The organism is Polaromonas sp. P2_G11 (genome assembly GCF_056403595.1).
On sequence record NZ_JBFUFE010000003.1, the window covers coordinates 710,041 to 752,500 of the forward strand.

Below are 42,460 nucleotides of genomic sequence, written 5' to 3' on the forward strand. Positions count from 1 at the left end.
CGCGCCGTGCATCTGCCCGGTCAGGCCGACGGCCTCGATCTCGCCGCCTGCGTGGCCACCGCGCCGCAATTCCTGCAACGCGGCACCCACGGCTGCATCGCACGCACGCCACCATTCCGAAGGATGCTGCTCGCGCCACAAGGGCCGGGGTGCATCCACCGACAGCGGCGCGGAGCCGCTGGCCACCAGGCGGTGGCCGCGGTCCAGCACGACCGCCTTGACACTGGAGGTGCCCAGATCAATGCCCATGAACATCGGTCAATCCTCGAACGGCGTCCACTTGGCCGTGCTGGCCGCAGACTGCACCACCTTCTCGATGAACCGCACACCGCGGGCGCCATCTTCGAGGCGGGGATAGTCGGCGTCCAGCGGATTCGGTGTATTGCCAGATTGCAGCGCGCGGATGTGCGCAGCCACTCCCAGGTAGACATTGGCAAAGGCTTCGATAAAGGCCTCGGGGTGCCCCGTGGGCAAGCGTGTCGCTCGGCGGGCTGCCTCACCGAGCCACGGCGAGCCCCGCGTCAGCATGCGGGCCGGGCCGTCGATGGGAGCATGCAGCAGCCGGTTGGGCTCCTCCTGGCGCCAATCCAGCGTACCGGTGGTGCCGAACACGCGCAGCCGCAGGTCGTTTTCGCAACCCACCTCGATCTGCGACGCGATCAGCACGCCCCTGGCGCCGTTCTTGAACCGCAGCAGGACATTGCCGTCGTCGTCAAGGCGCCGGCCCGGCACGAAGATGGTGAGGTCCGCGCAGATGCTTTCCAGCTCCAGGCCCGTCACCGTCGCCACCAGGTTCTCCGCGTGCGAGCCGATGTCGCCGATGGCGCCGGCCACGCCGCTGCGCGCCGGGTCCGTCCGCCAGTCGGCCTGCTTCTGCCCGCTTGCCTCCAGGTGGGTGGCAAGCCAGCCCTGGTTGTATTCGACGATGACCTTGCGCACCACGCCGATCGCGCCGCGCGCAACCATGTCACGCGCCTCGCGCACCATGGGATAGCCCGTGTAGTTGTACGTGACACCGAAGATGGAGCCGCTGCGCTTGACAACCCGAACGAGCTCGGCGGCCTCCTCGCTGCTATGGACCAGCGGCTTGTCACACACCACATGGATGCCCGCCTCGGCGAACGCGCGGGCGACGGGGAAATGCACATGGTTGGGCGTGACGATGGAGATGAAGTCGATGCGCTCGTCCTTGCTGCGCCGCAGTTCGCCTTCCAGCAGGTCTTCCCAGCGGCCGTGGTTGCGTTCATCCCGCAGGCCGAGGTCGCGGCCTGACGCGCGCGCGCGCTCGGCATCGGACGACAGTGCACCGGCCACCAGCTCCATCTGCCCATCCAGCGCCATGGCCTTGCGGTGTACAGCACCGATGAAAGCACCCTGCCCGCCGCCCACCATCGCATAGCGCAGTTTTCTCATGAGCCCGCCATCCCGCCCTGCTTGGCCTTGTCGAACACGGCGTCGAACGCTCCCGCGGCCGGCTTGAAGTCCAGCCGCTTGCTGTAGGCCGCGCTTTCAGTAGCGCCGTGCACGCGGTCCATGCGGCTGTCCTCCCACTCGACGCTCAGCGGTCCGTTATAGCTCACGTCGTTGAGCGCAACGATGATGGATTCGAAGTCGATCTGCCCGCGCCCGACACTGCGAAAGTCCCAGTGGCGGCGCGCGTCACCGAAATTGGTGTGCCCGCCGAAGACCCCCACAGTGCCGTCGCCCCGGCCCCACCACACGTCCTTCATGTGCACGTGATAGATGCGGTCGCCGAATGTCCGGATGAACTTGACATAGTCCACGCCCTGGTAGCCCAGGTGGCTGGGGTCGAAGTTGAAACCGAAACGCTTGTGACCTCCCACGGCTTCGATGGCGCGCTGCGCCGAAGCGATGTCGAAGGCGATTTCCGTGGGGTGCACTTCCAGCCCGAAATTCACGCCACACTGCTCGAACACATCGAGGATGGGTTTCCACCGGTTGGCAAAGTCGACGAAGCCCTTGTCCCAATACTCCTGCGAAGTGGGCGGAAACGCGTACAGCGAATGCCAGATGGACGAGCCGGTGAAGCCCGTCACCACCTTCACGCCCAGCTTGGCGGCGGCACGCGCGGTGTCCTGCATTTCCCGCGCGGCGCGCTGCCGCACGCCTTCCGGATCGCCGTCCCCCCAGACTTGCGGCGACAGGATGGCCTTATGCCGCTCGTCGATGAGGTCGCAGACCGCCTGGCCCACCAGATGGCTGCCGATCGCAAAACAGCGCAAGCCGTGCTGTTCCAGCAGATCGCGCCGGTCCTGCACGTAGCGATCGCTCGCCAGGGCCTCCTGCACATCGAAATGGTCGCCCCAACATGCCAGTTCCAGGCCGTCGTAGCCCATGCTGCGTGCCAGGGGTGCCAGCTCCTTGAGAGGCAGGTCCGCCCATTGCCCGGTAAAAAGAGTGACAGGTCTTGCCATGGCTGCCTCAGAACGGGGAGTCGGGGAAGTAGTACTGCTTGGCGTTTTCCCTGGTCACCAGCACCGACGGGATGATGGTGGTGGCCGGCAGCTTCTCGCCCTTCACACGTGCGGCGGCCGTGAGCTTCATCGCGTCGGCAATCATGGCGGGCGAGTAGGTGACGTCGGCCGTCACGATCTTGTCGCCGTCCATGACTTTCTTGATGTAGTCCTTGGAACCCGCGCCGCCCAGCACGAGCTTGACATCGGTTCGCTTGGCCTGCGCGATTGCCTTTTGCACGCCAACCGCCATGTCGTCGTCCGAGGCCCAGACGGCGTCGATCTGCTTGAAACGGGTCAGGTAGTCCTGCATCACTTTGAAGGCATCGTCGCGGTTCCAGTTGCCGTGCTTGGCATCCAGAACCTTGATGTCTGGATAGTTCTTCATCACAGCCGTGAACGCGTCCACGCGCTGGTTGTCGATGACCGTGGGAATGCCCCGCAGTACTACGACATTACCCTTGCCGCCCAGGGCTTTGGCCATGTACTCCGCCGATACCTTGCCGAAGCCGGGGTTGTCGCCGGCAACGTAGGCGTCCTGCGCATTTGCATCCGTCAGGCCGCGGTCGACAACCGTGACGTACACGCCTTTGCCCTTGACCTGCGCGACCGGTTGCGTGAGCGGCGCCGACTCGAATGGCAGGATCACGAGGGTGTCGATCTTGTTGGCCGTTTGCAAGTCCTGTACCTGGTTCGCCTGTTCCGCAGCAGACCCGGCCGTCTTGATGGTGACTTTCAGGCCCGGGTACTGCTTTTCCAGTTCGGACTTGGTCCGGTTGGCCCAGTACACGACCCCGCCTGTCCAGCCGTGCGTGGCGGCCGGTATCGATACGCCGATGTGTGGCTTGCCCTGGGCCATGGCGGAGGGTGCCGCACCCAGCGCCGCGAGAACTGTGGCGCCTGCGGCCATCAGACTTATCAATGATTTCATGGTTTGTCTCCTTATGTTGTGAGAAACGGCAGCCTTGCCACCTGTGGGGAACCGGTTACTTGCGCCCGCGCTGGAAGAACGCGACGGCGATGATCACGAAGCCCTGCACCGCCGCGTTCAGGTACACACTGATGATGCTGGTCAGGTTGAGGATGTTGCCGATCACCGAGAGCAGCACAGCACCGATTACGGTGCCGGTGATGCCGCCGGCACCGCCACGCAAGGCAGTGCCTCCGACGATGACCGCAGCGATGGCTTCCAGCTCCCACAGCAGCCCGGTACTCGGCGAGGCCGAACCCAGGCGCGGCACATAGAGCACGGTGGCAATGCCCACGCAGATGCCCAGCAACATGTATGTGAGAACCTTGACGCGGTCCACCTCGACGGCCGCGTAGCGCGCAACCTGCTCGTTGGAACCGATGGCCTGAACGTACCGGCCAAAGGCAGTGCGGTTGAGAACGAGGCCGCCCAGCAATGCGACAGCGGCGAATACCCACACGGGCACCGGCACCCCCAGCCAGCTGCCGTAATACACCGGGCTGTAGACATCGACCAGTGCACTGTCGAGCGTGATGGCGCCGCCGTTGGAGAAGTAGGTCAGGTACGCGCGGAAGATGCCCAGCGTTCCCAGCGTCACGATGAAAGGCTCGATGCGGCCCTTGCTGATGAGCAGCCCGTGGCCCAGGCCGAACAGTGCGCCAAGTACGACGGCGAAGGCCATGCCGGTCACCACGGCCGCCATGGGGTTCCAGCCGGCGCCTGCTGTCGCATTCATCAGCAGGATCGTGCTGCCCGCAATCAGCGCGGCCATGGATCCCACCGAGAGATCGATGCCGCCGGAGATGATGACGAAGCACATCCCCACCGCGATGATTCCGATGAAAGCCGTGCGGGTGAGCACGTTCATCGCATTGTCGAGGCTGGCGAAGTTCTCGTTGAGAATCGCACCCGCGATGCACATAAGTGCCAACCCGGCCAGTGGCCCGGCTCCCGTAAAAGAGGGCCATTTTCGCAGTGCCGGTCTGGCGACAGGCGCTGGAGCGGCGGCGGTATCAGTGGGTTCCAGTTGCATGGGCAATCAACAGTTCTTCGGACAGCTGATCCTGCGCGAGCTCGGCAGCGAGCCTTCCCTGGCGCATCACAAGGACGCGATGACATAACCCGATCAGCTCGAGCAGCTCGGAGGACACGACGATGATCCCGCGGCCTTCGCTGGCCAGCCGCTGGATCAGGAAATAGATATCGCGCTTGGCGCCGACGTCAACTCCTCGCGTCGGTTCGTCCAGCACCACGACTTTGGGATCAGGCTGTAACACCCGCGCGAGCGCCAGCTTCTGCTGGTTGCCGCCGGACAGTGCGGAAGCCGGTATGTCGGAGCGTTGCGTGCGGATGCCAAATGCCGTGGTCGCGGCCACGAGGGCTGCCTGTTCCCGCTGCGGATCGAGCAGCGGCTTCGCATAACGCTCCAGCGCCATCAGCGTGAGGTTCTGCGCCAGCCCCATGCGCAGGTGCAGGCCACGCGTCTTGCGGTCCTCGCTGAGATATGTGAGACCCAGCCGTGCGGCCGAACGCGGATTGCGCCGCATCCAGGTTTTGTCTGTTACCTGCACAGATTCCGCGCTGGAGGGGCGCAACCCCAGGAGCCCTTCAAACAGCTCGGTCCGGCCCGCACCGACCAGCCCTGCAAAGCCAAGCACCTCCCCGGCGCGCACCTGGAAGCTTGCGTCGTGGCACCACCCGGGTACGGTCAGTCCTTTCACGTCCAGCAGGACGGGCGCGCCGGCCGCCACGGGAAGCCTGCCCGGAAAGAGATCGGCCAGTTCGCGCCCCACCATCAGGCTGGCCATCTGCTGGCGTGTCACGCTCTGCGTGGACCGGCGAGCCACGAATCGCCCGTCGCGCATGACAACCACCTCGTCGGTGATGCGTTCGACTTCGTCCAGCTTGTGGGAAATATAAAGGATGGTGGAGCCTGCCGCTCTCAGTTGCCCGATGAGGGAAAACAGGCGCTCGGTCTCGGAGGGCGTCAATGTGGCGGTGGGCTCGTCCATCACCAGTACGCGCGCGCGCCGGCTGAGCGCGCGTGCGATCTCCACCAGCTGTTTCTCTGCCACGATGAGGTCGCCCACGCGGCGCGCGGGGCTGCAATTCAGGCCAACCTGACGCAATGCGGCGCCCGCCTCCCTGGCCATCAGGTCTTCGTCCAGCAGCCCGTAGCGCTTGCGCTCATGGCCGAGGAATATGTTCTGCGCAATGGTGAGGTCATCAGCAAGGTTGAATTCCTGATGGATCATCACCACACCGGCCGCTTCGGCCTCGCGCGGCCCCTTGAAACGTACGACATGCCCGCCCACCTCCACCACGCCTTCGCTGGCGGCCTCGTAGCCGGCCAGGATTTTCATCAGCGTCGACTTGCCGGCGCCGTTTTCTCCAAGCACCCCGTACACCCGGCCAGGTGCGAGTTCAAAACTGACCCCATGCAGTACCTGCACGGGGCCGAAGCTCTTGCTCACGTCTTTGAAGCCGACCGTCAAACTCACTGAGTGCTCCTGCGTTCGGTTCTTCAGGCCGCGCCGGCGAAGATCGCGGCATTGACCCGGTTTTCCAGCCACTCCTGACGGCCGCTCACAGGCTTGGGCCGAAGATCGTTGACGAAGGCATGTTCGGCGAGCTGGCTGAGGCTCATGTCGCCCGTGATGATGCGCCGCCCCAGTTCACCGTCCCAGTTCGCGTAGCGCTGCTGGCGGAACTGCTCAAGCTCGCGGGACTCCATCAAACGCGCGGCGCTCTTGAGCGCCAGCGCCAGCGCATCGATCGCACCCACATGCCCGTGCAGAATGTCAACCGGATCCATGCTTTGGCGCCGCACTTTCGCGTCGAAGTTGAACCCGCCGCTGCCGATTCCGCCGGCGCGGAGGACTTCGTAGAGCGCCAGCGTAAGGTCCTCCACACTGTTGGGAAACTGGTCGGTGTCCCATCCGTTCTGTGGGTCGCCACGGTTGGCATCGATGCTGCCGAAGATTCCGAGGGAGGCGGCGGTTGCGATCTCGTGCTGGAAACTGTGGCCCGCCAACGTGGCGTGGTTGGCCTCGATGTTGAGCTTGATCTCCTTTTCCAGGCCGAACTCCTTCAGGAAGCCATACACAGTGGCGCTGTCGAAGTCGTATTGGTGTTTGGTCGGCTCCAGCGGCTTGGGCTCGATAAGCAGTTGCCCTTTGAAACCGATCTTGTGTTTGTGGTTCACCACCAATTGCATGAATCGGCCCAGCTGCTGGCGCTCGCGCTGCAAATCGGTATTGAGCAGGGTGTCATAGCCTTCGCGCCCACCCCACATCACGTAGTTGGCACCGCCAAGCTGCTGGGTGGCATTGAGCGCGCTGAAAACCTGCGTCGCCGCGTACGCGAAGACGTCGGGGTCGGGGTTACTCGCCGCGCCGGCTGCGTAGCGGGGATGGCTGAACAGGTTGGCGGTCCCCCATAGCAGCGAAATACCGGTTTCTTTCTGCTTCTGGGCGAGCACGTCCACCATCGCGGACAGATTGCTGCGGTACTCGGCCAGGTTCGCGCCTTCCGGCGCCACATCGGTGTCATGGAAAGTGTAGAACGGGACATCGAGCCGGGAAATCAGGCCAAAGGCTGCATCCGCTTTCTTCCTCGCCATCGTCAACTCGTCTCCACCGGCATGCCAGGGCCGCGCAAACGTGCCTTGTCCGAAGACATCGCTGCCGGGCCACACGAAGGTGTGCCAGTAGCAGACGGCGAGCCGCAGGTGCTGTGCCATCGGCTTGCCCAGCACGACGGCACTGGCGTCATAGTGACGGTAGGCCAGGGGCGTCGTGGCCTGAGGGCCTTCATAGCGTACGGGTGCGATGGATTCGAGAAAGTTCATGTTTGTGGTGGGTAACTGCTTTCAGTGGCACCATCCTAGAACCGCCGGCCTCCGCCCGCGATTGCGAAATTTGCGAGGACAGCTTGCGAAATTGCTTTCTGCAGCGCAGCAATCCGTCCGATATGCCGGTATCCTCATGATCAACCGACCCGACCATGAAATCGTCATTACGTCAAAGTGGCCCTACCGTGCTGCGCGTGGCATTGCTCTTCCATGCGAGCAAGGTGTATGACCGCGAGATCATCACGGGCATCGGCGACTATGTGAACCACACGCGGGTCGCCTGGGATCTCTTCCTTGAAGAGGATTTCCGCTTTCGGCTTGACGGCATCCACGACTGGGACGGCGACGGGATCATCGCGGACTACGACGATCCGGCCGTGGCGCACGCTCTCACAGGGGTACGCGTACCTGTCGTTGCCGTCGGGGGCTCCTACGAGGATCCCGCGTGCTACCCCGTCAATGTGCCGTACGTTGCGACGGACAACCGCGAACTGGTCGCGCATGCGCTGACCCACCTGGTGGAGTCCGGGCTTTCCCGTTTTGCCTGCTACAGCCTGCCGGAATCGCCGCTCAACCGTTGGGCCCAGGAGCGCGAAAAAGCGTTCACCGCCCGGCTTGCCCGCGACGGGTTGGCTGGTGAGATCCACCGGGGCCTGGCAACCAGCGCGCCCACATGGGGAAGCGCGACAAGGAAACTGCTCTCCTGGCTGCAAAGCCTGCCCAAGCCCGTTGGCATAGTCGCCGTCACGGACGCGCGTGCACGGCAGGTGCTGCAGGCGTGCATCGTCGGCGCAATCGCAGTTCCCGACGAAGTCGCCATCATCGGGATCGATAACGACACACTGGGCCAGCACCTGACGAGAATCCAGCTCAGCTCGGTCAGCCAGGGAACCCACGAAATGGGCCATCGCGCGGCGCACCTGTTGCACCAGGCCCTGAGCGGCTCGCCGGTGAACGACGTGCGTGTGGTCGTGCCTCCGGCCGGCGTGCATTCGCGCGCGTCCACCGCGCGCGACGTCGAACACAGCGCGACCGTGATGCGCGCTCTCCATTACATCCGTCAATACGCCTGCCAGGGCATCAAGACGGAGCAGGTTGCCGAAACGGTGGGGCTTTCACGCTCATCGCTGGAGATGTACTTTCGCCGCGAGTTGAAGCGCTCCGTCCATGACGAAATCCTGCTGTACAAGTTGCAGCGTTGCTTTCAGTTGCTCAGCAACACACAAATGGGCATCGATGACATCGCGCGGGCGAGCGGCTTTCGTTCCGTCCAGTACCTCAATACAGTGTTCAAGCGGGAGCTGGGGGCAACGCCGGCTTCGTGGCGGGAAAGCCGCCGGAGCTGAGCCGGCAGTTTCTCTGGTCCGCTACGCCTTGTGCCGGCGATAAAACGCGAGGGCGTTCTTGAACATCACTTTGTCGCGCACGCCGGCGCCGAACGGGGCCAGATACGCCTCGGCGATGGCAATCTGGGCTTCGAAAGTCCCGTGCAGGGTGATTACCGGCCAGTTGCTGCCCCAGATCAGGCGGTCCTTGCCGAACGCGGACATCAGTACGTCGAAGTGCGGCTTGTACGAAGCGAGGTCAGTGGGAGACGGAAAAACCACGTCACCTGGAGCGTACATGTCATAGAACGACGAAAACTTCATGTACAGATTCGGGCAGTCGCTGGCGAGGCGGCGAACGTCGGACGCCCAGGTGGGGTCCACCGCCGGCCCGGTTGCGCCACCCAAATGGTCGATGATGATGCGCAGATTGGGCACCGCGGTACAAAGCGCCTGCACCTGGCTCTTCGGATTCCTGGTCCCCCGGCTGATGATGTCGAGCGTCATACCGCGCGCTGCCAGGTCGCGCAGGCTGGTGAGCTGTGCCGCGCTGAGCGTGATGCCCTCAGCCGGGCCGGTGAGATAGCCGCGGATTCCCACGAAGCGCGGGTCCGTTGCGAACCGCGCGAGATCGGTGGAAAAGTTCGGCGCGCCTACCTCGATGTTCCCGACGAAGAACGCGTAAAACGGATCGTTCTTGATGAGGTCGAGGACCCACTGGTTGTCCTGAACAATGCCGCTCGCTTCCACGATCCCGGCCGCCACCACGCCCTGGGACCTGGCGAATGCGCTGTACTCCGGCGGCAGCACGTCGCGGAAGATCGGCCCCTCCGCCGCTGTGGGCCATGGCACACCGCCGGACCGGGTCACCTGCCAGAAGTGAATATGCGTCTCGACGATGGGCCGTTTGCCGGGCGGGGCGTTGCGTTCGGCGGATTCGATCGCAGCCAGCAGCGCCTGATCGACGGCACCACGCCCCCCGCGCGCCGCTGCGAGCCACGTCATGCCAGCGCCGCCGCTGCTGCCGCGCAGTGCCTCAGGCCTTTGCTTACTGTCTCCTTCATGGTCTTCTCCTTGTCGGGTTGATGGGTGTTCCGGAACGAACCCTGTCATACGGTAAGTCAGTGGTAACTGACACATTGTTGATGCAGATCGAGGCGCTATTGGACGGCGGCACGCCTCCGGCAGGATCGCGGATCAGGGTAAGACCAATATTACATATGTGTCAATATTGGCCTGACCAATCAACACCGCAGACCCGCGAAGCCCACAGAGAAGCAACGATGGATCAGAAATAACCGGCACCTCCCCGGCAAGTGGTTTTCACTCGGTGCAAGCGCCCGAACGCAGTGACCCGGCGAGAAACAGGGACGGCGCCGGCGTCGTAGAGAGCCGCCACCCTCTCTAATCGGTGAAGGCTCGCGCCCGGGGCCAAGTCCACTTTCTTTCCTGCCGGCTTCGCCATGTCGTTTGCAGCAAAGTCTTTTCTCCTCTGAAGCGCACAGCCAGGAGGACAACTCCGGAATCGATATAGGTTGCAACCCATATGAATTCGTGTATGGATCAAGCCCAAAACATGATCGCCAAAGCAGGGCCGGCTTGCTATCATCCGCGCCATTCAGAGGGCCCGAATGCAACCACCTTCCTCCGGACTCCTTCTCGTCACGGGTGCCACCGGCAAAGTGGGCCGCGCGTTCATCCAGCGAGTACTGGAGGACGCCAGTCTTGATCGCTTCCGCGTGCGGGCGCTCTGCCACAACCGTGTGTTGCAGCCTCGCGAACGCCTGGAGTGCGTGCGGGGTTCCATTCAGGATCGCGCGGACGTGCAGCGCGCGCTCGAAAGCGTGACACACGTGCTGCACCTGGCCACAAGCAAGGAAACGCCGGACGAGGTGATGGATGTCGCCGTCAAGGGCATGTTCTGGTTGCTCGAGGGCTGCCGGACAAGCACCACCTTCCGGCAATTCGTGCTGGTCGGCGGCGACGCCGCTGTCGGGCATTTCCACTACGCGCACCCCGTACCGGTGGTAGAAAGCCAGCCGCATACCGCCTACCCTGGATGCTATGCCCTGTCCAAAGTACTGGAAGAAGTAATGCTCCAGCAGTACCAGGTCCAGTATGACCTGAACGGCTGCTGCCTGCGTGCACCCTGGATCATGGAGAAAGACGATTTCCGCTTCACTTTGTCTTTCGGCGACGACGTGTTCGGAGGCCCGCGCTGGCGGGACCTGGTGACAGAGAGCGAAGCGCGCGACCACGTTCGCAGCGGCGCCGTCCCGGTGATGCTTGATCCGGATGGTCAACCAGTGAAGCGCAACTTCGTCCATGTGTGCGATCTTGTGGATGCCATCTTGCTGGCCCTGGACGCACCACGCGCCCGGCAGCAACTGATGAACGTGTGCATGGACGAGCCGCTCGACTATGGCGAGCTTGGCACATACCTGGCACGCACGCGGGGCCTGCCGCTCGTGCCAGTCCGCACACCCTACCGCTCCACGTGGCTGGACAACACCAAGGCGAAGTTCCTGCTGGGCTGGCACCCCCAGTTCGACATGGCCCGGATGGTCGAGTCCGCGTGGACGTACCAACGAGCACCCGACGATCCTCGCATGGTCTGGTATCCCGGCTGAGTTCAGCCGCCCGCTACAGCACCGGGCGGTCAGTAAGGCAAGAGTGCTGCACCCGATCGAACAGATACGAAGACAGGAGACACAAGATGACCCCGATGAAACGACGCAGCTTTGCCGCCATCATGGCGGCCGCCGGCCTGGCATACGCCTGGGCGACACCGGCCTGGAGCCAGGCGAAAGGTAAGAAGCTGGTGATCGGCTTCGCGCAGACCGGCGCCGAAAGCGAGTGGCGCACAGCCAATACGGACTCCGTCAAGGCCGCTGCCAGCGCGGCCGGCTATGAACTGAAGTTCTCAGACGCACAGCAGAAGCAGGAGAACCAGATCAAGGCAATCCGGTCCTTCATCGCCCAGAAGGTGGACGTCATCATCCTCGCACCGCTCGTCACGACGGGCTGGGATACCGTGCTGCGGGAGGCCAAGTCCGCCAAGATCCCCGTCATTCTGGAAAGCCGCAGTGTGGTGGTGAAAGATCCCTCCACCTGGACCACCTTCGTGGGTTCGGACTTCGTCGAGGAAGGCCGGCGCGCCGCGCAGTGGTTGCTTGATAACACCAAGAACACCACCGGCGACGTGAACATCGTCGAATTGCAGGGCACCGTGGGCTCCGATCCCGCGATCGAACGGAAGAAAGGCTTCGAGGAAGGGCTCAAAGCAAATCCTCGCTACAAGATCATCCGCTCGCAGACCGCCGACTTCACCCGCGCCAAGGGCAAGGAAGTCATGGAAGCCTTCCTCAAGGCTGAAGGCAAGAAGGTCAACGTGCTGTACGCACACAACGACGACATGGCCATCGGCGCGATTCAGGCCATCGAGGAAGCAGGCCTGAAGCCGGGCAAGGATATCCTCGTAATCGGCGTGGATGCGGTCAAGGGCGCCTTCGAGGCGATGATCGCCGGCAAGATGAATGTCAGCGTGGAGTGCAACCCCCTGCTTGGCCCCCAGCTGATGGAAGCGGCAGCCAAAGCCGCCTCGGGGCAAACGCTGCCGCGCTGGATCAAGTCGATCGAGGGTGTGTTCCCGGCCGAAGTAGCCGCCAAGGAATTCCCGAACCGCAAGTATTGACACTGACAGTCGGGCCCCGCTGCAAGCCACGGCGGCGGGCCCAGCTGTGGCTCATCATTCTCAGAGTCGCCGCGATGCCGTGAGCTACACCAGGCTGTGTGCCCAGACACCAGACGTCGTGAGATAGCAGGCGTACAGCGACGTCGTGGCCGTGATGAAAAGGCGGTTACCTCGCGGCCCGCCGAACTCTACATTGGCCACCGGCTCGGGAACGAGGATCCGGCCAAGGAGTTCGCCCTGCGGCGAGAAGCAATGCACGCCGTCTCCGGCGCTGGTCCACACATTGCCGCGCAGGTCCACGCGAAGGCCGTCCGGTATCCCAGCATCCACGGTGGCGAAGACTTCGCCGCCTCGCAGCCGGCCGCCGGCTGCCACGTCAAACACTCGAATGTGTCGCGGCCCCTGCGGATCATGTGATGCCCCGGAATCCGCCACATACAGCAGGGTGCCGTCCGGAGAAAACGCCAATCCATTGGGCTGCACGAAGTCCGTGGCGGCAACTTCCACTCGCCCGCTACCGGCGTCGACCCGGAACACGTAGCGGCCACCGTACTCGGGCTCGGCCGCATAACCCTCGTAATCGGACAGGATCCCGTAGGTCGGGTCGGAGAACCACACGGCGCCATCGGGCGCGACAACGGCGTCATTCGGCGAGTTCAGCCGCTTGCCTTCAAAGGCGCTTGCGATCACGATGCGCCGGCCATCGAGCTCGGTGCGGCTGACGCAGCGCGTGCCATGCTCGCAGCTGATCAGGCGGCCTTCGCCATCACGCGTATGGCCGTTGGCGAAGTTGGAGGGCCTGCGAAACTCTACTACGTTGCCCTCGCCTGCGCCGTCGGGCACCCACCGCAGGACGCGGTTGTTGGGGATGTCGCTGAACAGCAGGAAGTCGCCGGCCGGAAAATACACGGGGCCCTCTGCCCAACGCGTGCCGGTGAAGAGCTTTTCTACAAACCCGTTCGGCGGAACCAGTCCGCGAAAACGCACATCGTGCAGCAGGAAATCGCCCCGGATGCCATAGCGGTCAGCCAAGATCACCTCACCCTGGCCGAACGGCCATACAGCAGCAGCATGCACAGGATCAGCGCGCCATAGATGATCTGGCGGCCCGCCTCGGGCATCTGCAGAACCGCAAGCACGCTTTGCAGCAGCACGATGAACACTACGCCTGCAACAGTGCCCAGGTAGCTGCCGCGGCCGCCCAGGATGTTGGTGCCGCCCAGCACGACCGCGGCGATCGCGGGCAGTACGTAGGGATCACCCATGGCCTGGTAGGCGTTAGCCGAGTAGCCGGCGAGCAGTATGCCGGCGAGCGCTGCCAGAGCCCCGCAGGCCACGAAGCACAGCACGATGACTTTGCCGGTGCGCACGCCGGACAGGTAGGCGGCGCGCTCGGTGTTGCCGATGATGTACACGTAGCGGCCGATGGCAGTGCGCGTCAGCACCAGGTAGAACAGCAATGAGACGGCCACCCAGGTCCACACGGCATTGGGCACGCCAAACGTCCTGCCGACGCCCAGTGCACGCATCAGCTCGGTAGCGCCGTGCACCGGTGCATGCCCGCCCGAGTAAAGGACCATCAGGCCCTGCAGCACAGCGTTCGCGCCCAGCGTGAAAATCATCGAAGGGATGCGCAGGATCGCCACCCCCAACCCATTGACCAGGCCGATCAGCGCGCCGCAGGCGATGCCTGCGGGGATCGCCCAGCCGGCGCCATAGGTGGCGCCCGCGGCGGCGGCCATCATTGCCCCGGTGGTGATGGTCCAGGGCACCGACAGGTCAATGTGGCCCAACAGGATGACGGCCATGAGCCCGGCGGCTGTGATGCCAAGGAAGGCGGCGATCTGCAGTTGCAGCAGCAGGTAGCCCGGCATCAGGAAGTTGCTGTTGACGACGCTGGCGGCCAGCAGAAGGGCCAGCGAACACAGGGCCACCATGGCCGGCGGATTCAACAGCAGTCTCTGAAACACACGCTTGCTGGTGGCGGAGGAGCGCGGAGTGTCAACGGAGAGGCTGGTCATCAGAACAGGTCCAGGCGGTTTCGCAGGCGAAGCACGTGCAGCGCGCCGACGCATACAGCCGCCAGGAGGATGAGTCCTTCGAACAGCGGCTGCCAAAGCGCAGGCGCATTGAACACGAACAGCAGGTCGCCAATGGTGCGCAACACGAAGGCACCCAACACCGATCCCACCATGCCCCCTGCGCCCCCATAGAGCGAGGTTCCGCCGATCACGACCGCCGCGATGGAATTGAGGGTGTACAGGCCCGCCTGCGGCGAGCTGGCCTCGCCCGACAGGGAGATCAGCGACAGCAGCAACCCGGCAAGCCCGGAAAGCAGTCCCGCGGCGGTGTACGCGATGAATTTGGCCCGCTGCGACGGAACGCCCGAAAGATAAGCCGCCTGCTCGGACGACCCCACGGCATAACAGGCGCGGCCGATGACCGTGCGCCTGAAGGGCATCCAGCCCAGCACGATGACCGCGGCCAGCAACACCAGCGTTGTGGGAATCGTGCCGAAGAGACGACCGGTCAGCGCGTCTGACAAGCCCTCGCTGACCTCCCCGCCCGGCGCAGGACGCAGCAGCAAGGCCAGGCCGAAGAACACTGCGCCCGTGGCGAGCGTGACGATGATCGGCTGCAGGCGCCCGAATACGACGATTGCACCATTCAGGGCACCGGCCGCCGCCCCGGAGGCCAATACCAGCACCACCCCGAGTGCCACTTGCCAAGGCGCACCGTTCACCACGACGGAGGCCAGGCAACTGGTGAGCACCATCACCATCCCCACGGAGAGGTCCAGGCCGCGCGTGATGACAGGCAGGGTCTGGGCCATCGCAACGATGGCCAGCAGCGCCGCCTTGTTCGAGGCCGTGGTGACGATGCCGACCGATATCGAGCGCGGATGCTCCAGCAGGTACAGCGAAAACATCAGGATGAACACCACCAGCGCACTCAGCGGACCACTGTTGCGGCGCAGCCCTCGCAGCCATTCTTCCCTGTTCATGTGACGGCCTCCGGTTCGGTTGAAGCGAGGGATACGTTGAGGGATGAGGCCACAATCGCCTGCTCGGTGATCTCCTCCCCGACAAGCGTGCGCACGATGCGTCCTTCGTACATGATCAGGATGCGGTCCGCCAGGCCGATCAGTTCTTCGTAGTCGGTGGAGTAGAGCAGGATGGCCACGCCCTGGGAAGCAAGCTGGCGCAGCAGGACATAGATTTCCTGCTTGGTGGCCACATCGATGCCGCGTGTGGGATCGTTCAGCAGGAGCACGCGCGGCTGGGTCATCAGCCACTTGGCGATCACCACCTTCTGCTGGTTGCCCCCGGACAAGGTCTGCACCGGGTCTTCCACGGAACCGATCTTGATGCGCAACTTGTCCACCATCTGCGCCACGGCCGCCTGCTCGCCCCCCGGGCTCAGCAAGCCGTAGCGCGTGAGCGCCTCCAGCTGGGCAAGGCTCGCATTCTCACGGATACTCATGGGCAAGACCAACCCTTCGGTCTTGCGATCCTCCGGGATGAGGGCGATCCCCAGTCCGGGTTGCTTGCATATGTGTGGCGCCAGATTGGTGACCGGTTGACCAAAAACCTCGATTTCGCCGTGCACACCCTTAAGCACGCCGAAAAGCGCCAGCAGCAATTCGCGCTGCCCCTGTCCGTCCAGCCCTCCCAAGCCGACAATCTCGCCTCGCAGAATCTCCAGCGAAATGTCCCGGAGGCTGGGCTCCCAGCTCAAGGACTTGACCGTGACAGCCGGTCGCGCATCCGTGGCCGGACCGGTCTTGGGCGGGTACGACTTGGCGACGTCACGACCGATCATGAGTTGCACCACTTCAGCGTCGGTCCGCGTGCCGTTGGCAAACGTGTCGACGCGGCGACCACTGCGAAAAACCGAACAGGTACCGGCGAGCGCCTTGACCTCGTGCATGCGGTGCGAGATGAACAGCGCTGCGACGCCCTGGTCTCGCAGACTGAAGAGCAGGCGGTACAGGCGTTCCACGTCTTCGCTGCTGAGGGCGGAGGTCGCCTCGTCCAGGATGAGCAGGCGCGGCTGCGCGCCTAGCGCCTTGGCAATTTCGACGACCTGCCGGCGGGATAGCGGCAGGTCGCGCACGCGGTCCATGGGATGGATGTCGCTGCAACCCAGCAGGGAAAGCAGCTCGGTAGCTCGCTCTTGTTGAGTCTTGGCGTCGATCAGGCCGTACTTCACCGGGGGCCTGGACAGGAAAATGTTGTCGCACACGGACAAGTCCGGGACCAGCGACAGCTCCTGGAACACACAAACGATACCGCGCTCGCGCGCGGAGTTCGGAGAGTCCAGCCGCAGTTCCTTGCCGTCCAGCAGGATACGGCCCGCGTCGGGCTGAACGACGCCGGCGATGATCTTGATCAAGGTCGACTTGCCGGCACCGTTCTCGCCCAGAACAGCGTGAATTTCACCTGCCGTACAAGCGAAGTCCGCGCTGTCAAGCGCACATACGCCGCCGTAGCGCTTGGTGATGCCCTGGAGTTCGAGCAAGGGTTTCTGGGTCACGGAAAGAAAAGCCTCCAAACAGGAAAAATGCCGGGCGCGGCCACACAGCCCGGCGTTAAAACTCCAAGGCTGATCTCAGGTATTTCCCTCGCTCTGCTTCATGATGTCCGGCGCCGTCAGGTTGATGTTGCAAGGCGGAAACTCGTTGGCCACGTAGAAGGTGTCGGGTAAATCCGGGTAGAAGTTCTTTCCCGGTGCCATGTTCTGGTATTCGACGTAGGGAATGGGCACCGAGATGTACTGCGGCAGCTTTTGGCCTTGCAGTGCGGCGATGGCCGCCTTCAGGGCCACCGAGACCAGGCCAGGCGACTGCGCGGCCGAAGCGCCTTTGAGGCCGTCCTTATGGTACTGATGGACCATCTTGCGAAAGCCATTTTCCCCTTCCGCACCGATGGGCACGAACGGGTGCTTGGCCTCGATCAGCGCACGAATGGTGCCGTTGGATCCAGCCTGCGTGTAGATGCCGTTGAAGCGGCCATGCACGGCAATCGCGTCGGCCGCTACCTTCTGCGAAGTGCCGTCGTCCCAGTTGCCCACCACTTCGATAATCTGGACCTGCTTGTGCTTGTCCATGATCTCGCGGAAACCGAGATGGCGGTCGCGGTCCACCGAGTTGCCCGGCAAGCCGCGAATCTCCAGAACCTTGCCGCTGGTCACGCCGTTCTTCTCCAGCCAGCGGCCCATCAGGCGGCCCATTTCCAGCTGGTCTTCGTTCACCTGGATCACCTCGTCGGTGTCGAGCACATTGTCGAACGGGATCAGCACGACGCCAGCCTCTTTGGCGCGCTTGATCACCGGCTTGAACGAGGTGGGCGACACCGCGATCGTGAGGATGGCGTCGAAGCCCGCGTTGATGAAGTTGTCGATGGCGCCCAGCTGCGCAGCCACGTCCGTACCGGTGGACACGACCTTCAGCTCCTTGATGTGCGGCTTCATCTCCGGCGTTGCTGCATAAGCCTTCAGCGACTTGATCATCTGGATGCGCCAGCTGTTGCCGGCATAACCATTGGCCAATGCGATGCGGTACGGTCCCTTCTTGGCCGGATACTGGATGGTCTTCGTGTTGCCGGAGAACGGCTTGAAGCAGGCCGGCTCGTAGGTTTGGGCCAACGCCGGCGCGCCCAGGCCGGCCAGTGTTGCGGCCGCGCCCGCGGCCAGAATATCTCGTCTCGTTTGCATGCTTGTCTCCTGTTTAGAGTGTGCCGGTCTCTGAAGCCGGCGAGCTGACAACGGCGCAGGATTGCGCGAAGCATTTGGCCAGGGCAAAACTTGATCAATTCATTTTTGGTCTGGCCATATCGGACCGCATCAGGGCTTTCCCTTGACTTGCGCCGCTTCGAAGGCTGCGTCGCCCCCTCAGGCCCCAAGGCGCCGCAGGCGGGTCAGCCTGCCTGCGACACCAACACCGACGGCGAGCTCCAGGAGCGGGGCGACATGACAATCCGGAAGTCCTCGATCGTCGCGTTGCGGCCGCCAAGTAACGTGGCTTCGCGCTTGTGGAACTCAGGATCGGAGAAAGTAATGCTGTCGCGGACGATGGAAACGAGGACGTACTTGCCACCGTGGGCGATAAACTGGAATCCGCGTTCCTGCACAGATCACGTCAGCATGATTGGCCCTGCGCAGCGGTCAGACGGGTAACTATATATCTGCTAATTTGGACTGACCACTCTCGGCGGCCAACTTTCGAATCTCGGAAAACCTGGGGAGACCCCCAGCAGCGGAAGCGGTACTTTCGCAGCCTCTGATACTCCGTTCAAAATTAGTTCCGGCATCTCGCCATCAAACAAGGCCGGCCCGGCCAGGCGGTCGACCCAGTTCAGAAGCTGCATGCCGCAGTACACCACGTGGCGCCCACGGATGGTGATGCGCAACCCCCGGCGGTGGCGCTGGAAGACGGGCTCCCCCACCGCATCCTCGAAAGCCTTCAGCCGGTGGCTGGCGCCCGACAGGGACAAGTGACAGCGGCGCGCAGCTTCCGACAATGAACCCGACTCGGCGCAAAGCACCACGAGCCGGATCGAAGCGAGGTCGAAGCGTTGAAGGTTGATAAATTTGGTCATGCCAATTTTTTTGAATGTACCAATTTTGGTCTGACCAGACAAGGTTTTTCCACCACAACTTACCGGCCATGGCCACGCAGGGGCACCGCCCGACGGTATGATCCTTTCGTTACACCTTCCCCGCCATGAGAGTTACCAAGCCTGCCGAACCCCGTCGCCTGTATCAGCAGATCGCCGATCAGATCAGGGAACTGATCGCCAAAGGATCGTTCCAGGTCGGCGACCGTCTGCCGGCCGAGCGCGAGCTGGCATTGCTCCTGGGCGTGTCCCGCCCTTCGCTGCGCGAGGCATTGATCGCCCTGGACGTCCAGAGCAGTGTCGAGATCCGTGGCGGCTCGGGTGTCTACGTCTGCCCGCAACCCAAACGCACTTCCGGGAAGGCCACACCCGCACTCGGCGAGAGCCCAAGGGAACTGATGCAGACGCGCTCCGCCCTGGAGAGCGCGGTGGTGATCCTTGCCTGCGCGCGCGGCACCCCTGAGCAGCTCAAGCAGCTTAGGACGATCGTCACGAGAATGAGGGCTGAAACGGATCGCAACCGCGCCCCGCTGGATCTTGATCGACGCTTTCACATGACGCTTACGCAGATGAGTGGTAATTCCGTGATGGCCCGCATCATCGCCGAGTTGTTCGATGAACGGCACAGCCCGATCTCGGCCAAGCTGTCTTCGAAATACGAGAACCCACGCACCTGGAAGGCTGCGCTGAAGGAACATGAAGCTATTCTCAGCGCTCTGGATGCACGCGATCCGATAGCCGCACAGGCTGCCATGCTCGCCCATCTGCGCGCCTCCGAGCTGCGTTGGGTGGGGGACTGACCCCGTCCCCTGAGGCGTGCATCCACGAGCGCACGATGCGCAGATTGCTATCGCTCGCGCCGGAAATTGAATTGGTGCCGGGCCCGAGCCGAGCCTAGCATCGCGCGTACCCCCCGCCGCTGCACATCGCAATTTAGGAGACGATTCACATGAACATGCAAACCCACTATCCCAGCCTGAAAGACCGGTCCGTCCTCATCACCGGGGGGTCGACCGGCATCGGTGCCACCCTGGTGCGGCAGTTCGCAGCGCAAGATGCGAAGGTCGGGTTCATCGACATCGACGTGGACAACGCGCTCGCCCTTCAGGCAAGTGTGGCGAAGGAGCTCGGCAAGCGCGTGCATTTCATGCGCAGCGACGTCACCGACACTGACGAAATGCGCCAGGCGATCAAAGCGCTTCGCACCCAGATCGGGCCGATCCGGGTGTTGCTGAACAACGCGGCCAACGACGAGCGACACCTGATCGAGGACACGACACCGCAATACTGGGACGCGGGCGTCGCCGTGAACCTCAAGCACCAGTTCTTCGCGGCGCAGGAAGTCGCGCCAGACATGAAAGCGCTGGGCGGCGGCTCCATCGTCAACTTCGGCTCGGTCAGCTGGATGCTCAAGCAAGGCGGCATGCCGGTTTACACCACCTGCAAGGCAGCCGTGCAAGGGCTCACCAGGAGCCTGGCGCGAGACTTCGGACCCTTCCGCATTCGAGTGAACACCCTGGTGCCGGGTTGGACCATGACGGAAAAACAGTTGCGGCTGTGGGTCACACCCGAGTCCAAGGCAGACCTGGCCCGTGCGCAATGCCTGCCGGGGGATTTGATGCCTGAACACATTGCGAAGGCGGCGCTGTTCCTGGCTTCCGACGACAGCGAGATGATGACGGCGCAGGATTTGGTTGTCGATGGAGGGTGGACATGATCGATGGGCCACCCGAAGGATATTGAATTCCATCGAAATCTGACAAGGGCGGCCCTACCAGGAGGATAGCGACGCCCCAGAATTGAAAAAGCCCTTGAATCCGTTAGGAATCAAGGGCTTGCGCATCTGGTGGCCTGGGGCGGAATCGAACCACCGACACAAGGATTTTCAATCCTCTGCTCTACCGACTGAGCTACCGGGCCTGAGCCTCAGATTATATATCACCCGAAAGGGGTGTCCGGCCCCCTGGGTCTTCAAGGTCAGACGCCGCGTTTGCCGCGGGTCAGATCCACGCCGAGTTGCTTGAGCTTTCGGTAGAGGTGGGTACGCTCAAGACCGGTTTTCTCCGCCACACGGGTCATGGAGCCGCCTTCCTTGGCTAAATGAAATTCGAAATAGGCTTTTTCAAATTCGTCACGCGCGTCGCGCAATGGTTTTTCCAGCAGAAAACTCTGCGTGGCCTGCGGTCCCAGGTCAACAGGTGTCGGCAAGGTCCCGCCGGTCATCACGGCTTCTACCGTGAGGTCGGCTGCGTGTGCCGCGGGGCTGCTGTTCATTACGGCGGGTTTGCGGGGAGCTGCCTTGGTGAGGCCCTGCTCCACCGCCTTCAGGAGTTTTTGCAGCGTGATGGGTTTCTCAAGAAACGCCATGGCGCCGATCTTGGTAGCCTCGACTGCCGTATCGATCGTGGCGTGGCCGCTCATCATGATGACGGGCATGGTCAGCAAGCCACTGGAAGACCACTCCTTGAGCAGCGTCACGCCGTCAGTGTCGGGCATCCAGATGTCCAGCAGCACCAGGTCGGGCCTGGAACGTCCGCGGGCGGCACGGGCCTGAGCGGCGTTCTCGGCGAGCTCGACCTGATGCCCTTCGTCATTAAGAATTTCTGAGAGAAGGTCGCGTATGCCCAGCTCGTCGTCGACCACCAGAATATTTGCCATGATTGAATTGCTGCCTGCCTGTTATTGCGAATGCCGTGCGGATATCGAAGTGTTACTGAATGTGTTGTTAAGCCACAACTGCAAATGATAACGACACTTGTGCCCCTTGCACCAAACCGTCTGCCACGCGGTTTGAAATATCGATGCGGGCTCCGTGTTCATCTGCAATTTTTTTGACGACCGCGAGCCCCAGACCCGTGCCCTTTACCTTGGTCGTGACGTAGGGCTCGAACGCGCGTTTGAGGATATGTTCGGGGAAGCCCGTTCCGTTGTCGCGCACCGTCAGACGCACACGCCTGGACGTTTCAGAGTATTCGGTCTTGAGCGTAACCCGTCCGTCCTCCTTGCCTTCCTGCGCATCCTGGGCATTCTGCAACAGGTTGTGGATGACCTGGCGCAGCTGCTGGTCGTCGCCCTGGATTTTCGGGGCCTTGGGGTCCAGCTCTGTGACGACCGGAACCGCGGCACTGCCGCTGCGCAGCTCACTGTGACCGTCGCTGAGGTAGAGCTGCATCACGTCGTTGATCAATGCATTGAGGTCAACAGGCTTGAGCTCGGCCGCCGGCAGGCGGGCGTAGTCGCGGAACTCATTCACCAGCCGCTTCATTGCGTCGACCTGGTCAACGATGGTCTTGACGGATTTGGTGAGCAGCAGTTGCTCAGGTTCGCCGACCTTGCCGGTGAGCTTCATTTCGAGGCGCTCAGCCGACAGCTGGATGGGCGTGAGCGGGTTCTTGATCTCGTGGGCCAGGCGGCGCGCCACCTCGCCCCACGCCTGCGCGCGTTGGGCCGACACCATTTCGGAAACATCGTCAAACACCAGCAAAAACTCTTCGGTGCCCGGCATCTTGGCGCCACGGGCGATCAGCGTGATGGCGTTGTCGGGCGCACCGGGCACGGCCGCGTTGAGCTCAAAAGACTGCTGCCAATGCTCAAGCCCGTGCGGCGCACCATCGCTGAGGTAATCGGTGAACTGGGCCAGCACATCTTTGGCAAACAGGCCCAAGCCTGGCACTTCGCCCAGCGATTTTCCGTGGTACGCCGCCAGCGGCGCACGCAGGATGCGGGTAGCCCCAGGGTTGCTGGACTGGATGCGGCCATGCACATCCAGCACGATCACGCCGGCGGTGAGGTTGTCCAGAATGGTCTGCAGGTTGGCGCGCGCGGCATCAACCTGGCTCATGCTTTGCTGCACTGCCGAGCGGGCATCGGCCAGCTGCTGTGTCATGTCGGCAAAAGAACGCGTGAGCCCGCCCAGCTCGTCCTTGCCCTGCAGGGCGGCCTTGGGTGTCAAGTCGCCCTGGGCCACCTGGCGCACGCCCTCCGCCAGCACCAGCAGCGGCTTGGCCAGCTGGTTGCCCAGCACCACGGCCAGCAGTACCGCACCGAATACGGCCAGGAACAAGCTGAGCGTGAGTGTGCCTATATACATCTTGCGCAGGCCGCCGCGTGCCAGCGCGCGCTCCTGGTATTCGCGGTTAGCTTCCTGGACGGCGACAGCATTGGCCACCAGGCCCTCAGGCAGCAGCTGGGTCACCTGCAAAAACCGCGCGTCGCCCAGCACGTTCACATTGGGGTTGTTCACCACGGCAATCGCCTTGACCCGCGCAACGGCCCCCGGCGCGGTACCGGCAGCCCCACCTGCGGCCAGCTCGCCGTTGCCGGCAGACACCACCTCATCGAGGCCTTCAATCTGCGTGACGACGCGCTGCGTGCGTGCCGTGCGCAGTTGCTGTACTGAGGGGCGTTCGGGTTTCAGCAGAAATCTCGACTCACCTGCGCTGGCTATCACCTGGCCCGAGGGGCTCCAGAGCACCACATCGCTGGCCTGGAGCTGGTCGCGCAGGCGTTCAAGTGCGAGGCCAGCCATGGCGTCCGGCGTCTCGGCAATCTGGGTGGCGGCCTGCCGTGTCTTGTTGCCAAGGTCGGCGGCCAGGGTGTCCAGCGTGGCCCGGCCCAGGTTCAACCCGGCCGCCAGCGCCCCCTCCACTTCCACATCAAACCAGCTTTCAATGGACCGCGACACAAACTGGTAGGACACCACATAAATCATCAGCCCCGGCATGAGGCCGACCAGCGCAAAGATGGCGGCCAGCTTGACCAGCAGCCGGCTGCCGAAGCGGCCGCGGTACAGCCGCAGGGCAAGGCGCGCCACGATCCATCCGATGACCAGCAGCAGCAAGCCGGCAACGGCCACGTTGAGCACGAAGAGCAGTGCGTAATTGCGCTCGTACAGCTCGCGATTGCCGGTGGCCTGCGTCAGCAGGAACATCAGCACCAGGCCGAGCGCCGCGATGGCCCCCACGCCGACACCGACCGTCCAGCGAAAAGCCTTGCTGCTCTTGAGGGAGCCGCCACTGACCTGCAGGTTCACTTGACGCCCTCGGCGCTGGAGACCACAGGCGTGGCGGGCTCCAGTTTCAGCCGCTCCCTGACCTGCGCGGAGATATTCCAGTCTTTTTGCCCGGCTACCCCGATCTGGAAGGGGCGCGGCAGCTGCGTCAGGTCGAGCCTGAAACTGAAATCAAGCTTGTGGGCGGCGTCGGGGTCAACCTCGGCCGCATCGGCGATTTTCCAGCGCGCCACGCGCTGGATGGCAGACAGGGCCTCGGGAAGGGTCTCGTAATTCTGGTTCAGTGTGGCGCGCAGGCCCGCCGAACTGGTGATGAGGCCCGAAGCAATGTTGACGCGCCAGCGGCGGGTCAATGGCTGGTAAGCCAGGCGAACGGTGCGGGCCGCACTGGCCACGCGCGGGTCCGTCCAGTACCAGCGGTCGCGGTAAATGTCGGCTTCGACCACAAAAAACATCGGGATCCCCTTGAGCAGGGCGTCTTCCACGACCGCCGGAAGCTCAAACCGGACCTGCGCAGACAGGTGAACACCATCGTCACCGCGCTCCACGCGCAGCTGCGTGATCTCGGTGGCCGACGCCGATCCCGGTGCGGCCATCGCGATGCAAAGGCACAGTCCCGGCAGAAAACGCCCCACGATGCCCACCGCACGCCGCCAGCTGTCAGCGGCTGCGCTTTTCAAGGAGGGCGTAATAGAAACCGTCGTGTTCACGCATCAAATTGTCCGGGAAGACCGTCGCTCCGACGCCACTTTGGGGGAGCAAATGCCCCGGCGAAGGCTTTAATAAGGCGTCGGTGTGGTGCGTAAGAAACGTTTGTATCTGGTTGTCGCCTTCCGCGCGAAAAACTGAACAGGTGCAATACAGCAGGCGCCCGCCGGGCTTGAGCAAAAGCCAGAGCGTTTTCAGCAGATGCGCCTGGATGCCGGCCAATTGGGCGATGTCCGTGGGCCGGCGCAGCCAGCGTACATCCGGGTGGCGCCGCACGATGCCCGAAGCGGTACAGGGCGCGTCCAGCAGGATCGCGTCGAATGCCTGCCCATCCCACCAGGAATCAGGCTGGCCGGCATCGCCGACACGTATGTCAGCCTGCAGACCCAGGCGGTGCAGATTCTGCTTCACGCGCTCGCAGCGGCGCGCATCAATGTCCAGCGCTGTCACGTCGCAATCGGTCAGTTCAAGCAGGTGAGCGGTTTTGCCGCCCGGTGCAGCACAGGCATCCAGCACTTTCAACCTCCCGGCTTCACCGCCCTCGGCTTTCAAATCATCCAGAAGCAAAGGCGCAGCCAGCTGCGCCGCGGCGTCCTGAACCGAAAAATGCCCTTCCGCAAAGCCCGGCAACGAGCTAACGGCCTGCGCACGGGCGAGGATGACACCATGCCTGCCGACCGGTGTTGCTTCAATATTGATAGCTGCCAGCGCATGCTGGTATTGGGCTTGAGTCGTTTTTCGCTCATTAATGCGCAAGATCAGCGGTGCCTGGGTATTGTTGGCCTGCAGTATGGCCTGCCAGTCCCCGGGGTGATCCTTGCGCACCCGGTCTATCCACCACTGGGGATGGTTCCACACGGCCTGCGGGCTTTTCTCGGTGCGTGCCACCAGCTCCTCGCGTTCGCGCAAGAACCGGCGCAGGCAGCCGTTGATGAAACTGGCCTGGTGCTGCGTGGCATCCCCATGCTTGGCGGCTTCCACAGCCTGGTCAACGAGCGTGTGCGCGGTGTAGGGGGCGCCATGTTCCGTCCAGATCAATGCCAGCGCCACGCATAGCAAGGCGTCGGCCTCAGGCGGCGGCGGGCGGCGCGCCAGTTGCTGGCGCAAGGCCTCGGCGCGGCCCAGCCAGCGCAGGGTGTGAAAACCCAGCGCCTGAACGCCGGGCCGCAACGCGGCGTCCACATCTTCCAGCGCGGCGGTCATGGACTGGCCGTCACGAACAGCCATTAGCAGGGAGGCAGCCCCTTGCAGCTGGCGCCACAGGGGGACTTGGGTCGGGTTGTCTTGCATTTGTCTCACGGATACCGCCCGAAGGGGACGGCAACCTGTATTAGACCAGTAGCAAGTCCCCGCTGTGCCACTCCGAATTGCAAGCTGGGGCCGCGGGACCGGCTTTGCCGGACCGCAGGCGCAGCGGCCCCCTCGGGGGGCAGGGAGTTACGCGAAGCGAACGACCGTGGGGGCTAACTGAGACTATCTGCCCAGATATTGCTGGCCCAGTTCAGCGCGTAGACGCCCTCAAGTTCGGTAGGCCCGGCGCTGACGCCGCCGGAGCCGGCTACCGCCTTGAAAGTTTTCTCTGCCACCACATACTCATGCACGCTGGCCACATGGATCACATTCTTGTTGTCGACAAAGCTGTAGCAGGTATTGGTGAGCATGGGCGCGGGGTTGACGTCCCAGCCCGAGAGCTGGGCCACGATCGCGGCGGCCGCCACCTTGCCGTGGTTGTTGGCCATGTGGCCGCTCTTGGGCATGGCGGGCGCGACCTGAATGGAGTCGCCGAGCACATGCACATCCTTTGCGGCAGTGGATTCAAACGTCAGGTAATTCACGCCGCACCAGCGGTTGTTGGCCTGGTTGTTGAGGCTCGCCTGCACGGCAATCGTGCCGGCACGCATGGAAGGCAGCACATTCAGCACGTTGGCCTTGACATCGTCCTGCACATCGAACTTGATGATCCCGGCTTTGGCGTCAACCGCGGTGGCCTTGTGCTGGCCGCGGTATTCGATGATGCCTTTGTACTGCTCGGCCCATACTTTCTTGAAGAGCGGCCCTTTGGATGTGACGTCCGGATTGGCATCAAGGATGAGCACCTTGCTGCGCGGTTTGGCGGCCTTGAAATAGCCAGCAATGACGCTGGCGCGTTCGTACGGGCCGGGTGGGCAGCGGTAAGGTGCTTCGGGAATGGTGATGGCATATACACCACCGTTAGGCATGGCCTCCAGCTGCCGGCGCAGCGCGAGGGTTTCCGCACCGGCCTTCCAGGCCTGCAGGATCCGGCCCGAGTCGTTGGCGGCCTTCAGGCCCTCTATGCTGCCGAATATCAGCTCCACACCGGGCGAGACCACCAGCTTGTCATACGCGATGGTGGCGCCGCGAGCCAGCGTGACGGTTTTCTTCACGGTGTCGATGGCGCTGGCGTAGTCTTTCACCACGGTGATGCCGTGGTTGCGCGACAGGCCTGCATAAGACGTCGTAATGTCGCCGATCTGCTTGCCGCCGCTGAGCACGAGGTTGGAGATGGGGCAGGAGATAAAGGCGTCCTGCGGCTCGATCAGCACCACGTCGATTTTGTTGTCCGACAGCAGGCGCACATATTTGGCAGCCGTGGCGCCGCCGTAGCCGCCGCCAATCACCACAACCCTGGCCTTGGACGGTTCAGCGGTGCTGGCGCCGCCGGCCAGCCCTAGCAAACCCAGGGCTGCCGTTGACTGCAGGAAAGAGCGGCGCCTGAAGCCTGCTAACGAAGGGGAGTGAAGAGGCGTATTCATGGTGTCTTTTCCTTACTTCTTCTGTGCAGCAAAGTAGGTGGCCAGCGACTCGATCTGCGCATCATTGAAACCCTTGCTGATCTGGTGCATCACCGTGGCGGGCCGCGTGCCGGCCTTGAAGGCATTCATCTGCGCAACGATGTAACCCTTGTCGAGGCCTGCAAGTGAGGTGACCGCGGAACCCTGAACCACTTTGCCATTGGTACCGTGACAGTTTGCACAGGTTGCCGCCAGACCCCTGGCGTAAAGCGTTTCTTTGGTGCCGGCGTCTTGCGCATGCGCCATGGGGGCGAGCGCAAGGCAGAGCAAAGGCAGCGCAAGGCGCTTGAGCCTCCTGGATATTGGAAGACGTAACGTTCTCATAGGTTCTCCTATCGTTTTGGGCAGCCGCCTTTTCAACTGACAATTTAACGTGGCGCCCTCTGCACCCTATAGGGAGTATCCAGTACTCGGCAGCAGCTGGGGCCCTGCCGTTCAACCTAATGGCGATGTGCTTATTGGAAAGTTATTGCTGCCATGGCGAATCTAGAAAATGGCGTCCGGTCGCGTTGGCATTTCATCATCACGCTGCGTGGGAAGCGCCTCCATTGACCGGCCATAGATGCGGCGGATGCGCTCAGCCAACGGCGGATGGCTGGCAAACCAATGGGTATCTGCACGGAGGCCCACCAGCAGCATGTGCTGCACGGCCGGGTGCACGCTGCGCGGCATCAGCCCCTGCGCCTGCTGGCCTGCCACCTTGCGCAGCACGCCACCCAGGCCATCCTTGCTGCGCGTGAACTGCACGGCTCGCGCATCTGCCAGGAACTCGCGCTGGCGCGACACCGCCGCCTTCAGTGCACGCCCCGCAAGCCATCCGAGCGAGCCTGTGGTCATGATGGCAAAGCCGGGCAAGGCAAGGAAAGAACGCCCGCCGCTGTCGTTCTGCGCGCACATGCTGCGTCCGAGGTTGAAGACCATCTCAAGCCCGAACACCATACCGGCCAGCCGCATGTTCAGACGCGTATCGCCTTCGCGTATATGGCTGAATTCATGCGCCACCAAGCCCTGCAGCTCGTCGCGTGTCAGGTACTCCAGTGCACCGCGCGTTACCGCCACCACCGAGTCGTCCTCATCCCAGCCGGTGGCAAACGCATTGATGCCCTCTTCCCGGTCGAGCACCATGGCCTGGGGCGGCCGCATGCTGGCGGCAATAGCCAGCTCACTCACGATGTTGCACAGCTTTTGTTCGGCCTCCCGGCTGGCTGGCCAGGCTTCCCGGGCACCCGCACGGCGCGCCAGCTTCTCACCGCCGCCCTTCAGCGCAGAGGTTTCCAGCCACCAGCCGCCAAACACGAACAGCAGGGTCATGCCCGTGTTGACCGCAAAGAAGTAGCCGGGGTAGCCACTGAAGCCGGAGGCCACGAGACGCCAGGTGAGCGCCAGCGCGGCATTGACGGCCACAACCAGCGCAAGCACCGTCAAGCCGAACAGCACTAGCAGCCGCGTGGTCTGCCCGCGCGCTGTCTCCTGGCGCTCAAAAAAGCGCATTCACAGCCCCTCGGGTCATCTCACCCTTCAATACCCGAGGAGCACGCAGGCAGCTTACAGAGGATCCAAACCAGCCAGGACCGCGGAACCGGCTTTGCCGGGCCGCAGGCGAAGCGTCTCGCGAGCCGCGACCTGCAAGGCCTCGCGTGGTACACGAAGTGACAAGCGTGGGGGCCACGTTTTCAGAACTGGACACGCACAGCCTGGCGCTCGGCCGGTGTTTCGGTTGCGCGCAGCATGGCTGAAGGCGCGAACCCAAACGTGCGGGCAATCAGCAGCGCGGGAAACTGCCCCTGCGCATTGTTGTAGTCCAGCACGGCATCGTTATAAGCCTGCCTGGCAAAACCAACCTTGTTTTCGGTGCTGGTGAGCTCTTCGCTGAGTTCACGAATGGTCTGGTCGGCCTTGAGTTCGGGGTAGGCCTCGGCTACGGCAAAAAGCCGCCCCAGGCTGCCGTCCAGCGACTGTTCGGCAGCGGCCAGCGCCACAACGGCGCCGGCATTGGCAGGGCGGCTGCGCACCGCATCGCTGGCCGCGCGTGCCTGGTTGCGCGCAAGCATCACCGCCTCAAGCGTGCTTTGCTCATGCTGCAGGTATTTTTTGGCGGCTTCGACCAGATTGGGAATCAGGTCGTAGCGGCGCTTGAGCTGCACATCGATCTGGGCGAAAGCGTTGGCAATGATGTTTTTCAGCCGAACCAGCCGGTTGTAGGCGCCTACGGCCCAGAAAACCAGCAAGGCAAACACAATGACGAAAACAAGCGTGCTAAGAGGCATGGATATTCCTTGGTGCGACATGAGCTGACACTCACCCGACAGCTCGGCGGGCGACTGCCGCGAGGTTAACTGTTTTTGGGCTCAAACGGCAAGTTGGCAGGCTGCTTTTGAATACCATGAAAACGCTATGATTTTGATAGCTGGTTACGCACACCCGATATGCGCAAAACCCAAATTTCGCTTAAATTCCCGTCTGCATTATTGCCACGTGGCGGCCGTCCTGCCCATAAAAAAAGCCCCACACCCTTGCGGGATGTGGGGCCTTGCGCCTTTTGCGGCGCGGGAGTCAGTCTGGCTTACTCGGTAGCCGCACTGTCGCCACCCGCTTCGGCTGCGGCGGGCATGGCTTCGAGCTCGGCCGCTTCGGCTTCAGCAATGGCACGGCGCTCTGCATCGTCCATCTGGTCCTTGGCTTTGCGTGCCTCGTGGTAGGCCATGCCGGTACCGGCAGGAATCAGGCGGCCGACGATCACGTTTTCTTTCAGGCCACGCAACTCGTCGCGCTTGCCCATGATGGCAGCCTCGGTGAGCACGCGGGTGGTTTCCTGGAAGGAAGCCGCGGAAATGAACGAATCGGTCGACAGCGAAGCCTTGGTGATACCGAGCAGCAAGTTGCTGAACGTTGCCGGAATCTTGCCGTCAGCGCGCAAGGCGTCGTTGGCATCCAGCATGGCAGAACGCTCGACCTGTTCACCAGCGATGTAGCTGGAATCACCCACGTTTTCAACGACCACGCGGCGCAGCATCTGGCGAACAATCACTTCAATGTGCTTGTCGTTGATCTTCACGCCCTGCAGACGGTAAACATCCTGCACTTCGTCGACGATGTAGCGGGCCAGCTCTTCCATACCCAGCAGGCGCAAGATGTCTTGCGGGTCGGCCGGGCCGTCCACAATCGACTCGCCCTTGTTGACCACCTGGCCTTCGTGCACCAGGATGTTCTTCTCCTTGGGCACGAGATCTTCCCAGACCTTGCCTTCAGGGTCGGTGATCTGCAGGCGAACCTTGCCTTTGGTTTCTTTACCGAAGGACACAGTACCGGTCATTTCAGCCAGCGTACCCTTGTCTTTCGGCGTACGGGCTTCGAAGAGCTCAGCAACACGCGGCAGACCGCCGGTAATGTCGCGGGTCTTCTGGCCTTCGATCGGGATACGGGCCAGCACTTCGCCGGGGCCCACGTCCTGGCCGTCGCGCACCTGGACCAGCGCGCCCACCTGGAAGCCAATCGTCACCGAGTGATCGGTGCCGGGGATCTTGACTTCGTGGCCGGAGGCGTCAATCAGCTTGACCTGCGGGCGGATCACCTTCGTGGCGCCGCGGCGTTTCGGATCGATCACCACCAGGGTGGACAGACCCGTCACATCGTCGACCTGCTTGGCAACCGTCACGCCTTCTTCCACATTCTCGAAGGCCACCTTGCCGGCGAACTCGGTAATGATGGGGCGCGTCAGCGGATCCCAGTTGGCCAGAATGGCGCCGGCCTTGATGGTCTGGTCGGCCTTGACGGTCAACGTGGCGCCATAAGGCACCTTGTGGCGCTCACGCTCGCGGCCGTGCTCATCATGGATGATGATCTCGCCGGAACGGGCGATCACGACCAGCTCGCCCTTGCTGTTGGTCACATAGCGCATCGGTGCATTGAAACCGATCACGCCGTTGGACTTGGCTTCGACGCTGGAGGCAATCGCTGCGCGCGATGCGGCACCACCGATGTGGAAGGTCCGCATCGTCAGCTGCGTGCCGGGCTCACCGATCGACTGCGCGGCGATGATACCGACGGCTTCGCCGATGTTGATGAGGCCGCCGCGGCCCAGATCTCGGCCATAGCACTTGGCGCACAGGCCGAAACGGGTTTCGCAGGTCAGCGCAGTACGCACTTTCACTTCGTCCACGCCGGCTGCTTCGAGCTCTTCGATCAGGTCTTCGTCCAGCATAATCCCGGCCTTGGCCAGCACCGAGCGGTTTTCCGGGTGCAGGATGTCTTCGACCGCCGTGCGGCCGAGGATACGGTCGCGCAGCGATTCAATGACTTCACCGCCCTCGACGATGGCGCGCATGAGTGAACCCTCTTGCGTGCCGCAGTCTTCTTCGGTGACCACCAGATCCTGAACCACGTCGCAAAGGCGGCGGGTCAGGTAGCCGGAGTTGGCTGTTTTCAGCGCCGTATCGGCCAGACCCTTACGGGCGCCGTGGGTGGAGATAAAGTACTCCAGCACGTTCAGGCCTTCACGGAAGTTGGCGGTAATCGGCGTTTCGATGATGGAGCCGTCAGGCTTGGCCATCAAACCGCGCATACCGGCGACCTGGCGAATCTGCGCAGCAGAGCCGCGGGCGCCGGAGTCGGCCATCATGTAGATGGAGTTGAAGGACTCCTGCTCGACTTCCTTGCCATTGCGGTCCAGCACTTTTTCTTTCGAAAGCTGGGCCATCATGACCTTGGACACTTCGTCGCCGGACTTGCCCCAGATATCGACCACCTTGTTGTAGCGCTCGCCGGACGTCACGAGACCCGAGACATACTGCTGCTCGATTTCTTTGACTTCCTTTTGTGCGCGCGCAATGATGGCGGGCTTTTCCTTGGGGATCAGCATGTCGTCGATGCAGATCGAGATGCCGGCTTTTGTCGCCAGGCGGAAGCCCGACTGCAGCAGCTTGTCGGCAAACACCACGGTCTCTTTCAATCCGCACTTGCGGAAAGACACGTTGATCAGCTTGGAGATTTCCTTTTTCTTCAACGCCTTGTTGATGTTGGAGAAAGGCAAACCTTTGGGCAGGATCTCGGACAGCAGTGCACGGCCGCCCGTGGTTTCCCACAGCTTGGTCGACGGCACAAATTCGCCTGTGGCCTTGTCTTTGGTGTACTCGGTCAGGCGCACGCTGATGCGGGCGTTCAGGTCAAGCTCACCTGCGTCAAATGCGCGGCGCACTTCGCCAGTGTCGGAGAACACCAGGCCTTCGCCCTTGCCGTTGGTACGGTCGCGGGTCGTGTAGTACAGGCCCAGCACCACGTCTTGCGACGGGACGATGGAGGGCTCACCGTTGGCAGGGAACAGGATGTTGTTCGAAGCCAGCATCAGGGTGCGGGCTTCCATCTGTGCTTCTACCGACAGTGGTACGTGGACAGCCATTTGGTCACCGTCGAAGTCGGCATTGAAGGCCGAACAGACGAGCGGGTGCAGCTGGATGGCTTTGCCCTCGATCAGGATGGGTTCAAAGGCCTGAATGCCCAAACGGTGCAGCGTAGGCGCACGGTTCAGCATCACAGGGTGCTCTTTGATCACCTCTTCCAGGATATCCCACACCACTGGCGTGCCGGATTCGACTTCCTTCTTGGCTGCCTTGATCGTCGTGGCGATGCCGCGCGACTCAAGCTGCGCAAAGATGAAGGGCTTGAACAGTTCCAGCGCCATGAGCTTGGGCAAGCCGCACTGGTGCAGCTTGAGTGTTGGGCCCACGGTGATCACGGAACGGCCGGAGTAGTCGACGCGTTTGCCCAGCAAATTCTGGCGGAAACGGCCTGACTTGCCCTTGATCATGTCGGCCAGCGACTTCAGTGCGCGCTTGTTGGCGCCCGTCATGGCCTTGCCACGGCGGCCGTTGTCGAGCAGCGAGTCGACGGCTTCCTGCAGCATGCGCTTTTCATTGCGGGCAATGATTTCAGGCGCTTTCAGCTCCAGCAAACGGCGCAGACGGCTGTTGCGGTTGATCACGCGGCGATACAGGTCGTTCAGGTCGGAGGTCGCAAAACGGCCGCCGTCCAGCGGCACCAGCGGACGCAGGTCCGGCGGCAGTACAGGCAGCACGTCCAGCACCATCCAGCCCGGCTTGATGCCGGACTTCTTGAACGCTTCCATCAATTTCAAGCGCTTGGCGTTTTTCTTGATCTTGATTTCGGAGCCGGTCAGGTCATTGCGCAGCTTCTCGATTTCAACGTCGAGATCCAGCCCTTCGAGCAGGTCCTTGATGCCTTCGGCGCCCATCTTGGCGGTGTATTCATCACCGTATTCCTTGCGCTTGGCGTCATAGTCGTCTTCCGACATGATGCTGAATTTCTTCAGCGGGGTCATGCCGGGATCGGTAACGACATATGCTTCGAAGTACAGCACGCGTTCGATGTCGCGCAGCGTCATGTCGAGCACCAGGCCCAGGCGCGACGGCAACGACTTCAGGAACCAGATGTGCGCACACGGTGCGGCCAGGTCGATGTGCCCCATGCGCTCGCGGCGAACCTTGGTCTGCGTGACTTCAACGCCGCACTTTTCGCAGATGACACCGCGATGCTTCAGGCGCTTGTACTTGCCGCACAGGCATTCGTAGTCCTTGATGGGGCCAAAGATCTTGGCGCAAAAAAGACCGTCGCGCTCCGGCTTGAAGGTACGGTAGTTGATGGTTTCAGGCTTCTTCACTTCGCCGAAAGACCACGAGCGGATCTTTTCGGGCGAAGCCATGCCGATCTTGATGGCATCGAAATGCTCATCCGGCGTGAATTGCTTGAACAGGTCGAGTAATGATTTCATGAGTTAAATCCTTTTCTTTCCTGTTGATTAGCTGCGTTCGAGTTCGATGTCGATACCGAGCGAGCGGATTTCCTTGACCAGCACGTTGAACGACTCGGGCATGCCGGCCGTGATCGCGTGCTCGCCCTTGACGATGCTTTCGTAGACCTTGGTGCGGCCCTGTACGTCGTCGGACTTGACGGTGAGCATTTCCTGCAGCGTGTAGGCGGCGCCGTACGCTTCCAGCGCCCAGACCTCCATCTCGCCGAAACGCTGTCCACCGAACTGCGCCTTGCCGCCCAGCGGCTGCTGGGTAACGAGCGAGTAAGGACCGGTCGAGCGCGCGTGCATCTTGTCGTCCACCAGATGGTGAAGTTTCAGGAAGTGCATGTAGCCCACCGTGGTCGTGCGCTCGAACGCATCGCCCGTGCGGCCGTCATACAGCTGAGCCTGGGTACGTGTCGCCGTCAGGCCCTTGGCCTTGGCAATGTCGTCCGGATAAGCCAGCTGGAGCATGCCCATGATCTCGGCCTCGGAAGCACCGTCAAACACGGGAGTGGCAAAAGGCACGCCGGTGGTCAGGTTGCCGGCCATCTCGATGATGTCGGTATCCGACAACTTCGCCAGGTCCTCTGCGCGGCCTGACTTGTTGTAGATCGTTTCCATGAACTTGCGGATTTCCTGCACCTTGGCTTCGGCTTGCAGCATGTCCCCAATGCGATGGCCCAGGCCCTTGGCGGCCCAGCCCAGATGCACCTCAAGCACCTGGCCCACGTTCATCCGCGAAGGCACGCCCAGCGGGTTCAGCACGATGTCGCACGGTGTGCCATCGGCCATGTGCGGCATATCTTCGACCGGAACGATCTTGGACACGACACCCTTGTTGCCGTGACGGCCAGCCATCTTGTCGCCAGGCTGCAGGCGGCGCTTGACGGCAAGGTAAACCTTGACCATCTTGAGCACGCCCGCTGGCAATTCGTCGCCCTGCGTGAGTTTCTTGCGCTTTTCTTCGAAAGACAGGTCAAAGCTGTGGCGCGTCTGCTCCATCGAGTTCTTGACGCTTTCGAGCTGCGCAGCCACTTCGTCATCGGCAGGACGAATGTCAAACCAGTGGTACTTCTCGACATCGGCCAAATAGGCCTTGTCGATCTTGGTGCCCTTGGCCAGCTTCTTCGGACCGCCATTGGCAACCTTGCCGATCAACAGCTTTTCGATGCGGTCGAAGGCGTCGGCTTCCACAATGCGCAGCTGGTCGTTCAGGTCCAGGCGGAAACGCTTGAGTTCGTCGTCGATGATCTGCTGGGCACGCTTGTCGCGCACAATGCCTTCACGGGTGAAGACCTGCACGTCGATCACGGTGCCTTGCGAGCCCTGGCTCACGCGCAGCGAGGTGTCTTTCACATCGCTGGCCTTTTCGCCGAAGATGGCGCGTAGCAGCTTTTCTTCCGGTGTCAGCGTGGTCTCGCCCTTGGGCGTGACCTTGCCGACCAGCGTGTCGCCCGGCTGGACTTCAGCGCCGACATAAATGATGCCGGATTCGTCGAGGCGGTTCAGCTGTTGCTCGGACAGGTTGGGAATGTCGCGCGTGATTTCTTCGGCACCCAGCTTGGTGTCACGGGCCATCACGACGAGTTCTTCGATGTGAATCGAGGTGTAGCGGTCTTCAGCCACCACGCGCTCGGAAATCAGGATCGAATCCTCGAAGTTGTAGCCGTTCCACGGCATGAACGCGATCAGCATGTTCTGGCCAATGGCGATTTCGCCCAGGTCAGTCGATGCACCGTCGGCAATCACATCACCCTTGGCCAGCTTGTCGCCGATCTTGACGATAGGACGCTGGTGGATGTTGGTGTTCTGGTTGGAACGCTGGTACTTGATCAGATTGTAGATGTCCACACCGACTTCGCCGGCGAGGGCTTCTGCATCATTCACGCGCACCACGATGCGGGTGGCATCAACGTAGTCCACCACACCGCCACGGTTGGCAGTCACCACGGTGCCGGAGTCAACCGCAGCAACCCGCTCAATGCCCGTGCCGACCAGCGGCTTTTCGGGACGAAGTACAGGCACGGCCTGACGGGACATGTTGGCGCCCATCAAAGCGCGGTTGGCGTCATCGTGCTCCAGGAACGGAACCAGGGAAGCCGCCACCGAGACGATCTGTGCAGGAGACACGTCCATGTACTGGACGCGTTCTGCGCCCACCAGGACGGACTCACCGTTTTCCCGGGCAGACACGAGGTCACCGGTCAGCTTGCCTGCATCATCCAGAGCCGCGTTGGCCTGGGCGATGACGTATTTGCCTTCTTCGATGGCCGACAGGTAGTCGATCTGGTCGGTGATCTTGGCGTCCACCACACGGCGATACGGCGTTTCAATGAAACCGTATTCGTTGAGGCGGGCATACAGGGCCAGCGAGTTGATCAGGCCGATGTTCGGACCTTCAGGCGTTTCAATCGGGCAGACGCGTCCGTAATGGGTGACGTGCACGTCACGCACTTCAAAGCCGGCGCGTTCGCGGGTCAAACCGCCCGGGCCAAGGGCCGAAACACGGCGCTTGTGGGTGATTTCGGCCAGCGGGTTGGTCTGGTCCATGAACTGCGAGAGTTGCGATGCACCGAAGAACTCTTTCAGCGCAGCCGAAATCGGCTTGCTGTTGATGAGGTCGTGCGGCATCAGCGGCTCTTGCTCGGCCTGGCCGAGGCGCTCTTTCACGGCCTTTTCGATACGTGCCAGACCAGTACGGTACTGGTTTTCAGCGAGTTCGCCGACACAACGCACGCGGCGGTTGCCGAGGTGGTCAATGTCATCGACTTCGCCGTTGCCGTTGCGCAGATCCACCAGGATTTTGACGACAGCAAGGATGTCCTCGTTGGTCATGACCATGGGGCCGGTGGAAGAATCGCGGCCGACGCGGGCGTTGAACTTCATGCGGCCGACCTTGGACAGATCGTAGGTATCCGGGTTGTAGAACAAGCGCTGGAACAGGGCCTGCACGGCATCTTCGGTGGGCGGCTCGCCGGGACGCATCATGCGGTAGATGGCGACGCGCGCAGCAAATTCGTCCGCGGTTTCGTCGGAGCGCAGGGTCTGGGAAATGTACGAACCCTGGTCGAGTTCATTGGTATACAAAACCTGCAGATCCTGCACGCCGGCAACGCGCAGCTTTTTCAGCAGCACTTCGCTCAGTTCATCATTGGCCTTGGCGATGATTTCACCGGTCTCAGCATCAACGATGTTCTTGGCGACCACACGGCCGATCAGGAAATCTTCGGGAACGCTGATCGTCGTGGTGCCACTTTGCTCCAGCTCGCGGGTATGGCGAACGGTGATGCGCTTGTCTTTTGCGACCACGACTTTGCCGTTTTTGTCGGTGATGTCGAAACGGGCCACTTCACCGCGCATGCGCTCGGCCACGAACTCCATCTGTGCACCGCTATCCATTAGGCGGAAATTGTCGAACACAAAGAAATTGGCCAGGATGGATTCCGGATTCAGACCAATGGCCTTGAGCAGAATCGTGACGGGCATCTTGCGACGACGGTCAACCCGGAAGTACAGGATGTCTTTGGGGTCGAACTCGAAGTCGAGCCACGAACCGCGGTAGGGAATGATACGGGCCGAAAACAGGAGTTTGCCCGAGCTGTGGGTCTTGCCCTTGTCGTGTTCAAAAAACACGCCAGGTGAACGGTGCAACTGGGACACGATCACGCGCTCGGTCCCGTTGATCACAAAAGAGCCCTTGTCGGTCATGAGCGGCACTTCGCCCATATAAACCTCTTGCTCTTTGACTTCCTTGACCACCTTGGACTGCGATGTGGAGGATTCGCGGTCATAAATGATCAGCTGCACCTTGGCGCGCACGGCCGAGGCGAAAGTGAGTCCACGGGTCTGGCATTCACGCACGTCAAACGCCGGCTTGGCCAGGTTGTACTCGATGAATTTCATCTCGACAAAACCATTGTGCGAGACGATGGGGAAAGCGTTTTCAAACGCTGCCTGCAGGCCTTCAACGGTGCGCTTTTGAGGTGCACGGTCGGCTTGCAGGAACGCTGTGTACGCGTCTTTCTGCATTTGCAGCAAATAGGGAACAGTCAACACGCTTTCGCGGTTGCCGAAGCTTTTGCGGATGCGTTTACGTTCGGTGTAGGAATAGGCCATGAGTTCTCCGCGTTGATGGGCTCTGGCGACTCTCGTGCCCGAATACACCACGTATTCAGGCAGCTTGGTGGTTGGCCACTACCAACCATGGCGGACGGTGACGCATTGCACGTCACCCGAACCAAGGCGTTTTCTGCAGTCGGGGTCAGAAAACACTGGAAAGCAGACGGTTAAGTCTGCTTTTCGGTGTGTTCCTTGAAACACGAAAGGCTGGAAGCCCGACTACGGTCTTCCAGCCTTCTCAAACACCAAGAATTACTTGAGTTCGACTTTCGCGCCGGCTTCTTCGAGCTTCTTCTTCGCAGCTTCTGCGTCAGCCTTTGGAGCGCCTTCCTTGACGTTCTTCGGAGCACCGTCAACCAGGTCCTTGGCTTCTTTCAGGCCCAGACCGGTGATTTCGCGAACGGCCTTGATGACCGACACCTTGTTGGCGCCAGCTTCGAGCAGCACGACATTGAAGTCGGTCTTCTCTTCAGCAGCTGCAGCAGCACCGCCGCCACCGCCAGCAGCGGGAGCAGCCATCGCAGCTGCGCTCACGCCAAATTTCTCTTCGATGGATTTCACCAATTCGTTGAGTTCGAGGACCGTCATGCTATCCAGCGCGGTCAAAAATGCGTCTTTATCGAATGCCATTTTGAATTTCCTAAAAAGTTGGGTACAAATTACGCTGCTACAGCTTCAGCTGCTGCGGGGGCATCGGCTGCGTCGCCGCCCTTTTTGGCCGCCAGGGCGCCCAGCACAACGGCCGTACGCGACATAGGCGACATCAGCAAGCCACACAACTGGGCGAGCAACACTTCCTTGGAGGGAATGTTGGCCAGTTGCTTCACGCCGTTCACGTCCAGGGATTTACCGCCAAATGCACCACCGCGAATCACCAATTTGTCATTGGTTTTTGCGAAGTCAGCGACTACTTTTGCAGCAGCCACGGCATCCGTGGAAAAGCCATAGATCAGCGGACCGGTCATCTGGTCGGACACGACTTCGAATGCACTGCCTGCCACGGCACGGCGAGCCAGGGTGTTCTTCAGAACACTCAGGTTCACGCCTTTGTCGCGGGCTTGGCTGCGCAGACGGGTCATGTCAGCGACCGTGATACCACGGTATTCCGCCATCACGAGCGTTTGAGCTTTAGCGGCGAGGCCAGTCACTTCATCAATGACGGCTTGTTTCTCACTGCGGTTGAGACTCAAGGTCTACTCCTTAAAAATGTGTGGTCAGGTTCGGGTGACTTGCATCCCCCTCGCCCTTCAACACGCTCATGTTCAGCGACCAACTGTTTCAGATTCTTTGCAAAACCATCTGCAGCGGGACCGCCATCTGCGTTGGCTGTCTTTCGATTAAGCGGCAAGCCCAAAAAGCCTGCCACGCCAACGGTCTTTGATGACCTGCCGGAGCGAACCCCGGCAGCCCACCACATTGAACAACCCCTGCGGGTTGCCCAAATTTCTGCGATTACGCTGCGATGGTTTGCGTGTCGACGCGAACGCCCACACCCATCGTTGACGAAACCGCAACTTTCTTCAAATACACGCCCTTGCTCGAAGCCGGTTTGGCTTTTTGCAACGCGTCGATCAGTGCAGCCAGATTGCCTTGCAACTTGGCGGTGTCGAACGAGCGGCGGCCAATCGTGCCATGAACAATACCGGCCTTGTCGACACGGAACTGAACCTGGCCGGCTTTGGCGTTCTTGACGGCTTGCGCCACGTCAGGCGTCACGGTGCCAACCTTGGGGTTAGGCATCAGGCCGCGGGGACCGAGCACCTGGCCCAGCGTACCCACGATGCGCATCGCATCGGGGGAAGCAATCACCACGTCGAAATCCATCTTGCCGGCCTTGATTTCAGCAGCAAGATCATCCATGCCGACGATGTCTGCGCCGGCGGCTTTGGCTTCTTCAGCCTTGGCACCCTGGGCGAACACGGCCACGCGCTTGGTCTTGCCGGTGCCGTTTGGCAGCACGACAGCGCCGCGAACGACCTGGTCGGATTTCTTGGCATCGATGCCGAGCTGGACAGCCACGTCGATGGATTCATCGAACTTGGCGACAGCGAATTCCTTCACGAGGCCGAGGGCATCGGAAATCGCGTACAGCTTGTTGCTGTCGATTTTGTCGCCAATAGTCTTCTGGCGTTTGGTCAGCTTGCTCATACAACACCCTCCACCGACACACCCATGGAGCGGGCCGTACCGGCAATCGTGCGAACTGCAGCGTCAAGGTCAGCAGCCGTCATGTCTTTCATTTTGGTCTTGGCGATTTCTTCAAGCTGCGCGCGGGAAATCTTGCCAACCTTCACCGTGTGCGGCGTGGACGAACCCTTGTCGAGCTTGATAGCTTTTTTGATCAGGACGCCTGCCGGAGGCGTCTTGATGACGAAGGTAAAACTCTTGTCAGCAAATGCTGTGATCACCACAGGCAGTGGCAAGCCTGGCTCAACACCCTGGGTCTGCGCATTGAATGCCTTGCAGAATTCCATGATGTTCAGGCCACGCTGACCGAGCGCAGGGCCGATCGGGGGGGACGGGTTAGCCTTACCAGCTGGCACTTGCAGCTTGATAAAGCCGACGATTTTTTTCGCCATACTTTTCTCCTTGCGGGTCATAACGCCTGAACGCTGCCAAAGGCAGGTCCGGGCTCCCCGGGGGTTACACAACTCAAAAACAGTCCGCAAGGACCGTTTCGCGCCGAGTTGCAAGGCGCGAAATTATCTACCGAATCGAAATTACGTTTTTTCGATCTGGCTGAATTCCAGCTCTACCGGTGTGGCACGCCCGAAGATCGTGACCGACACACGCACCTTGTTTTTGTCGTAGTTAACCTCTTCCACCGTACCGTTGAAGTCGGTGAAAGGACCATCCTTGACGCGGACGTATTCGCCAGTTTCAAACTCGACCTTGTGGCGCGGCTTCTCGGTACCGACCTGCATCTGGCTGACGATCTTTTGAACGTCTTCCTCGGAGATCGGGGCCGGGCGATTCTTGGCGCCACCGACAAAACCCGTCACCTTGTTGGTGTGCTTCACCAGATGCCAGGTCTCATCATCCATGACCATTTCAACCAGCACATAGCCCGGAAAAAACCGGCGCTCGGTCGTCTTCTTCTGACCGTTCTTGATCTCAACCACCTCTTCAGTGGGCACCAGGAAACGACCAAACTTGGACTGCATGCCCGCGCGGTTGATGCGCTCAACGATGTTGCGCTCGACCGCTTTTTCCATGCCGGAATAGGCATGGACGACATACCACTGCATGCCTGGGGTCGGCGTGAGAGACGTTCCCGCCGCCACTTCGCTGACTACCGTGCCGTTCAGATCGCTCATTATTTTTTCCATCCCAGGATCAGGTCGTAAAACACCCATTCGAGCGTTTTGTCCGTAAGCCACAAGAACAAGGCCATGATCACCACAAAACCGAATACATAGGCCGTCATCTGGATGGCTTCTTTACGAGCCGGCCAGACAACTTTCCGGACCTCGCGCCATGAGTCACGCCCAAAAGCCACAAATTGCCTGCCCGACTCCGAGGTCATGAACACAGCAATCGCCGCCACCAAACCAGCAATCAAGGCACCCCACTGGGCTAATTGACCCTGCTTGGCAAAGAAATAGAAGCCCACCAGCGAGGCCAGCACCAGCGCGACAGCCACAGCCAACTTGGCCTTGTCGGCGTTGGTACTGACGGTTTCAACTTGAGAAGAGGCCATGGTCGCCGATTTCCTGTTCAATCTTCATGCGTCTCTGCAGACGCTTAAGCCCACCTGGAGTTTTTGACTCCTGGCGGGCTTGCTTTTTATCTTTTCAAACCACCCTCAGCATCGACACTCATCAAAGCCGGGTGGCAGGGGCAGTAGGAATCGAACCTACAACCTTCGGTTTTGGAGACCGACGCTCTGCCAATTGAGCTATACCCCTCCATCAAACCTTACAAATTACGCAATGATTTTGGCAACGACGCCGGCGCCGACGGTCTTGCCGCCTTCGCGGATGGCAAAGCGCAGGCCTTCTTCCATGGCGATCGGGTTGATCAGCTTGACGGTGATCGACACGTTATCGCCTGGCATGACCATTTCCT

36 protein-coding genes, 2 tRNA genes and 1 pseudogene (2 of these 39 running past the window's edge) are annotated in these 42,460 nt (G+C 61.7%); 5 read left to right on the forward strand and 34 right to left on the reverse strand.

What is annotated here, in order from left to right; all coding sequences use genetic code 11:
* The 7 genes in view from xylB to xylA are tightly spaced (at most 55 nt apart) and all read right to left on the reverse strand, a layout consistent with a single transcriptional unit that may run on beyond the window.
* Window positions 1–255, reverse strand: partial view of a xylulokinase gene (gene xylB, locus AC1DWQ_RS13985; protein WP_477670174.1) — the 5' end (the start) only. The gene continues 1,215 nt to the left of window position 1, outside the view; only the first 255 of its 1,470 coding nucleotides appear in the window; the start codon lies at window positions 253–255; its stop codon lies off the left edge, out of view.
* A gap of 3 nt (window positions 256–258) precedes the next feature.
* Window positions 259–1,413 (reverse strand): Gfo/Idh/MocA family protein, encoded by a 1,155-nt coding sequence (locus AC1DWQ_RS13990; protein WP_477670175.1) that lies wholly within the window; start codon window positions 1,411–1,413, stop codon window positions 259–261.
* Complete coding sequence (locus AC1DWQ_RS13995) at window positions 1,410–2,435, reverse strand: sugar phosphate isomerase/epimerase family protein (RefSeq protein WP_477670176.1); 1,026 nt, start codon at window positions 2,433–2,435, stop codon at window positions 1,410–1,412. Before AC1DWQ_RS13995 ends, AC1DWQ_RS13990 begins: the two co-directional genes overlap by 4 nt.
* A 7-nt stretch (window positions 2,436–2,442) precedes the next feature.
* Window positions 2,443–3,405: an ABC transporter substrate-binding protein gene (locus AC1DWQ_RS14000; RefSeq protein WP_477670177.1), complete on the reverse strand. Its 963-nt coding sequence runs from the start codon at window positions 3,403–3,405 to the stop codon at window positions 2,443–2,445.
* A 55-nt stretch (window positions 3,406–3,460) separates the two neighbouring features.
* Window positions 3,461–4,477 (reverse strand): ABC transporter permease, encoded by a 1,017-nt coding sequence (locus tag AC1DWQ_RS14005; protein ID WP_477670178.1) that lies wholly within the window; start codon window positions 4,475–4,477, stop codon window positions 3,461–3,463.
* Entirely contained in the window at window positions 4,458–5,945 is a 1,488-nt protein-coding gene (locus tag AC1DWQ_RS14010) for a sugar ABC transporter ATP-binding protein (protein WP_477670179.1), read from the reverse strand. Before AC1DWQ_RS14010 ends, AC1DWQ_RS14005 begins: the two co-directional genes overlap by 20 nt.
* Window positions 5,946–5,968: 23 nt before the next feature.
* The gene (xylA, locus tag AC1DWQ_RS14015) at window positions 5,969–7,294 is read right to left on the reverse strand and encodes a xylose isomerase (protein WP_457282649.1); all 1,326 of its coding nucleotides are present in this window, start codon (window positions 7,292–7,294) and stop codon (window positions 5,969–5,971) included.
* A gap of 155 nt (window positions 7,295–7,449) precedes the next feature.
* Here xylA and AC1DWQ_RS14020 point away from each other — a divergent pair, with 155 nt between their 5' ends.
* Entirely contained in the window at window positions 7,450–8,643 is a 1,194-nt protein-coding gene (locus AC1DWQ_RS14020; RefSeq protein WP_477670180.1) for a XylR family transcriptional regulator, read from the forward strand.
* A gap of 21 nt (window positions 8,644–8,664) precedes the next feature.
* Here the strand turns inward: AC1DWQ_RS14020 and AC1DWQ_RS14025 are convergent, their stop codons facing one another.
* Window positions 8,665–9,627 carry an amidohydrolase family protein gene (locus tag AC1DWQ_RS14025; protein ID WP_477670181.1) on the reverse strand — a complete coding sequence of 321 codons (963 nt, stop codon included), beginning with the start codon at window positions 9,625–9,627 and terminating at the stop codon, window positions 8,665–8,667.
* 626 nt (window positions 9,628–10,253) lie between these two features.
* Here AC1DWQ_RS14025 and AC1DWQ_RS14030 point away from each other — a divergent pair.
* The gene (locus tag AC1DWQ_RS14030; RefSeq protein WP_477670182.1) at window positions 10,254–11,252 is read left to right on the forward strand and encodes an NAD-dependent epimerase/dehydratase family protein; all 999 of its coding nucleotides are present in this window, start codon (window positions 10,254–10,256) and stop codon (window positions 11,250–11,252) included.
* Window positions 11,253–11,338: 86 nt separating this feature from the next.
* Complete coding sequence (locus AC1DWQ_RS14035) at window positions 11,339–12,316, forward strand: ABC transporter substrate-binding protein (protein WP_477670183.1); 978 nt, start codon at window positions 11,339–11,341, stop codon at window positions 12,314–12,316.
* Window positions 12,317–12,400: 84 nt separating this feature from the next.
* Here AC1DWQ_RS14035 and AC1DWQ_RS14040 read toward each other — a convergent pair whose 3' ends face one another.
* The 7 genes and pseudogenes from AC1DWQ_RS14040 to AC1DWQ_RS14070 form a co-directional block, all read right to left on the reverse strand.
* Window positions 12,401–13,348, reverse strand: a complete 948-nt coding sequence (locus AC1DWQ_RS14040; protein ID WP_477670184.1) for an SMP-30/gluconolactonase/LRE family protein — start codon at window positions 13,346–13,348, stop codon at window positions 12,401–12,403.
* 2 nt (window positions 13,349–13,350) lie between these two features.
* Entirely contained in the window at window positions 13,351–14,337 is a 987-nt protein-coding gene (locus AC1DWQ_RS14045; protein ID WP_457282643.1) for an ABC transporter permease, read from the reverse strand.
* Complete coding sequence (locus AC1DWQ_RS14050) at window positions 14,337–15,320, reverse strand: ABC transporter permease (RefSeq protein WP_477670185.1); 984 nt, start codon at window positions 15,318–15,320, stop codon at window positions 14,337–14,339. The genes AC1DWQ_RS14045 and AC1DWQ_RS14050 overlap by 1 nt, the downstream gene beginning before the upstream one ends.
* A complete protein-coding gene (locus AC1DWQ_RS14055) occupies window positions 15,317–16,852 on the reverse strand; it encodes a sugar ABC transporter ATP-binding protein (RefSeq protein WP_477670186.1) in 1,536 nt (511 codons plus the stop codon). Before AC1DWQ_RS14055 ends, AC1DWQ_RS14050 begins: the two co-directional genes overlap by 4 nt.
* Before the next feature lie 75 nt (window positions 16,853–16,927).
* Window positions 16,928–18,031, reverse strand: coding sequence for a sugar ABC transporter substrate-binding protein (locus tag AC1DWQ_RS14060; RefSeq protein ID WP_477670187.1), 1,104 nt, complete (start codon window positions 18,029–18,031; stop codon window positions 16,928–16,930).
* 254 nt (window positions 18,032–18,285) lie between these two features.
* Window positions 18,286–18,450: pseudogene (locus tag AC1DWQ_RS14065) on the reverse strand (dehydrogenase); the annotation flags it as partial.
* Between the two features lie 54 nt (window positions 18,451–18,504).
* A complete protein-coding gene (locus AC1DWQ_RS14070; protein WP_477670188.1) occupies window positions 18,505–18,957 on the reverse strand; it encodes a helix-turn-helix domain-containing protein in 453 nt (150 codons plus the stop codon).
* 83 nt (window positions 18,958–19,040) lie between these two features.
* Between AC1DWQ_RS14070 and AC1DWQ_RS14075 the strand changes: the two genes are divergently transcribed.
* Together AC1DWQ_RS14075 and AC1DWQ_RS14080 are read left to right on the forward strand one after the other, a co-directional pair.
* Entirely contained in the window at window positions 19,041–19,733 is a 693-nt protein-coding gene (locus tag AC1DWQ_RS14075; protein WP_457282638.1) for a FadR/GntR family transcriptional regulator, read from the forward strand.
* 149 nt (window positions 19,734–19,882) lie between these two features.
* A complete protein-coding gene (locus AC1DWQ_RS14080; RefSeq protein ID WP_477670189.1) occupies window positions 19,883–20,650 on the forward strand; it encodes an SDR family NAD(P)-dependent oxidoreductase in 768 nt (255 codons plus the stop codon).
* Window positions 20,651–20,777: 127 nt separating this feature from the next.
* On the opposite strand, the gene AC1DWQ_RS14085 is transcribed toward AC1DWQ_RS14080, so the two are convergent.
* From AC1DWQ_RS14085 to tuf, 19 genes are all read right to left on the reverse strand, one after another.
* A tRNA-Phe gene (locus AC1DWQ_RS14085) sits at window positions 20,778–20,853 on the reverse strand.
* 57 nt (window positions 20,854–20,910) lie between these two features.
* On the reverse strand, window positions 20,911–21,591 hold the full coding sequence (locus AC1DWQ_RS14090; protein WP_457282636.1) for a response regulator: 681 nt from the start codon (window positions 21,589–21,591) through the stop codon (window positions 20,911–20,913).
* Window positions 21,592–21,658: 67 nt separating this feature from the next.
* Window positions 21,659–23,965: an ATP-binding protein gene (locus AC1DWQ_RS14095; protein WP_477670190.1), complete on the reverse strand. Its 2,307-nt coding sequence runs from the start codon at window positions 23,963–23,965 to the stop codon at window positions 21,659–21,661.
* Window positions 23,962–24,624 carry a DUF4390 domain-containing protein gene (locus tag AC1DWQ_RS14100; RefSeq protein ID WP_477670191.1) on the reverse strand — a complete coding sequence of 221 codons (663 nt, stop codon included), beginning with the start codon at window positions 24,622–24,624 and terminating at the stop codon, window positions 23,962–23,964. The genes AC1DWQ_RS14095 and AC1DWQ_RS14100 overlap by 4 nt, the downstream gene beginning before the upstream one ends.
* The gene (gene rsmB / locus AC1DWQ_RS14105; protein ID WP_477670222.1) at window positions 24,605–25,942 is read right to left on the reverse strand and encodes a 16S rRNA (cytosine(967)-C(5))-methyltransferase RsmB; all 1,338 of its coding nucleotides are present in this window, start codon (window positions 25,940–25,942) and stop codon (window positions 24,605–24,607) included. The genes AC1DWQ_RS14100 and rsmB overlap by 20 nt, the downstream gene beginning before the upstream one ends.
* A 173-nt stretch (window positions 25,943–26,115) precedes the next feature.
* Complete coding sequence (locus AC1DWQ_RS14110) at window positions 26,116–27,426, reverse strand: NAD(P)/FAD-dependent oxidoreductase (protein WP_477670192.1); 1,311 nt, start codon at window positions 27,424–27,426, stop codon at window positions 26,116–26,118.
* A gap of 12 nt (window positions 27,427–27,438) precedes the next feature.
* The gene (locus AC1DWQ_RS14115; protein WP_477670193.1) at window positions 27,439–27,789 is read right to left on the reverse strand and encodes a c-type cytochrome; all 351 of its coding nucleotides are present in this window, start codon (window positions 27,787–27,789) and stop codon (window positions 27,439–27,441) included.
* 162 nt (window positions 27,790–27,951) lie between these two features.
* Entirely contained in the window at window positions 27,952–28,956 is a 1,005-nt protein-coding gene (locus tag AC1DWQ_RS14120; RefSeq protein ID WP_477670194.1) for a M48 family metalloprotease, read from the reverse strand.
* 182 nt (window positions 28,957–29,138) lie between these two features.
* Window positions 29,139–29,732, reverse strand: coding sequence for a LemA family protein (locus AC1DWQ_RS14125; protein WP_477670195.1), 594 nt, complete (start codon window positions 29,730–29,732; stop codon window positions 29,139–29,141).
* 296 nt (window positions 29,733–30,028) lie between these two features.
* Window positions 30,029–34,249, reverse strand: coding sequence for a DNA-directed RNA polymerase subunit beta' (gene rpoC / locus AC1DWQ_RS14130; RefSeq protein WP_477670196.1), 4,221 nt, complete (start codon window positions 34,247–34,249; stop codon window positions 30,029–30,031).
* 27 nt (window positions 34,250–34,276) lie between these two features.
* A complete protein-coding gene (rpoB, locus tag AC1DWQ_RS14135; RefSeq protein WP_457306669.1) occupies window positions 34,277–38,389 on the reverse strand; it encodes a DNA-directed RNA polymerase subunit beta in 4,113 nt (1,370 codons plus the stop codon).
* Window positions 38,390–38,644: 255 nt separating this feature from the next.
* On the reverse strand, window positions 38,645–39,022 hold the full coding sequence (gene rplL / locus AC1DWQ_RS14140; RefSeq protein ID WP_431094480.1) for a 50S ribosomal protein L7/L12: 378 nt from the start codon (window positions 39,020–39,022) through the stop codon (window positions 38,645–38,647).
* A gap of 29 nt (window positions 39,023–39,051) precedes the next feature.
* Complete coding sequence (gene rplJ, locus AC1DWQ_RS14145; protein WP_477670197.1) at window positions 39,052–39,582, reverse strand: 50S ribosomal protein L10; 531 nt, start codon at window positions 39,580–39,582, stop codon at window positions 39,052–39,054.
* 262 nt (window positions 39,583–39,844) lie between these two features.
* The gene (gene rplA / locus AC1DWQ_RS14150; protein ID WP_457282626.1) at window positions 39,845–40,540 is read right to left on the reverse strand and encodes a 50S ribosomal protein L1; all 696 of its coding nucleotides are present in this window, start codon (window positions 40,538–40,540) and stop codon (window positions 39,845–39,847) included.
* Entirely contained in the window at window positions 40,537–40,971 is a 435-nt protein-coding gene (gene rplK, locus AC1DWQ_RS14155; protein WP_007871338.1) for a 50S ribosomal protein L11, read from the reverse strand. The genes rplA and rplK overlap by 4 nt, the downstream gene beginning before the upstream one ends.
* 141 nt (window positions 40,972–41,112) lie before the next feature.
* Entirely contained in the window at window positions 41,113–41,640 is a 528-nt protein-coding gene (gene nusG / locus AC1DWQ_RS14160; RefSeq protein WP_228778638.1) for a transcription termination/antitermination protein NusG, read from the reverse strand.
* Between the two features lie 68 nt (window positions 41,641–41,708).
* Window positions 41,709–42,092 (reverse strand): preprotein translocase subunit SecE, encoded by a 384-nt coding sequence (secE, locus tag AC1DWQ_RS14165; RefSeq protein WP_477670198.1) that lies wholly within the window; start codon window positions 42,090–42,092, stop codon window positions 41,709–41,711.
* 132 nt (window positions 42,093–42,224) lie between these two features.
* Window positions 42,225–42,300 (reverse strand) — tRNA-Trp (locus tag AC1DWQ_RS14170).
* 17 nt (window positions 42,301–42,317) lie between these two features.
* On the reverse strand, window positions 42,318–42,460 hold part of the coding region annotated (gene tuf / locus AC1DWQ_RS14175) for an elongation factor Tu (RefSeq protein WP_477670199.1) (this coding region is incomplete at its 5' end). The annotated region continues 1,003 nt past the right edge of the window; 143 of 1,146 annotated nt are visible.

Excerpts from the sequence above, each read along its gene's own strand:
- AC1DWQ_RS14125 (WP_477670195.1), bottom strand. The coding sequence starts at position 29,732 with ATGCCTCTTAGCACGCTTGTTTTCGTCATTGTGTTTGCCTTGCTGGTT.
- AC1DWQ_RS14075 (WP_457282638.1), top strand. The coding sequence starts at position 19,041 with ATGAGAGTTACCAAGCCTGCCGAACCCCGTCGCCTGTATCAGCAGATC.
- AC1DWQ_RS14000 (WP_477670177.1), bottom strand. The coding sequence starts at position 3,405 with ATGAAATCATTGATAAGTCTGATGGCCGCAGGCGCCACAGTTCTCGCG.
- AC1DWQ_RS14050 (WP_477670185.1), bottom strand. The coding sequence starts at position 15,320 with ATGAACAGGGAAGAATGGCTGCGAGGGCTGCGCCGCAACAGTGGTCCG.
- xylA (WP_457282649.1), bottom strand. The coding sequence starts at position 7,294 with ATGAACTTTCTCGAATCCATCGCACCCGTACGCTATGAAGGCCCTCAG.
- AC1DWQ_RS14090 (WP_457282636.1), bottom strand. The coding sequence starts at position 21,591 with ATGGCAAATATTCTGGTGGTCGACGACGAGCTGGGCATACGCGACCTT.
- rplA (WP_457282626.1), bottom strand. The coding sequence starts at position 40,540 with ATGAGCAAGCTGACCAAACGCCAGAAGACTATTGGCGACAAAATCGAC.
- AC1DWQ_RS14030 (WP_477670182.1), top strand. The coding sequence starts at position 10,254 with ATGCAACCACCTTCCTCCGGACTCCTTCTCGTCACGGGTGCCACCGGC.
- AC1DWQ_RS14025 (WP_477670181.1), bottom strand. The coding sequence starts at position 9,627 with ATGACGTGGCTCGCAGCGGCGCGCGGGGGGCGTGGTGCCGTCGATCAG.
- AC1DWQ_RS14020 (WP_477670180.1), top strand. The coding sequence starts at position 7,450 with ATGAAATCGTCATTACGTCAAAGTGGCCCTACCGTGCTGCGCGTGGCA.
- AC1DWQ_RS13990 (WP_477670175.1), bottom strand. The coding sequence starts at position 1,413 with ATGAGAAAACTGCGCTATGCGATGGTGGGCGGCGGGCAGGGTGCTTTC.
- rpoB (WP_457306669.1), bottom strand. The coding sequence starts at position 38,389 with ATGGCCTATTCCTACACCGAACGTAAACGCATCCGCAAAAGCTTCGGC.
- AC1DWQ_RS14110 (WP_477670192.1), bottom strand. The coding sequence starts at position 27,426 with ATGAATACGCCTCTTCACTCCCCTTCGTTAGCAGGCTTCAGGCGCCGC.
- rplL (WP_431094480.1), bottom strand. The coding sequence starts at position 39,022 with ATGGCATTCGATAAAGACGCATTTTTGACCGCGCTGGATAGCATGACG.
- AC1DWQ_RS14115 (WP_477670193.1), bottom strand. The coding sequence starts at position 27,789 with ATGAGAACGTTACGTCTTCCAATATCCAGGAGGCTCAAGCGCCTTGCG.
- rplK (WP_007871338.1), bottom strand. The coding sequence starts at position 40,971 with ATGGCGAAAAAAATCGTCGGCTTTATCAAGCTGCAAGTGCCAGCTGGT.
- AC1DWQ_RS14005 (WP_477670178.1), bottom strand. The coding sequence starts at position 4,477 with ATGCAACTGGAACCCACTGATACCGCCGCCGCTCCAGCGCCTGTCGCC.
- rsmB (WP_477670222.1), bottom strand. The coding sequence starts at position 25,942 with ATGCAAGACAACCCGACCCAAGTCCCCCTGTGGCGCCAGCTGCAAGGG.
- nusG (WP_228778638.1), bottom strand. The coding sequence starts at position 41,640 with ATGCAGTGGTATGTCGTCCATGCCTATTCCGGCATGGAAAAAGCGGTC.
- AC1DWQ_RS13995 (WP_477670176.1), bottom strand. The coding sequence starts at position 2,435 with ATGGCAAGACCTGTCACTCTTTTTACCGGGCAATGGGCGGACCTGCCT.
- AC1DWQ_RS14120 (WP_477670194.1), bottom strand. The coding sequence starts at position 28,956 with ATGCGCTTTTTTGAGCGCCAGGAGACAGCGCGCGGGCAGACCACGCGG.
- AC1DWQ_RS14045 (WP_457282643.1), bottom strand. The coding sequence starts at position 14,337 with ATGACCAGCCTCTCCGTTGACACTCCGCGCTCCTCCGCCACCAGCAAG.
- AC1DWQ_RS14080 (WP_477670189.1), top strand. The coding sequence starts at position 19,883 with ATGAACATGCAAACCCACTATCCCAGCCTGAAAGACCGGTCCGTCCTC.
- secE (WP_477670198.1), bottom strand. The coding sequence starts at position 42,092 with ATGGCCTCTTCTCAAGTTGAAACCGTCAGTACCAACGCCGACAAGGCC.
- AC1DWQ_RS14035 (WP_477670183.1), top strand. The coding sequence starts at position 11,339 with ATGACCCCGATGAAACGACGCAGCTTTGCCGCCATCATGGCGGCCGCC.
- AC1DWQ_RS14060 (WP_477670187.1), bottom strand. The coding sequence starts at position 18,031 with ATGCAAACGAGACGAGATATTCTGGCCGCGGGCGCGGCCGCAACACTG.
- rpoC (WP_477670196.1), bottom strand. The coding sequence starts at position 34,249 with ATGAAATCATTACTCGACCTGTTCAAGCAATTCACGCCGGATGAGCAT.